The sequence below is a fragment of the Moorena sp. SIO3A2 genome, assembly GCF_010672265.1.
GTDB lineage: Bacteria > Cyanobacteriota > Cyanobacteriia > Cyanobacteriales > Coleofasciculaceae > Moorena > Moorena producens.
Genome location: NZ_JAAHHC010000007.1, coordinates 403,700 through 461,370 on the forward strand (window position 1 = coordinate 403,700; position 57,671 = coordinate 461,370).

Here is a 57,671-nt window from a genome sequence, read left to right on the forward strand (position 1 = left end):
TGTTAATTGGTAATTTGTAATTGATAATTAGTAATTAGTAATTGGTAATTAGTAATTGGTAATTTACGAACAACCAATTGTAATCACATTCAACGGTCACACAGAGATATAACCTTTTATCTTTATGTCCCTAGCAATCAAATCCATGACCAAAAAAAAGAAATCTTTTCTACTGCTAATTTTTGCAGCAGCCGTCTTGGTAGTAGGCGGTGGAGTAACCGCTTACTGGTTGCTAGTTCGGCGGCAGATTTTCAAACCAAATATTCAGGTAAGTACCCAGTTAGTTCCCCAAAATGCCTTTTTTACTGCATCAATTTCTACAGACTCCAAACAATGGCAACAGTTGCTAAACTATGGCACAACTGAATCTCGACAAGTTTTGGAAAAACAGCTTGGTCAGTTGCAGGAAAATTTACTAAACGCTAACGGCTACAACTATCAGCAAGATATCAAACCTTGGTTGGGTGAAGAAGTTACCTTAGCATACTTTAGCCCTAGAGACTTATCACCAGCAGTCTTATCAAACGATCAATCAGTTTTTCCCAGTTTGATTGTACTACCCATTGACAAACTAACCCAAGCAATGGAGCTGTTCAAAAAAGCCAAGTCTCAATCAGGGAAACAGTGGGTTGAGAGAACCTACAGAGGTATTCAGGTTTACGAAACAAACAAGAGTAACTCCCAAAAGTACTCACAAAAGTACTCAGTAACAGTGCTGGGGCGTTTTCTAGTAGTGAGTGAAAACCCCAAAATTATTGATCAGGTGATTGACACCTACAAAGGAGCTATTTCCGTAGCTAGTAAAGCTGGGTACCAAGATGCGATCGCTCAGATTAAAGCTGATCAGTCCTTTGGTCAGTTGTATATTAATCTACCAGCTTTTTTAGCCGCAGTAGCCCCTGATTCCCAGGAGCAGGCTCAAAAAACAGCAGCTAAACCCTTAAAGCAAGACATAGTCACAACAGTAACCCTAACACCAGAGGGGATAAGTTTTGAAGGGATTTCCTGGGTCAAACCCAGAAGCACTGTTAAGGCCAGTAACGACACTAGCGGTTCTTTTTTGCCTAGACGGATGCCAGCGAGTACCCTAGCGATTATATCTGGGGGTAACATCAGACAATTTTGGCAATACTATACCGAACAAGGAGCATTAAATTCTCTCATCCCCATTTCCCCAGACAATTTCCAAGGTGGATTGAAAACTACCTTAGGCTTGGATTGGGAAAAGGATTTACTCTCTTGGATGGAAGGGGAGTTTGCCCTAGCCTTAATACCAATGTCTCCCGAAAAACTGGCGCTTCAGGATAACCCTTACTCTGCGCCCTTAGGAGCTGGGCTAGCATTGATGGTAAAAGTAAGCGATCGCTCTAGTGCTCAAGCAACCCTACAGCAATTGGATGACTTAATCACCAATAGTTATCAGTTACCGGTAGTAGAAACTCAGGTGAACGGTCAACCAATGGTGAGCTGGACAGCTACTCTAGGAGGGGTGAATGCTACCCACGGCTGGTTAGAAGGGAATGTAGTCTTCTTCACCCTAGGAGCCCCCATTGCTAGTGAACTGCTCCCTCAACCCCAAAAGACACTAATTCAAGCACCTCTGTTTCAAAACACCGTACCAACCAAACCTAATCCCAACACTGGTCAATTTTTCCTTGATGTTGAGCGTACCCTCAATAGCAGTAATCTCAATCTCGCCCAACTACCAACCCAGCAAGAAATCTTAGCAAAGGCAATTAATACCATCGGCTTAACGGTTGCCAAAATCGACCCCAATCGCACCCGCTTTCAACTTTTTGTTCAGTTGAAAAAACGCTCTCAACCCAGTAAACCTGCTGAAACTAAGAAGGGAGATAATCAGGAAAAACCCTAGAGACATTATTAGGTAAGCATTCAGCCGTCAGTGGTCAGGGGTCAGCGGTCAGCGGTCAGGGGTCAGCCTAATGCATTAGGCTGACGTAACTCAGATTAAACAAATGGTTACCTGTTTTATTCACAAAAGCTGATAGCTGATAGCTGATAGCTGATAGCTGATAGCTGATTGCTGATTGCTGATTGCTGATTGCTGATTGCTGATTGCTGATTGCTGATTGCTGATTGCTGATTGCTGATTGCTGATTGCTGATTGCTGATTGCTGATAGCTTAATAGCACTAGCCATGAGGCTTTCACTAATCCCTAAAGCCTCATGCCTAACACTTAACACCTTGATTTAACTCTCAAAAGTACATTGACCGAGTACTAGTTTATGCCATCGATACAGCACCAGATTTACCAGCAGCTTCCTTAAGGATTTCTGCTTTATCAGTTTCTTCCCAAGGCAGAATCAAATCGGTACGCCCGAAATGACCATAAGCTGCCGTGTCTTGATAGAAACGACCACCCCGTTCTGCGGGTAATCGGCGCAGATTGAAAGTTTGGATGATTCCAGCAGGACGCAGTTCAAAATACTTGTTGACCAATTCCAGCAAAATCTCCTCGTCCACTTTACCAGTGCCAAAGGTTTCTACAAGGATACTCACGGGTCTAGCCACCCCAATCGCGTAACTGAGCTGGACTTCGCATTTGTCTGCTAAACCTGCTGCCACAATGTTCTTAGCTGCATAGCGACAGGCATAGGCAGCGGAACGGTCTACCTTAGTGGGGTCTTTGCCAGAGAAAGCACCACCACCATGGCGAGAGTAACCGCCATAGGTGTCTACAATAATTTTGCGACCAGTTAAACCTGCATCACCTTGGGGACCACCAATCACAAATTTTCCTGTGGGGTTCACCAGGAAGCGTGTGTTGTTATCCGGCTTAATCTCAATATCTTGGAAACAGGGTTCCACCACTGCTGACCACAAGTCATCTTTAATTTTTGCCTGGACAGCTACCTCATCGGTAATATCACCAATAGTGGCATCGTGTTGGGTGGAAACCAGAATCGTGTCAATCCCAACCGGTTTGCCATCTTCATAAGCCACACTGACCTGGGTTTTGCCATCAGGACGCAGGTAAGATAAATCACCAGTTTTACGTACAGCTGCCAGACGGCGAGAAACCCGATGAGCCAAACTGATTGGCATAGGCATCAGTTCTGGGGTTTCGTTGCAGGCAAAGCCAAACATCAGACCTTGGTCCCCTGCACCGATGGCATCTAGTTCATCGTCACTCATTTCCTCGCGACTTTCCTGGGCAGCAGTCACCCCTTGGGAAATGTCAGGGGATTGTTCATCAAGAGCAACTAAAACAGAGCAACTGTTGGCAGAGAAACCATTGTCAGCATCAGTGTAACCGATTTCAGCAATTTTCTTCCGCGCCAAATCAATCAAATTGACCTGGGCTTGGGAGGTAATTTCACCAGTAATCAATACCAAACCGGTGTTAACGACCACTTCAGCCGCAACACGGCTTTGGTGATCTTGAGCGAGCATAGCATCTAGGATAGTGTCAGAAATCTGGTCACAGACTTTGTCAGGATGACCTTCGGTAACCGATTCAGAGGTAAATAAATAGCGACGAGACAATTAGCAATTCTCCTTTAACAATTACTTGATGACCTGTATAGCATAGATCACTTTAAGCTACTTTAACCTGCTATAAGAAAAACTTAATATATTCATATCACGTTTTATCAATTGATTGTGAACAAATACTGAAACAAAAAAAACCTGAATTAAATCCTGAATCCTTTGTGATCATGATTCGACAGGTAAATAGTCAAAAATTATAGTTTTTTTGGCTATTTACCTATTTTTCAATTGATGAATCATTAAACTCCATCATCCGAGCAACGTTTTATGCTCTCGCTCTGGTTCTTATGAAATTTTTAACATTTCATGCTTTGGGGCATTGTTAGGCTTGGCAAGGGTTATGATTTAGCTATTAGTAGTCAGCTATAAGTTAATGAGCATATTTCTGAACAAATAGGATCACCACTACCATTACATCCCTTACCAATCCCTTGCCATTAAGTTTTATTTAGAATCCCCTAAAACCTCCTTTAAAGCACTCAAAACTTGCTCCACATTCTCTCGCCGAGAGTTATAACCCATTAAACCAATGCGCCAGACTTTACCAGCTAATTCACCCAAGCCGCCACCAATTTCCATGTTGTAATCATCCAGCAGTTTGCGGGTAACTGCCTTGCCATCCACCCCGTCTGGTATCCGAACCGTGGTCAGGGTAGGCAAACGAAATTCTTGCTCCACGTGACATTCTAGACCCAAATCAGCCAAACCTTCCCAAAGCAATTCAGCATTAGTTTGATGCCGTTCCCAACAAGCGGTTAGTCCTTCTTCAGCAACCAATCGCAACGCTTCGCGCAAGGCATAATTCATATTAATTGGAGCTGTGTGGTGGTAGGTGCGCTCGTCACCCCAATATTTGCTCAACATCGATACATCCAAATACCAATTAGCGACTTGGGTACGACGCTGGTTGAGTTTTTCGAGGGCACGAGCTCCCATAGTGAAAGGAGAAATGCCTGGTGGACAGCTAAGCCCTTTTTGGGAGCAACTATAGGCCAGATCAATCCCCCATTCATCAATAAACAGTGGCACCCCACCTAAACTGGTGACTGTGTCAACCAGCAGCAAGCAATTGAAATCTCGGCACAACTCAGCCACACCCTCAAGGGGCTGACGGGCACCGGTTGACGTTTCAGCATGAACCAAAGCCAAGACAGCAGGACGATGGGTTTCCAAGCCTTCTCGGAGTTCATCAAGGGTAAAGACTTGCCCCCAAGGCTTCATTAGTTTACGGACATCAGCACCATAACGACCAGCCATATCCACGAGTCGGTGTCCAAAGTAACCGTTTACCCCAACTAAAACCACATCACCTGGTTCTACTGCATTGGCTAGAGTAGCTTCCATTGCCGCACTACCTGTGCCACTCATGGGAATGGTCATCGGGTTATCAGTTTGCCAAGCGTAGCGGAGTAAGGTTTGCACTTCGTTCATCAGTGCGATAAAACGGGGATCCAGGTGACCAACTGGGGGCATTCCCAACGCTTTTAATATGGAAGGATGGGCATTAGATGGCCCAGGTCCGAGTAACAGCGTCGGAGGCATATCTATATCGGTCACGGAGACGCGATTATTATCTTTGATTGATGGGGTTGAGGTCATTTATTATTTATAAGTGTTTGGTAAAGTAAGAGTTAACCAAAATAAATAATAACCCGAAGGTGGCTATCCCCGTATTCTAGGAAGTAAGGCGGAACAGCAAAGAGGCTTCAGCCTCAAGCACAGAGGAGATTAAAGAGGTCAACAAAACCGGGTGTATCTCATATTTGTCAAAAAAAGGGAAGTGTGGGAAGTGTGGGGCGCGGGGAGTGTGGGGCGCGGGGAGTGTGGGAATTCTCGCGCGAATTTTTGCTTAATTTCATCCATTGAGATGCACCCAACAAAACCTAATCTGCTTGGATATCGGCAAAGATGCCAATGGCAATGGTGAGGTAAGCAGTTAAGCTGTTATATATTTTTAATACACAACAGTTTGCCAAAGATGTGATGCTCAAAAAAAAGTAATTTTAATGTATTTTGTTGAGCTATAAAGCAAATGCATCTAAATTATGAAACCTTTATCCACTAAAAAAATCAATAACACTAAATTAATAAAGCAACAAATTAATAAAAATATAAACACGTTGAAACCCTTATACCTGGGTGAGCCCGTTGGCAGGTTAGCCGGTTGGCAGATTGCAGGAAACAACCTTCAACGGATGAACCTTCAACCTTCAACGGATGAACCTTCAACCTTCAACGGATGAACCTTTAACCGCAAAGTAGGCTAGAAAAGAAAAAGATTCGCGATCTGCACGCTTTAAGCGATGGACTGCGTCCCGCTTTCAGCGATGGACTTCATCCCGCTTTCAGCGATCGCATGTTTGGCAAGCATATAGATTCAGGATAAATACTGTGGTTTTTAAGATTGCTTTATTAGGATTAGGGACCGTTGGTACAGGAACAGCAAAGATTTTACTCGACACAGCTGGACGTAACCCACTACTGCAAGGGATAGAAATTGCCAAGGTAGGAGTGCGATCGCTTGATAAGCCCAGAGAAGTGCAACTACCACTGGAGTTGATGACAACGGACCTAGAAGAAATTGTCACCAACCCAGAGATAGATATTGTAGTAGAGCTACTGGGAGGATTAGAACCAGCGCGATCGCTTATGCTCAAAGCGATTGCCCAAGGTAAACATATTGTCACTGCCAATAAAGCCGTTATTTCCCGCTATGGAGATGAAATTTTTGCGGCGGCGGAAGAGGCAGGAGTCTACGTCATGTTAGAAGCAGCAGTTGGGGGGGGTATCCCAGTAATTCAACCCCTAAAACAGGCATTGGGAGTGAACCGTATTCATAGTATTACTGGCATTGTTAACGGTACTACCAATTACATCCTGACCCGGATGCAACGGGAAGGGGGAGAATTTGCCGATATTCTGGCTGATGCCCAACGGTTGGGATATGCTGAGGCTGACCCCACTGCTGATGTGGATGGATTAGATGCCGCTGACAAGATTGCTATTTTAGCTTCTATTGCTTTTGCAGGACGGATTAATTTATCTGATGTCCACTGTGAAGGGATTCGTCAGGTCAGTGCAGCAGATATTGTTTATGCTGAGAAACTGGGGTTTGTAATTAAACTATTAGCTGTAGCCAAGCGAGACCCAATGGCAACTGGGGATAACCCAAAGTCTGAAACTATTCAGCTGAGGGTACATCCTACCCTTGTTGCCAAAACTCACCCCCTTGCCAGTATTAATGATGTTTACAACGGGATTGTGGTAGAAGGCGAACCGATTGGACAAGTGATTTTCTCTGGTCCTGGTGCAGGTTCTGGTCCGACAGCCAGTGCGGTAGTGTCGGATATTTTGAACATTGCTGCTGTCCTCAAAACCGATCTCGAAGCCAAGCAACTACATCCTCTACTTAGTTGTGCTCATCAGCACTATTGTAATGTTGCTCCTATTTCAGACCTGGTCACCCGCTTTTATGCGCGGTTCCTCAGTCAAGACCATCCTGGTGTAATTGGGCATTTAGGCACCAGTTTTGGCAAACATCATGTCAGTTTAGAATCTGTGGTGCAAATTGGTTTCCAAGGAAACTTAGCAGAGATTGTGGTCGTCACTCATGATGTGCGTGAAGGGAACTTCCGAGAGGCTCTAGATGAAATTCGGACTCTAGAGGCAGTGGATAGTATTCCTAGTATTTTAAGAGTGCTTTGAAGGTTGAAGAGTTGAAGGTTGAATAGTTGAAGGTTCACTAGTTGAAGGTTTAATCTTTTAGAGGGTTGAGGGAAGTCCTTGGCCAAAAGGCCACGCTACGCGAACGGGGAAAGTTCAAACCATAGTAGCCATTCCCGAAGGTTAGGTTGTTTGCTTGAAGTCTAAAAGTTGAAACCGTTTACCTGTGCCCTAGTCTTGATCTATGACTCAATCCTTAACAATGAATGTAGTGCGCTGGCTCCCAATTATTTCTACAATTTTTTGGCTAGTGACCCCAACTGTTGCTAGTTCAAACTTGGGAACAACTGATTCCTATCCTGGTTCTTTATCTGTAGATGATGGTTGGCGATGGACTTCGTCCCGCTTTCAGCGATGGACTTCGTCCCGCTTTCAGCGAACGCAAAGCCAGTTAAATTTCACACATTCCACACTTCAAGCAGCCAACCTACAACCTTGGCCAAAAGGCCACGCTACGCGAACAACTCTGACAGTACAAACAGTACAACAGCCACAAAACACAGTAACTCAAAACACAACTATAGAGGATATTTGTCCACCGCCAGTGCTCTCTCGCTTAACTCGCCACCAAGTGGTTGCAGGTGAAACCGTCGAGAGTATTGCCAACAAATACAACCTTGAAGAGGCTACACTACTTCGATTTAATCGAGCCTTAAACCGGCAGTCAATGCCAGTGGGGCAAGAGATTCTGATTCCCCCATTCAATGGTATCTTGGTGAATGTGCCATTGAATGCCACTTGGCAAGACTTAGCAGACGCCTACGGTGTCCGTGCTGCGGTTTTATTTGAGTTAAATGGTTGTAAAAAACCCTCTAAGCAAGCCTTTATCCCAGGGTTAAATTCCCTTGGCATAGGTATTCCCACAGCAACGAGGGAAACTCCGACTGTAGATAGCTACACCGGATTGACTAATTATCCCTTACCAACTGTGGCAGGGATAGGACTGGATTACGGCTGGCGGCAAGACGCTGGTGAGGATGAAAAGAAGTTTCACGCTGGTGTGGATTTACTCGCACAGGAAGGTACTCAGGTTTTTGCTACTGATAGCGGTATCGTTGCCTATGCTGGAGCACAAGACACTTATGGCAATTTGGTAGTGATTAATCATGAGGGAGGACGCCAAACCCGCTATGCTCACTTAAACCGTACTAGTGTCAGTCCAGGTCAGCAAATTAATGTTGGACAGTTATTGGGGACAGTGGGGACTACGGGAAATCCTGACATTAACCAACCCCATCTACATTTTGAGGTTCGTTTGAATTCCCCTGGGGGTTGGGCAGCACAAGATCCAAAATTGCATTTGAAAATTACTCGGTAGTGACCTCTCCCCTGGTAAGCATTCAGCTGATAGCTGAATGCTGATAGCTGAATCCTGACATTTTTTGGCTCATCTCTTTCCAACTCAGTTTAATTGGTAATCTTGCCGGACTTATGCCAACAATCTCCCTGAATTAGGGTATGGAATAGCCAATCATCAGAGGTTTGAGGATAATCGCTGCGGTAATGTCCGCCTCGACTTTCAGTGCGCCAAGCCGCACTTTTTAAGATTAAATAAGCAACATCGGTCAAATTGAGAGTTTCTGCAGCTAGCCTCAGGTGCTGCTCAGCTCGATCGGAGTTTAATTGCACTGTTTCGTTGGGTGTCGCCTTGAGTAAGTATCCCATAATATTCAAATCAGTGAGTTGAGAACGCCAACTATTTAGTTGTGCGATCGCATCTTCAAGTATTCCTTGAGAGCGAGAAATTCCAGCACTTTGCCACATGAGTTTAGGTAAATTTTGTCTGATTGAGTTAACCTTCTCCATCTCGTTATTCCAATCCTGTTGTTCCTGCCTTACTGGCAGAGATTGATATCCCATATCATCACCACCATTAACCTTGGAGTTAACCGTTAGCTGGGACAATTGAGCAGCAAAAACAATACATTCTAGTAGGGAATTACTAGCTAAACGATTAGCACCATGAACTCCTGTACTGGCAGTCTCACCGATAGCATATAGCCCCTCGATGGAGGTACAACACTCCAAATTCGTCGCAACTCCCCCCATCCAATAATGAGCCACAGGAGCAATAGGAATGGGCTGTGTAAACAAATCGATGTCCCACTGTTGACAGGCTTGAATAATACTAGGAAAACGATCTCGCATCCTCTGGGCTTTTATGGGTCGCAAATCCAGATAAACACAATAGGGATCGGGTTTCGTTTGCTGTAAGTGACAGAAAATTGCCCGACTGACCACATCCCTGGGTGCCAGCTCTCCATCAGGATGATGATTAAACACAAAACGCTGTCCTTGGGCATCGATTAAATGAGCCCCTTCCCCCCGCACAATTTCAGTAACCAAGAAACGGGGTATTCCAGTTACTGTTAGCGCCGTCGGATGAAACTGAACAAACTCTGGATCTCGGATCAAGGCTCCTGCACGCCAAGCCAGACCAATCCCATCCCCAGTACTGACCGTGGGGTTTGTGGTGTGGGAAAAAACTTGACCGCCGCCGCCAGTGGCTAAGACCACTGCCGCAGCTCTAACCCAGCGAATATATCCTTGATAGAGGACACTCACCCCCTGACAGTTCCCTGTGACTTCATTGAGCCACAAACTCAAGGCAAATGCCTGGGAAAACACCTGAATGTTTTCCCGTTCCAAAACTTGAGCCGTGAGTGCATCAATCAGCACCTTTCCAGTCGTTTCACCAGAATGGAGGACACGAGGACGAGAGTGTGCCGCTTCTAGCTCCAGGGCGAGTTTCTGACCGTGGCGGTCAAAGTTGACTCCCATCTCTAAAAGGGACTTGATCGCACCGGGAGCATTATCAGCTAAAAGTTTGACTGCTTCTGGTTCGCAAAGACCTGCCCCAGCTTTGAGGGTGTCTTCCCAATGGGACAATGGAGTATCTGAGGGATCGATTGCCGCAGCAATGCCTCGTGCCCAGCTACTTGCTCCGGTTTTCAGGGCATCTTTGGTAATTAAGCCCACTTGCAAGTAGGAAGGCAAAGACAAAGCAGAATAGAGCCCTGCTGCACCAGAGCCAATGATTATAACATCAAACTGGGAGGGAATATTTGGCAATTCTGAGGGATTACATAGAGAAATTTGAGAGTCTTGCATAGTTTTGCCCTTATACAATTGTGCCAAAACAAGATTCTTTTAAGCAAACTCCTTTGCTCACTTCTTGGTCATCTATTATTAAAATGGCCTCCCTATATTCCAAGCTGAGGTTACTTTCCATCGTTGATGTTCGATTTCGCAGAATGCTTGACCAAGTTGCAAAGGCTCTATCGAAGATCAAGTCATACATTCTGTTTTGAATGCTGGCATGAGCACTTGTTTGGCGATGATAAGACTTTTCCCCGCGCAACAATATTTGCTTTTCTGTTTGGGAATTATCCAGTTCTGAAGTATTAAGTTTAGAAGTATTGAGGAAATTGAAATGATTGTTTCTTTCTTGATCAAATGTGGCATCAGCGCTCCAAATAATCCCGTAATCAGGGAAGAGTGCATAAACAAAATGGTAGCCCCAAAACCTAGGATAATTCCCCTCATAAATTTTGCAATATCCTTGCGCTTTTTGAGTGCCATTATCTGTATGAACAATGCATTCAAGTTGTGGCTGATGGATAACATCGCGCTGATTTTCTTCACCAGGAACACCCCAGGTGAATTGGGTCGTCACTTCAAATTGCACTTCCAGATTGGCTTCTGGCAAACAAATTATTCCAGTTTGATCGTTTTTTTGGATAGAGATATGCTCAGCTGAGCTTCTTTGTTCCGAGGTATTAATCAGTTCCTGAGAGTTGCCCTGAGTGTCACTCCACCAGGCGGAGTAATGCTCAAGGGTTTTGGTTTTAAAATGTCTCAGAGCAAGGAGAGAGCCGTCTTCGAGAAAGAAATGGTATTGCTCATTATAAACAGAGGTTAAAGCAGAAAAATAGGTGTCTGGTACTTGGTATATCTTTGGAGCACAGGGTTTCTTAGCAGTGATCAATGCTCCACCAACGCTACCCCCTTGAAGCATATCCCGACCAATTCTATACAATCGACTGCGGTGTTCAAAAATGTCTTCACCGAAGAGTTTGATTGATTCTTCCTTGGAATCGATGAATTTCTGATAGCGTTCTTTTATACAACGTTGCCATCCGGTTGTTAAATCAATGAAACAAATTTCAGTAAACCCTGCACGTTCGAAGTGCTGTCGGTAGGTTTCACGGGTTGGCACGTAAGAAGATTTAAATACTTCTTTTAAAGTGGTTTTTACGTCTGGTGTCAGGGTGCAATTTGCCACGTAATCCTCAACGTAGATACTGCCATTTTCTTTCAAAGCACGAAAACAAATTTCAAGGACTTTGTCACGCTCTTCAATGTGTAATAAGGATAGAAATGAAATGATGTTGTCAAATGAATTGGGTAACAGGGCATCGATGATTTCGGAACTGAGAACATTGCCAGTCAGGTATTGGATGCGCTGATCGAGTCCCATCCGTTGGGTGAGTTCTTGGGCAATTTCACTAAAGTCCTGTCTTAATTCCACACATTGGAGGTGACATCCCGTTTTATAGCTAATATATCGAGCTGGCCCACCCACACCACTTCCTATATCCAAAACGCGAGAGTTGGGATTGAGCGATAAATAATTGATGGCGCGATCGCAAGCTTGACTACCAAAGTAGTGATATTGATCCAGATGACCCAAATCTAGCAAGTCTTGAATTTCTAAAGTTCCGGTAGCTTTTCCTTTTTGCTTAAGGGCTTGACGAATACTATAAATGCGCCAATCGTAAAGTAAAGCTGCGTCTTTTGAGGAATAATATTGATTCTCCAATTGCGGTAATGTCATGATTACTTTAAGGTAATAACATATCTAATTTTAGTCATACTTTGTGTCATAATTATATCGGAGAATGTTTGAAAATCAATCCTTCACAGACTTTTTCAAACATCCTCTAAGATTTATAATTTGTTGACTGACAAATCTTGCTTCGTAGTAAAATCAAGGGTTTTAGAAGTTTCGTCAGTCAATCACGATTTAGACACTGGACAACATAGATTTAGTAACGGAAAGTTGCGCTGACATCTCCAACATGCGTTGCATGGGCTTGAGTGCAGCAATCCGAATGTCTTCTGGTAAGGTAATTTCTGGTGCCCGATTTTTCATTGCTAGATATAACTTTTCCAAAGTATTCAACCGCATGTGAGGGCATTCATTACATGCACAGTTACCCGTCGCTGGTGCAGCAATAAACTGCTTGTGTGGCATATGCTTTTCCATTTGATACAGAATACCGGGTTCAGTGGCGACGATAAATTGTTCCGCAGCACTTCCCTGGCTATACTCAAACAAAGCTTTCGTTGAACCAATGTAATCCGCATGGCGTAACACTGGAGCTTCACATTCGGGATGAGCAATAAATTCTGCTTGAGGATGTTCTATTTTGAGTTGTACGATCTTCTTTTCCGAAAAAATTTCATGAATCATACAACTCCCATCCCAAAGTACTAAATCCCTTCCTGTTTGTTCGCTAACATAGCGACCAAGGTTTTTATCAGGAGCGAAAATAATTGGCTGATCTTTTGGGATTTGATTCACAATATCTACCGCATTAGAGCTGGTGCAAATAATATCGCTCATTGCTTTAACCGCAGCAGAGCAATTAACGTAACACACCACTAAATGATCTGGATGGGCAGCTTTGAAAGCAGCAAATTCTTCGGGAGGACAGCCATCAGCCATAGAGCAACCCGCATCTAAATCAGGTAATAATACTAACTTGTTAGGGTTAAGGATTTTGGCAGTTTCTGCCATGAAATGAACTCCAGCAAAGACGATCACATCAGCATCTGTAGTAGCAGCCTGGCGAGATAAGGTTAAAGAATCACCCAAATAGTCAGCAATATCTTGAATATCAGGCTCTTGATAGTAGTGAACTAAAATAACTGCATTTAGCTCCTTCTTGAGATCTTCAATAGCTGCGAATAAGTCATCTGGTAGAGAACTAAAGTGGGTGTTTTTTGTTGTTGATTGGGTGATAAACATAGTGAAGTATCCTTAGGGATGCAGAAAGGTGTTAATGCTTGCTTTCAATAAAAGAATAGATGATTTAGTTTGTAATCGCAAGAAATTAACTGCTAATTTTATTAATTAATTGTTAAATGTTATTTTTTTGTGTTAGTCAGTGGATAAAGTTAGGATAAAACTGATCCTGGTGACAGGGTAAGCGCAAGAAAAATTGAGCAAAAATGTGATATACGGCAAGGATGATGACCATATTAAGCCAAGATTGCTCAGCACTATTGCAAATTTATATTAATATTGTTGAGAATAATGCCGCCTTATTGATTATTGCGTTTACCCTGTGGTTATTGCCTGATCAGAAATATTATTTCCCACATTCCGCAGGTTTGTCAGACCAGTAGATAATATTTTTGGCAGGGAGCACCAAGAAAGCGAAGAATCCTGTGATGCTCGTGAGTTAAGTTGACAATTTGCTCGACTCCGCCCAGGATAACTAAATGAATCGACTGAAAGCACTGAAATACCAAGCGCCGAGTCGGGGTAGCCGTCGGCTTACCCAATTGGTTGTTAATGGTTTGCTTAGTCCGGGCGAGCCCACTTTCCGCACTTCATTTTGTAGCACAAAAGAACTATCGAGTGCGATCGCAAATTCTCTAAGATAATCCGAGTAAAAATACTTAGTTGACTTAGATTTTGCTGGTGCTTGCCGCGAACTTTTTTTTTACTGAAGTTCCCCCGTACAAATGAACTAAAGCATTCCATCCCTGTAGGGGGCCTTATTAACGCACCCTACATCATTAGCGCGTTTAGGAGCCAGTGAGGTGCGCTTTCCGCATCTAATTATTAAATTCGCCACGGGTCGCACCTTTTGCGTAAGTCCTGTTCAAGTTATGGTCAATTGTAATAATTTTGGGGGGTGTAACCCCCCATAGTCAATGCCCTTTCATAGCTTATTATCTAGCCAAGATTCCAACTGCGTACATTCTAAGAGTTTTGTTATCGAACTCTTTACCTACTCCTGAGCAGGAAGAAGATAGATCAAATTCCATAGCCTCTCAGGTGTGGAGTGAGGCAATTGAGGATCACACAAGGTAACAGGTATCATCATTCACAATTGGGGATCAGGGAGGCTGTTCATGGGATTGCTCAACAACTTCAGTATCAGGTCAAAACTTATATTTATGTTGCTGGCTCTGAGCACTTGCTCGCTGTTCGTGACTGCTTATATCGGTTATCGGAGTGGTAAGTCTCATCTGAGCAAAACAGTATCAAACCAGTTAACCAGTCTACGAGCTTCCAAAGCAGATCAAATAGAATCATACTTTGAAGATATTCGCCATCAGACCCAGACCCTGAGTGAAAACTTAATGGTGGTCGAGGCGATGCAGGAATTTAAAACAGCCTACAACCAACTGCAACAATCTAGGACACCAACTGATACACCAACTGATTTAGAGGACACCCTCAAAGAATACTACCGTAAAGAATTTTTAACCAAACTAGCGGAAACTAGCGACGGGAAGCCTGTATTAGAATCCTACTTACCAGAAACCTCTGCGGCTCGTTACCTCCAGTACTATTACATCGCCACTAACCCCAACCCAGCTGGGGAGAAACATCTCCTAGATGATCCAGAAGACAAGAGTGAGTACAGTAGTATTCACACCCGCTACCACCCAATTTTTCGCAACATTGTTGAAAAGTTTGCTTACCAGGATATTTTGCTGATCGATCCTCAAACCGGTGAGATTGTCTACTCAGTTTTTAAAGAAACAGACTTTGGCACCAATCTCACCACTGGACCATACAGTGATAGTAACTTGGCATTCGCCTTAGGCGACCTCCGAAAAGCCAAGGGAAAGGATTATGTGCAGATATTTGATTTTGATTCCTACCGTCCTTCTTTTGGAGCCCCAGTAGCATTTATTGCTGCTCCCATCTATGACGGCTCCAAATTTATAGGTGTTTTGGCATTCCAGCTTCCGGTTAATCAGATTAACAATGTCATGACAGGTTACCGTAAATGGAAGAGTAATGGTCTCGGGGATACAGGGGAGATCTATCTAGTCGGAGAGGATTATCTGATGCGATCAGTTTCCCGTTTCCTAATTCAAGACCCCACAGCTTATAGTAAAGCCTTGCGAGAACAGGGTGTAAAGGAACAGATCCTTAAACGAATCGAGCAGTTTGGTACATCAATTCTACAACAGCCAGTAAAGACAGAAGCTGTAAAAGCAGCCTTAGCTGGGCAAGAAGGTACCCAAATTATCAATGATTATCGGGGTATTGAAGTTTTGAGTTCCTACGCTCCCTTAAACATCGATGGATTGGAGTGGGTTATCCTCTCCGAGATGGATCTTGCCGAAGCCTATGCCCCAGTTTACGCCTTTCAAAAGAGAGTTTTGGTTTCAGCTGCCTTGATCATACTGCTGATCACCCTACTCGCTATGGTGCTCGCCCATCTGTTTGTGCAACCAGTTAGGGCTTTAATTGCTAGCGCCCGAAAAGTCACGGATGGAGAAGTTGATGCGGTGGTGAATATAAACTCGGAAGACGAATTTGGGGAGTTAGCTGAGTCATTTAATCAAATGGTTGGCAGCTTACGCACTCAAACTAAACTAGTCGAGCAGAAAAATCGCGAAAATGAAAAGTTACTGACAAGTGTATTTCCCGACTCCGTAGCCAAACGTCTCAAACGGGGAGAGACAAACATTGCTGAGAGTGTTTCCAATGTTACGGTTTTGTTCTGCGACATTGCTGGATTCGGCAAGCTCTCTAGGTCCATGGATACCCATGAAGTCATTGCCATTCTTAATGATCTAGTAAGTCTGTTCGATCAAGCCACGGCCAAATACGGGATAGAGAAGATTAAAACCATTGGTGACAATTACATGGCAGTCTGTGGATTATCAATATTACATATAGACCATCAAAAACGGGCGGTAGATTTTGCTTTAGAAATGCTGGCGTTGACCCACCGATTCAGTCATGAACGAGGATTTGACATAGACCTGGAAATCGGTATCCATTCCGGAGATATTGTTGCTGGTATTGTAGGTCGAGAAAAAGTTGTCTACGACGTTTGGGGCGATACAGTCAATGTTGCCAATAAGCTGATGTTTGACTGCCCACGGGGAGCTATATTAGTGTCTCAAAATGTCTACAACAGTCTCCATGATATTTACGACTTTGAGCAGGCTGAGGACATCACACCTAATGGCAAAAATCAGCAGAAAGCTTGGTTGTTAAAAACTGCACAGGAATTAGTAGCTTCAACAGTGTAGACATGGGCTTTGCCCAGTTTTGCCAAATTATTAAAGACCCAAGGGTAATGGGGAATTGCTAATGGGGAATTGGTAACTGAACAAACTATACTTGATTACATTCTTTTCAGATTACCATAATACACGAAATTAAGAACCCCCGCGCGAGCATTATCCTGTGGGGGATGAAAACTTGTTCAGAGGGTTCACCCTATTGTTCAAGGGATAGAAAAATAAGGGGACAAGGAGATTATTTTGATGAGCAAAGTAATATGGCAAAACGATTGGTTTATCTGGGCAATAGCCTTAGGGATAGGGTTCCCGCTCCTGGTAATTATTCTCACAGAAATTACTCATCGTCTACAAAGACGCGGTCAGCCTATAGCAGTTACGCTCCGCCTAGTTCGTAACCGTGTCTTACCCGTCTTAGTATTCCTGCTATTTATCCAGAATGTGGTTGAATTAGACCTGGACAACAATGTTGTCAAGCTTGTCGAGACCCTGCTCTGGATATTTGTTATAGACGCCTCTCTGTCTCTAATCAATTCGGTGTTGTTTGAAGCCGCTGGAGAAAATACATGGCGAGGACGGATCCCAAAACTACTCCTAGATTTGTCAAGATTTTTTTTGGTAGCCCTTGGTGCTGCCATTGTGCTATCGAAAGTTTGGGGAGCCGACCTCGCTGGTCTAGCTACTGCCTTGGGTGTGGGTTCTATTGTTATCGGCTTGGCGCTTCAGGACTCTCTAGGCAGCGTCTTTTCTGGCGTTGCCCTACTGTTTGCTCGTCCCTTTGAAGTCGGTGATTGGTTGCAGATTGGAGACAAAGTTGGTCAGGTCATTGATATGAATTGGCGAGCTGTTCACCTGGTAACCCGGGACGGTGACATGATTATTATTCCCCATCGGGTACTTGGAGGAGAAATAGTCCTCAATTACAGCAAACCGAAACCGATTCATGTAGAAACCTTTAGGATTGACTTCGACAGTGATGATCCACCCAACCTAATTAAGCAAGTATTAAAAGAAACAGCACTGGCGACAGAAGGGATATTGAGTGATCCTTCCCCAGAGATCCGCACCATGGAATATAACGACTATCGGGGTAACTATGAGGTCAAGTTTTCTATCGAAGACTATAAGGATGCGCCCAGAATCCGTGAACAGTTGATGACCCGTATCTGGTATGCAGCCCAACGGAACAATCTTGGACCTACCATTCCGATCTATAGACTCCGTAAACTCGATAGTGACCCTAATCAGGCAGATAGCACTTTGACAAAGTTTACCGAGAGCTTGAAGTCAATGCCTGTCTTTGTCCCTGTAGCTAAACAGCAAAAGAACTTGGAGAATCTCTCGAAAGGAGCAGTCCTACAACATTTCGGTGTGGGAGAAACCGTAATCCGTCAAGGGGATCCTGGTCATGCTCTCTACATTATTATTGCTGGGAAAGCTGTACTCAACCTCAAAGATAGTTATGGTGAACAACAGGAGGTGATGACTCTGTCGAGTGGTGAGTTTTTTGGCGAAATGGCACTGTTTAGCGGCAAACCAAGCTCAGTATCCGTTACCGTTGTGGAAGATTTGCAAACTATTGCGCTTTATTCAGATCTGGTTAATCAGATGATAGAAAGTACACCAAGTCTCGCCCGTGAAATTGGTCAAATTATCGAAGCACGACGGAAAGCGATAGATGAGGTGAAACAAGCCAATCTTGCATCCAGTCTTGCATCCAGTAATGGTGCCGAGTTATCAAGTCAAGGTTAAGTGGACTATCAATCAATCATCATGGGATTGGCCTTGGCCTTTGGGCCACCCTGCGCGAAGGGCCACGCTACGCGTACGCAAAAGCTAGACAGGGGGAAGGTACTGCCTATAAGGTGGAGCCAGTGGTAGTGTAATCGGGGGTTAGTAGACAGTATTGAAAAGTATCACATAGTCTATCAAAGTATTAAATTAGTTGTTAGACTATATTCATGGCATTAATACCAATCCGTAAGGCGGTCGAACTTACGGGACTCTCCAGGAACACTTTGCGGAAGTACGCAGATAATGGCATCATCAAATGTGAACGAACCCCAAGCGGGTACCGTCTCTTTGACACAACTAGTTTACTCAGCCTTGGAAAAAGTAAAGGAAACAGAGAAGCTACGATCTGTTACTGCCGAGTCAGTAGTAACAAACAAAAAGACGACCTCGCCAGACAAATCGCCTACATGCATTCGCTCTTCCCGGAAGCGGAAATCGTCAAGGACATCGGTTCAGGACTTAACTACAAAAGAAAAGGTCTTAGAATCATATTGGAACGGCTTATGCAAGGAGATCAGCTCACAATTATTGTTGCCTGCCCTTGCAGACTTACCAGGTTCGGGTTTGAACTCTTTGAGTACTTGGTCAGTATCAACGGTGGAAAAATCTTGGTTCTCGACAACCATGAAAGTTGTCCAGAATCGGAACTTACCGCAGATCTTCTATCCATCATTCACGTCTTCTCTTGCCGCGTCCACGGACTCCGAAAATACGGCAAAAAAATCAAAGAAGATGCGAGTCTTCCTAAACCCTGAGCAACGATTGGCCGTAGGCCACGCTACGCGAACAATAGTTCGCCAGTGGTTTGGAGTGTCCCGTTATGTTTTTAATAAAACTGTCAAAATACTTTGCTCCGTAGGAGCCGCTACGCGAACATATGGCGAAGTTAAAGCTAACTGGAAAGCCATTAAGACTGGAATATTAAATGACCTACCCGAGTGGTGTAAGACAGTACCTTATCAGATTAAATCTATAGCGATTAAGGATGCTTGCACTGCTGTCAGGGAGGCAAAGAAAAAATACAAAAAGACTGGACAGATAAATCGGGTAAGATTTAGATCTCGTAAAAATCCTGTTCAGTCTTGCTACATACCCAAGTCTGCTGTCTCTAGCAAAGGGATTTACCATACAAAACTGGGTGAATTGACCTTCGCTGAGACACTTCCAGGCGATATCGGAGATTGTCGATTAACTAGCACTAATGGGGACTATTATAGCAGTCGCCAGGGCAGTTAGGACATGACAAAAGTCTCACACCCTTTGTAAGCGCAAGAGTTTGACTTCTGACTTCTGACTTCTGACTTCTGACTTCTGCTATATCTGACAGTCCCCCACAAGACTACTCAAGTAAAAACCGAGAACCAAGGTATAGTAGTAGCCTTAGACCCTGGTGTTAGAACGTTCTTGACGTTCTAAGGGCGAAAATTCTATTGGGAAAATTGGTTGTGGGGATTTTTATCGGATTCAACGACTTTGCTCTCACCTTGATAGCCTTTTATCAAAAATAAGTAAGGCAAAAAGAAAGCAAAAACGCCGAATGAGAAAAGCTGCCAGACGAATAATTATCATAATTCAGAATCTGATTAACGAATTACATCACAAAGCTGCCCGCTTCTTAGTTAACAACTTCGACGTCATACTACTGCCCACTTTTGAAACATCTGAAATGGCCAAGAAGGGAAGCAGGAAGATCAGGTCTAAAACTGTTCGTAATTTGCTTTCTTTTGCTCATTATCGCTTCAAAGAGTTTCTCAAGCACAAAGCCTTAGAAACAGGAAAAACAATGGTAGACGTCTGTGAAGCCTATACTAGCAAAACTGTTAGCTGGACAGGTGAATTGATCAATATTGGTGGCAGTAAGAAAATTAAATCAAAAATCGATGGGCGATCTATGGATTGACCTTTGGTCACGCTTTCGGCAAAGCCGACGCTGCTTGAGGTGCGAACGTGACATTAATGGCGCTCGTGGGATATTCCTGAGGGCTTTGGTAGATACACCCTGGCCCTCGTAATCAGCTTGCATTGGCGAGCCAAAATTGACTTTCTGGGAGATTATGGTAGCTAAAAAGTATCGGTTTTACCATAATTATTGTGTCTTTAGTGATAGGGAGCAAGTGATCGGGAGCGGGAAACTAGCGTGCGCCTGGCCAAAGTTCTGGCTTCCAACTTTTTGGTTAATTTGGGTTTGACCACTTTTGTGATAACATAAACAACTTAAATAACACAATTAACGGCTAAAAGTTCGGAAATTATTTTTATAATGGGAGCATGTATCCAAATCAACATAAACCCATTAGGATTTCAGCAGTTGCGCTACATATAGTGATGACGAAACCATTGCCCCCCTACAATTATGGTTAAGGAACAGAAGCAAGGGTAAGTCGAGTCAATAAAAACTAATCACAAATGACTACTATTAGTTACCGATTCCTGGCAACAGCCGCAATATAAAGGAGTTTTATCAATGAGGCGATGGCGACCCATACTGTTGCTTGTGGCTTTTGTCCTAACTATAGTTCTCTGTAACTGCGTTAGCCCTTCTAATTGGATTGGGAAAAATACCCCTGAGAGTCCTACTCCTACTGTGTCTGAGAGTCCTACTCCTAGTATTTCCCCGAGCCCTACTCCCAACCCTACTCCTAGTCCTACTCCCAGCCCTACTCCCAGCCCTACTCCTACTCCTAGTCCTACTCCTACTCCTACTCCTTCCCCAACTAAACCTCCTAAGGATTCCAAGGGCAGGACTATCGTTTACGGAGCAGTGGGACAACCAGAAAACCTAGAACCAGGTAATATCAGCGACCGGGAATCCCTGGTTGTCCAGAAACAAATTTACAATCGCCTGGTGGAATACAAGCTGGGAACGATTGAACTGGAACCAGGATTAGCTACTGATTGGCAAGCGTCTCGCAATAGCAGAGTTTGGACATTTAAACTGCGCCAAGGGGTAAAGTTTCATGACGGCACTGATTTCGATGCTCAAGCGGTTAAGTTCAATGTCGAGCGTTGGTGGGACCCGGAAAACAAATACGGCTATCGCGATAAAGACAGAAAGTATCAAATTTGGGCTGATTTATTTGGTGGCTTCAAGGGAAACTCGAAATCCCTATTACAACAGATAGTCATCAAAGATAAGTATACAATTCAATTTGTCCTGAAACAGCCCTTAAGCATTTTTCCAGCTATGATTGGGTCAGGCTACTTTGGTATCGCTAGCCCAACAGCCATCAAGAAAGCAGGTTCTAAGTATGGTCGTGAGTCATCTCTAGCAGTAGGGACAGGTCCATTTAAATTCAAAGAGTGGCGTAATGGCAAGGAAATTATCCTAGAAAAGAGTCCGAACTACTGGAAACCAAACCTACCTAAAGCAGAAAAGGTAATCGTGCGGTTCATCCCGGATATTAGCAAACGCCTGACCATGTTGAAATCTGGAGAGATTGACTTCACTTCAGACCTAGTTCCTAAGCAATTAGAAAATTTAGTTGGTGAGGCTAACCTCAAATCTATTTTCCGTCCCTCCTTCAATGTCGGATATCTATCCCTCAATACCAACTACAAACCCCTTGCCAAACAAAAGGTACGGATTGCGATCGCCTTAGGAATTAATCAGCAAAAGATTGTCGAAAAAAATTGGCAGGGTTTAGGGGAGAGTGATGCTCACTTCACCCCACCCCTACTGGATTGGTCTGAGTCATCTAATTTTGGTAGCTATAAATATGACCCAAAGCTAGCCAAGCAACTGCTGAGGGAAGCTGGCTACCCCAAAGGCTTTGACCTCGAACTCTGGTATATGAAAATTTTCCGCCCCTACTATCCTGATCCGAAAGCGATCGCCCAAGCCATAGCTGATGACTTGGGTAAGATTGGCATCAAGGTTTCTTTAAAAACAAAACCCTGGAAAGATTATCTGAAAGACCGACAAAAGTCTCCTGGTTTCCAAGGGTTTATATTGGGTTGGACTGGGGAATATGGCGACCCAGATAACTTCTACTATTCCCACTTCGGACCTAATGCTACCGCTGACCTTGGACGTTGGAAGAATAACCAAATCCTAAGGTTATTGGAAACCGGTCGTAAGACCCAAGGCAAGGATGCTAGGGCAAGAATCTATCGCCAAGTGGATCAAATTTTATTTGAACAAGCCGTGCGCATTCCCATTGTCCACTCCCAACCGCTTTTAGGTAAGCGCGCCAATATTCAAGGCTGGAAACCCAGTCCACTGGGTTCAGAATCCTTTGAAACTGTGGATAAGACGTAAGCTATCAGCAGTCAGCAGTCAGCCGTCAGCCGTCAGCCATTCGCGAATGGCCAAGGCTCACGCTACACCGAACAGCAGACGTAATAGATATTAAACGAATGCTGACCTGTTTTATTCAAAAGCTGATAGCTGTTCGGTGTAGCGTGCGCGTAGCGCATTAGCTGACGGAACTCAGATTAAACGAATGCTGATCTATTTTATTCAATAGCTGATACGCGACACGCTGATAGCTGTTCGGTGTAGCGTGCGCGTAGCGCATTAGCTGATACGCGACACGCTGATAGCTGAAGACTTACCTTATAATAACTTTTGGGACAAGTAATCCTGCTATACACAAAAGGTAAATAGTAAAAGGGAACTAGTTCAATGACAAAAAAAAGGAATACATCTAGAGACGGATTTAGGAACCAGTTAGAAAGCGTTGGTTTAAACAAATTCAAGGGGATTTGGGACTTTATTCAAAGCAACGACTCTCTCAAACGTAAAGTCAACAAAACTATCATTAACAATGCCGTCTACAAAATGCCCACTCGTCCCCATAAGTTAAGTGCGATGGCACCCTATACCTCTTGGGACTCATTAACAGACCGAACCTGGATCGGACGACATTTACCCCCCGATCCAGAGTTCAACAAAGCAGGGAACCTTCCCCCTCTCGAAGACCTTGCTGTTTTGTTTCGCAAACAAGAGGGGAAAACCATCTATTCCGAGAAATCTACCCTGTTGTTTCCCTATTGGGTGCAGTGGTTTACCGACGGCTTTCTGCGCACTGATCGCTACAATAGATTAAAGAATACCTCTAACCATGGCATCGATTTATCTCCCGTCTATGGGTTGAACAGAAAATCTACAGACATGCTGAGATCCCATCAGGGCGGGAAACTGAAAAGCCAGATCATCAATGGTGAAGAATATCCTCTCTTCTATTACGACGATCCAGAAAAGGGAGTGGTCAAACCAGAGTTTGACGGGTTGTATGAACCGCTCAATGATGAGAAGCGACTCGACCCAGCCAAGAAAGCAAAACTATTTGCCATGGGTGTAGAACGAGCTAATGTCCAAATTGGCTATGTAATGCATAACGTTCTGTGTCTGAGGGAACACAATCGCCTGTGTGATTTACTGGCTAAGCATTATCCCGATTGGGATGACGAGCGACTCTTCCAAACGGCCAGAAACATCGTGATGGTGTTAATCATGAAAATTGTGGTGGAAGAGTATGTTAATCACATTACCTCTTATCACTTTAATTTCATTGTCGATCCCCCAGCGTTTACCAATCAGAAGTGGTATCGCCAGAATTGGATGACAGTGGAGTTTAGTTTGGTGTATCGTTGGCACAGTGCCCTTCCCGAGACTCTTACCTATGACAGCAAGCAAATTCCCATGGTGGATAGCCTCTGGAATAATGAGATGCTGATCAATAAAGGCTTGGGACCATTATTTGAGGAGACCTGTTCCCAACCAGGCAGCAAAATTGGTTTGTTTAACACGTCAGAATTCCTAATACCTGTTGAATTAGCAAGTATCGACTTAGGTCGTGAAGCTCAACTGGCTAGCTATAATGATTACCGGGAAATATGTCAGTTTCCTCGGGTGACGGATTTCGATCAGATCACGGGGGATGAAGATACTCAAAGGGAACTAAAACGGTTATACGGTGATGTCAACAATATAGAATTCTATGTGGGACTCTATGCCGAGGATGTGCCACCAAATGCAGCAGTAGCTCCCCTGGTTACCCGAATGATAGCAGTTGATGCCTTTTCCCAAGCATTGACCAATCCCCTGTTGGCAGAAAATATCTTCAACGAAGAAACTTTTTCTCCGGTCGGTTGGGAAGTAATACAAAACACAAATACTCTCTCAGATCTGGTAAACCGGAATAGTCCACAGCAAGATAAAAAGTATAAAGTAACATTTGACAATCCGTAAGCAAGGCATCGGGTATTGTCAAGCAAAAATTAAACAAAAAATTCAAGCTCTCTGATTGAGAAATCACCGGTTAAGTAAAATTTGAGTCTCAATCACCAGATCTATGGTCACTTAAGTTGACAGTACCCGATCAAATCCGCTGCTATCCTAACCCATTTTTGATCACAACCAATTCATCAAAATTTGTCTAGAAAAAATAACCATGAAGCTATTTACAGAATATCCCGAAAAGGACGAACAAAACTATTACAACCTTGTAGCCGAGCAAGTCAGGATTCAGATGGATAAGCTTTACAAGGATCAGGAACGGGCTTTGCGAGACACCCATGCCAAAACCCACGCATCGGTGGAGGGAAACCTAGAAATTTTTGATTTTGATGAACATAAAATTAAAAGCGAACTAGCGAAACGAACTCGGCTTACTCAAGAGCAACTCAATGGGATTTCCCTCAAGCAAGGACTCTTTGCGACACCGAAACAATATCCTGTTCAGCTGCGATTTGCCAATGGGCGAACAAACGTTGAAAACGACTATGTCGCAGACACACGCTCAATGTCTGTGAAAGTGATTGGTGTTGAAGGAGAAAGCCTAGAACAAAGCTACGAGCCAAACACTCAAGATATTATTGTTCAAAATGCCAAGATCTTTTTTATCAAAACCATCAAATATTATTATGAATTTTTTGGCTCCATAGTTGACTCAGAGCAAGCTGCCCAGAAGTGGCTCAGGAGTCATCCCAGGCAATTGCTAGCCCTAGCTAAAGTAACAGCTCGAACCCCAAAGAGTTTATTAACGGAACGGTATTGGAGTGGTTCTGCTTCTGCCCTTGGACTCAAACCAGATTTTGATCAGTCTCAACCGGGCCTAGTTCCTGTTGACTATCCCGCTGTGATCAAATATGCGTTTACCCCTGTTTCATGCCAGCCTCCCCATCAAAGGATGCGATATCAGTCCCGACCAGGTATTCCCAAACTTCCCTTCTTCGATCGCGCCAAGGCTCTGGGATTGGATGGAAGCAAACCGGACAATTACTATCGAGACGAGCTGATCGAACAACTATCGAAAACCGATGCCCTTTATTGCTGGGACTTTGGCATCCAATTCCAAACTAACCCGAAAATGTCCATCGATGATGTCACAATTCGTTGGAGTGAGAATAAATCACCATTTTTTACGGTTGGTCGCCTTACCGTCAAGCATCAGATCATCGATTTTGACAAACAATACGACTCTGCTGAAAACCTGCGATTTTCCCCGTGGAATGGCTTAGTAGTTCATCGTCCTGTGGGAGCTCTCAACCGGCTCCGTAATGTAGTTTATCCGATTGTGGCTAAATATCGTTATCAAAAACGAGGACTTAACTACTAGGAAGTGTCTACAACCTAAATTGTCCAAGGTATTTGGGTAGCGATACCGCTAGGTTTTTGCGGAGGTAACAGTTGATTATCCCAAGGTTTGAGTGTCTCGAATTGGGAATCGCTTAGATTACCTTGACAGTGCGTTCGCGTAGCGGCTCTTTCAGAGTATCGCTTCCCTAAATTTACCTGAGTAATTTTACTGAATTTATCATTTTCTAAACAAAACCTAGATCACAGCAATGCATTCAATCTCGACTAAAACATCCTTAGGTAGTCGGGAAACCTCAACACAAGCACGAGCTGGAGCCTCTTCCTCGTTAAAGTATTTGGCATAGATCTGATTTAGTGTAGCAAAATCATTCATATCTGCTAGAAATACGGTGGTTTTGACTATGTCCGGGATTTTAGCTCCAGCAGCGACTAGGATAGCTTCAACATTAGCCATTACCTGTTCTGTCTGCTTGGCGACATCATTACCACCAACAATTTCACCGGTGCTAGGGTCAAGGGGAATTTGACCAGCGACAAAAATCATTTGACCGCTGACTGCGATCGCTTGATTGTATGGTCCTACGGGTGCTGGGGCATTGGAGGTACGGATAATGTTTCGTGTCATGGTCTTCAGTCGTGCCAGGATGGACAAGTTAACACATTCCAAGATAGCAGTTTGAGCATTCCCATCTCAGCCTTATCCCTGACCGATACGTATTGACCTTGGTAGTGAGGAGGTCAAGAATAGGGGGATGATGGGTAATAGTGGTATTAGTAGGATGAGGGGCAAGAAAGTGCTATGTCATCAATGCACCTCATTATCACTAGTATTCAGTAATCAGGACTGACGCACCAAGACCCTTCAAACCGGGTTTCTGTTTGTCTTGATGCAGTCGCTCATGGGGGGAACCCCCAAGACCGCGCTGCATCGCTATAAATCAAAGGCTGAAATCCAGTAATTATATTAAGAAACCCGATTTATGCTTAATTACTTTAACCATTAACTATTAACAATAGTAACAATTAACCATTAATTATTATATACTGAGTCTAGATTTTTGAGATGATATTTGCTACTAGTTAAACACCCTAAAAACTAATAATTTAAAAAAAATTTTTAATGAAAAATAAAATCCTGAACACTATAGATGAACTAGGTATTCGATTTGTGCGTATCATCTGGTGCGACAATGCTAACATCATCCGTGGTAAAGCAGTCCACTGGAAAACCTTACCAGACTACCTCAAGCACGGTGTGGGCATTTCAGCAGCCCAGCAAGCTCTACCGGTGATGTATGATGCCCCAGTCCCAGGCAGTGGCTTGGGACCCATCGGTGAAATCCGCTTAGTACCGGATTGGGAAACCTTAACCCCCTTACCCTATGCTCCTGGTCATGCTCGTGTGTTCGGGGATATGGTCAACAATGGTAGCCCATGGCCGTATTGTCCGCGAAACTTCCTCAAAAGGATGGTAGCAGAAGCGGAAAGTGAGGGCTTACAAGTGGTTGGTGCATATGAAAATGAGTTTTACCTGCTGCAGCCAACTCCTGAGGGGATTCTACCGGTAGACAATACCGTATTTGCCTCCACCCTAGCCATGGATCAACATCAGCAGGTGATTGACCATATTGCTGAAGCCTTGGTGGAGCAAGGGATGCCCGTAGAGCAGTATTACCCAGAATCTGGTCCTGGTCAACAGGAAATTTCGATACTATACACCCAAGCCCTACCAGCGGCAGATCAACAAATAGCATTCCGGGAGACAGTAAAAGCGATCGCATTTCAACATCACCTGGTTGCCTCATTTCTGCCCAAAATCCTAGCAGACCAAGCGGGTAATGGTTGTCACCTCCACCTCAGCCTATGGCGGGATGGGAAAAACCTGTTACTCAATCCAGAAGGGGATGGGGGACTTTCCCAAGTTGCCTGTCAGTTTATTGCTGGAATTCTACAGCATTTACCTGCTTTAATGGCACTAACCACACCCAGTACTAATTCCTATCGACGGATTCGCCCTCATTGTGGGAGTGGCGCGTTCCGTTGTTGGGGAATCGATAACCGAGAAGCTGCGGTCAGGGTACCGAGTAACCCAGACGGTGAGAGTCCAACCAATTTTGAACTGAAAACTGTTGATGCTTCTTCTAATCCTTATCTAGCCTTGGGAGCAGTAATTGCGGCTGGCTTGGATGGAATTCGTAACAGTTTGGAATTGGGAGAATCTGTAGCAGTAGATCCAGGACATTTGACAGAATTAGAACGTAGTCAGAGGGGTATTGAGTTATTGCCAACTAATTTAGGGGAAGCGATTGGTAACTTAAGTGCTGATCAAATACTGTTGGATGCCTTAGGAGTAGAATTGGCTCAAGCGTATCTAGCGGTAAAGAAAGCTGAGTGGGAGGCAATGAAAGATTTTGAGTTGGAGGAAGAAGTCGAGCTTTTATTAGAGCGATATTGAGCAAATTGATCTTGGTAAGCATTCAGCCGTCAGCTAATGCGCTACGCGGACGCTACGGGAACAGCTAGCAGAAGCTTTAAGCTGATAGCTGAATGCTTAGGCATACTTGTTTATATTTTAAATTAAAAAGGGCACGTGATCTGATAAAAAATCCCACTTGAACTAATCGCAACCATGCCTATCTTTGATTAGCAAGAGGGCAACGTTTGACTTCGTATGATGCCTGTTGTGTCCCCCTGATTCGGCTTATTGCTACCTCCAATTCACTCAGCTTTTCTTGTAAACCACAGTACTGAACTTCTGCAACACGTAGATTCTCCGCTGCAACTTGCTTTTTATCGTTTAACTGACGTAATTTTCCCTGAGATACATTTATGTTCTCTTCCAAACTGCGTATTTCTCCTCGAAGAGCAACTAAACGCTCTTGTGATGTTTGTACTTCACTGCGGAAAGTGTCTCGCTGTTTTTGTAGGGTTTTAATTTCCCCTCGCACAGCTACGAGTTTCTGTTCAAAGGTTCGTTGTTCACGGCGAGAGGCTTCTACCCGTTCTTGAGAGGTTTTAATTTCCTTTCGTACAGCCACGAGTTTCTGTTCAAAGCTTCGTTGTTCACGGCGAGAGGCTTCTACCCGTTCTTGAGAGGTTTTGATTTCCTTTCGTACAGCTACTAGTTTCTGTTCAAAGCTTCGTTGTTCACGGCGAGAAGCTTCTACCCGTTCTTGAGAGGTTTTGATTTCCTTTCGTACAGCTACTAGTTTCTGTTCAAAGGTTCGTTGTTCACGGCGAGAAACTTCTAGCCGTTCTTGGGAGGTTTTGATTTCCCCTCGCACAGCGACTAGTTTCTGTTCAAAGCTTTGTTGTTCACGGCGAGAAGCTTCTAACCGTTCTTGGGAGGTTTTAATTTCTCCTCGCACAGCCACTAGTTTCTTTTCTAAACTTTGGCGTTCTGCCTTGAAGGATTTAAGCCGTTCTTGGGTAGTTTTAATTTCGCCTCTGAGAGCAACTAACTGCTGCTGAGATTGACGCACTTTTACTTGAGAAGATTCTAGTTGTGACTGTGCGCTTTTCATTTCGCCTCTGAGAGCAACTAACTGCTGCTGAGATTGACGCACTTTTACTTGAGAGGATTCTAGTTGTGATTGTGCGCTTTTCATTTCGCCTCTGAGAGCAACTAACTGCTGCTGAGATTGACGCACTTTTACTTGAGAAGATTCTAGTTGTGATTGTGCGCTTTGAATGTCGCCTCTGAGAGCAACTAACTGCTGCTGAGATTGACGCACTTGGACTTGAGAAGATTCAAGCTGTGCTGTTGCTGTCTGAGTTTGACTACGAAGAAGAAGGAGTTTTTCTTCAGCCGTGGTGATCTCAGTGCGAACCGCAACCAGTCTCTGCTGTGAAGTTTGTAACTGCCCTTGAGATTCTCCTGAAGTTTGTAACACTGTCAGTAATCCAGCGACTTCCACATCATCAGGCTCGTATTTTGCTGCTTTTTTAAAAGATGCGATCGCATGTTCGTAGCGACCGATGCGATAGAGGGCAAATCCTCGCTGTTTCCAAGCCAAAGAATTTCGAGTATCAAGTTGAATCGCCTTGTCACAATCGGTGATTGCTTTTTCATATCGACCGAGTTGATAAAAAGCTGTGCCTCGGTCAATCCAAATTGAAGCAGCTTTGGCATCCACTTCCAGTACTTGGTTGTAAAATGCGATCGCCTCAGAATAGCGTTTCAAATCATAAAGCAGCACACTGGCAATTTTTTGGGGAATAATTGTCTGTACCAACTGCTGTTCAAATTCTGATGTAGCTTGAATTGAAAGTGCTTGCTTCCAGGCCGTAATCACCGCATCGTATCGTTTTAGTTTATGAAAAGCCTTGCCTTTCTCAAACCACGCTAAAAGGTAATTGGGCTTAATTTTAATCGCTTGATCATAGGAAGCGATCGCGGCTTCGTACTGGCCTAAACTACTCAAGGTATCCCCTCGCCAATACCAAGCTAAGAAAGAGTCTGGCTGAAGTTTTACAATCTGCTCTAGTATCGTTATCTCTTCACTATACTTACCAATTCCTCGTAACTGACTGGCTTGTTGCCACAACTCATTGATCATTCTCCCTTGTGCAGCAACTTTCTCTGTCGAGGCGTTACGGCGGTCAAAATCCATCTGAGCAACGACACTTTGAGCATTAGCACTAGCCATACTTGTCGTGATCAAAGTAGCTAGGGATACTACTACTTGAAACGGGAAACTTTTCATCTTTGGTGCTGAAGGAGTATTGTAGTTGACTGAAAATTAGGAGTTACACTCATAATATTCCCAGCAATCCTGCCAAAGACACAGTTACAGGTATCAACATCGAAATGTTTTACCCCACCACCAAGGAAAGCGATCGCTACCAATCCTCCAAACAGGCCCTAGACTTTTTCGGGTAGTTTGTGCCTTCGTAGTTCAATAAAAATCCTCTTACCCTAAGTACCAGACAATTATCTGTAGCATCTAATAATTTCAAATGATTAACCTGTGGACTATCACCGCTATTGACCAACACGCTCACAACCTGCTAACTCCTGAAGCTGCTGCTAATTATCCCTATCCTGCCTTCTTCAGTGAAGCCTATGACCCTGATATCATTAATCATCATGCCCGTCACACCCTTTTCTACAAACGAAGCCTCCGGGATATTTCCCAACTCTTAGAGTGTGAACCAGAAGAAGAGGCGATTCTTGAGCATCGCGAGAAATTGGGCTTAAAAAAACTAACCGAGCTGTGTTTTAAATCATCTCAACTAGAAGCAATTTTCTTAGATGATGGTTTTCTGCCAGATGAGATTCTTCCTAGAGAATGGCATGAACAATTTCTGCCAGTAAAGCACATCCTTCGTTTGGAATATCTAGCAGAAAATATCATCCGTGAGATAGATGACTTTGCTACCTTTCTAGACATTTTCCGCGATAACATTGATCCACCTCCACCAGAAGTGGTAGCCTTCAAGAGTATTGCTGCTTATCGTACAGGTTTGGATATTCAACTAATACCACATGAGGTAGCTAAGGAATGTTTTGATACTTTAAAGCAAGAAGTCTTGAGGGGAAAACCCTTGCGGCTGCTAGATAAGCCTTTAATTGATTTTTTGATTACCCAAGCGCTAGAGATTGCGGCTAAACATGGACTACCTGTGCAGTTTCATACAGGGTTTGGTGACCCAGATTTAGACTTGCCGCTGGCTAATCCAGTTTATATGCGTTCGCTTTTGGAAAACCAACGCTTCCGTAACGCTCCGATTGTCCTGCTGCATGGGTCTTATCCCTATACCCAAGAAGCCGGTTATTTAGCAGCGGTCTATCCTCAGGTGTATTTAGATTTCGGTTTAGCCGTGCCTTTTTTAAGTGTAGCTGGGATGCGTAGCGTAGTGCAGCAGTTATTAGAATTTGTCCCAACCAGTAAACTGATGTATTCTTCTGATGCTCACAATATCCCGGAATTATATTACTTGGGAGCCAAGTGGGGAGTATGTCAAATTTGTAGAACAAATGTACTAAAATAACTCATGACTGCTACTGAAGCCCCGAAAACACTGTAGTTCAAGGGTTTGTAGTTCAAGTGTTCTTACAAAATTGACCTGCTCCCCAAATATTCGGGTATTGTGACATGCTCCCCCTATTACCGATTCCCCATTCCCCATTCCCCAGATAATGTACTAATGTTGCTGGATAAGTGACATGCTCCCTGAGTTTTTCGTGAGATATGAGTTTTTCTATGAGTTTTTCTATGAGTTTTTCTATGAGTTTTATGAGGTTCAGAGATATAAAACAGGGCTAATATTATTTTGTTCTCACAAATTGATGGGGAGCAAGTCTATGTTCCAGAACAAATGAACTATGTACCATAGGAGCTTGGCTTTTACCCATGAGGGGGCTATAGCTTTAGTACAAATGTTCTACATAAGTGACATGCTCCCGGAGCCAAGTGGGCACGGATAGTATTGGCACAGGTTTTGGACGGAGCGATTCACGATGGGGATTTGACCAAAAATTTTGGGTCTCAAGCCCCGTCCTTCGTTCGACGGCTTTCTCTTTTTGTGCTATACTTTACGTAGAGTTGTCCCACGTCAATAATGAAAGTCTTAGAGTTTAAGGCCAAAGGGAACAAAACTCAATATGCCGCGATTGATGAGGCGATCCGTACTGGTCAATTTGTCCGCAATAAGTGCCTCCGCTACTGGATGGACAATAAAGGTGTAGGACAAAAAGAGCTGTATCGTCATAATACTTGGCTTAGAGCTGAGTATCCCTTTGTAAAAGACTTGAACTCTCACGCATGTCAAGCTTCGGTCGAAAGAGCTTATAGCTCAATCGCTAGATTTTACGATAAATGCAAAAAGAAAGCCCCCGGTAAAAAGGGATATCCCAAGTTCAAAAAGTTCTCCCGATTCGGCGTAGCCGACGCTGCGCGAACAGTTGAATACAAGACATCAGGGTGGAAATTATCAGGGGATGCTAAGTCGATAAACTTCTTAGACAAGAAAGGTATCGGAAAACTTAAACTGAAAGGGACTTGGGAGTTGTGGCGTTACGAACAAAAGCTAATTAAGCGGGTTAGATTGGTTCGCCGTGCAGATGGCTATTATGTTCAGTTTTGTATAAAAGTCGATGAAAAAGAGTCTTTAGAGCCAACACATACTAATATTGGATTAGACGTAGGGCTTAAGGAATTTTATACCGACTCCAAGGGAGGTGTAGAGCCGAATCCCAGGTTTTATCGTAAAAGCGAAAAAAGACTAAAGTTTCATCAACGTCGGGTTTCTCGTAAAAAGAAAGGCTCAGCCAACCGTAAGAAAGCCATTAACAGACTAGGTCGGACACACCTTAAAATAAATAGGCGACGTGAAGAGCACGCTAAGAGACTGGCGCGCTGCGTAATCCACTCTAACGATGTGGTTGCTTACGAAGACTTAAGGGTTAAAAATTTAATCAAAAATCATTGTCTTGCTAAGTCTATTAATGACGCTGGTTGGTATCAATTTAGGAAATGGCTGGAATATTTTGGACAAAAGTTTGGCAGGCAAACAATAGCAGTAAATCCTGCTTATACTAGTCAAAATTGTTCTAGTTGTGGTGCAGTTGTCAAAAAGACATTGTCAACGCGAACCCATACCTGCAAGTGTGGTTGCCAGTTGGATCGCGACCACAATGCAGCCATCAATATCCTAAAAAGAGCTTTGGGTACGGTGGGGCACACCGGAACCTGGATCCTTGATCCGAACGCTTTAGGAGAGGACGCCTCTACTCTTTCTGATTCCGGTCTGAAAGAGCAAGCGACCTCGTTGATTAAAGAATCCCCGTTCTTATAGGACGGGGAGTGTCAATGCTAAGGAGGCGGAGTCGGTTGCTATGGGGATTTTGTGTGATAATGCTCGTGTGCTTTATGGGGCTAATGGTTCTTGATGAAACTGCAAAAGCCCATAGACACCCTAGCGCTTCGGTGCCGGGTAGGACGGGAAGAGGAAAAGGATTATTGGAGTTTCTGTTTTCCGGATACAGTGGTAGGAATGGTGGAGTTAAAAGAAGTAGATGAAATTTAATTACCACCCTGAGCCGTTCCTTCGGGCTTAGGGTTTTTTTGCTGGACTTTCTGCCAAAATATAACCATTAACCACATCGTCAAATAGCTCAGCTAAAGTTATTAGCCACTTATTTTGATTCCTGCGCTTAAAGTATTAGGGGTTTTGTTATTGTTATGTGGTAATATTAGAAATAAACCAGAAATAGTTAACGATAGACTAACTAAACATTAATTACTAGTCAGTAGCTAACATAAGGCAGAAAATAAACCTATTTTTATTTCCCATTTTCTCCTATCCGTTACATCCGTTACCCATCCGTTGCCTCTTCTCTATTATATTGCTATCTTTAGCTTACTTTAACGCAACACAATTTTAAGATGACCCGTGTAATTGGCTTAATCAGCGGTACATCTGTAGATGGCATCGATGCTGCACTAGTAGAAATTTCTGGCTCAGACTTAGATTTAAAGATTGAGTTACTGGCTGGTGCTACCTATGGCTACCCCACTGAACTCAGGGAAAAAATTCTAGCTGTCTGTGCTGGAAGTCCCCTATCCATGGCAGAATTGGCAGCATTGGATGATGCGATCGCATTTCAATTTGCCCAAGCAGCATTGGGAATTGGGAGTGGTCATCCCCCCGCTGAGTTAATTGGGTCCCATGGTCAAACAGTATACCATCGACCATTAGGGGTCAAAGGCGAACAACCTGTAACGACTCTGGGATATAGCCTTCAACTAGGACGGGGAGAGGTGATTGCTGAGATTACCGGTATCAAGACCATCAGCAATTTCCGTGTGGCTGACATTGCTGCTGGGGGAGAAGGTGCGCCTCTAGTTCCTAAGATAGATGCCTGTTTGCTCCGGTCATCTAGCCATAACCGATGTATCCAAAATATTGGTGGTATTAGTAATGTTACTTACTTGCCAGTTAGTCAAGGGAATTGGTTGGAACAGGTATATGGCTGGGATACGGGTCCCGGGAATGCCCTGTTAGATCTGGCTGTCGAGTATTTTACCAACGGTAGCAAAACCTATGATTACAATGGAGAGTGGGCAGCGAGTGGCACTCCCTGTGAGGCTCTGGTAGAACAGTGGCTTGCTCAAGAGTTCTTCAAGATACCGCCACCAAAATCTACCGGACGAGAGTTGTTTAGTCGAGATTATCTCAAGCAGTGTTTGGTAGAAAGCGAAGCCTATAACCTTGCTCCTGCTGATTTCCTGGCAACACTCACAGAACTCACTGTTGCCTCTATTGTTGAGAGCTATCGCAACTTCTTGCCTCACATGCCAGACCAAGTACTCTTGTGTGGTGGAGGGGCAAGCAATTTATACTTGAAGCAACGGCTGCAAATTAGACTAGATTCGGTGCCAGTATTAACCACTGACCAGGTTGGGTTAAGTCGGGATTTTAAAGAAGCGATCGCATTTGCTGTTTTGGCTCATTGGCGTAACCTGGGTATTCCCGGCAATCTACCTCAAGTAACCGGTGCTTCAGAGGCTGTATGTTTAGGAAACCTCTATTCTCCGAGATCGCAACACCAGTCATCCTAAAACTCAGTATTTTAGCGATGCAGCGCGGTCTTGGGGGTCCCCCCCACTCGCTATTGCATCAAGACAGGGATCGTAAGCGTTGTGAAATGCAGTTAATCAGCTGCTCTTGCCATATCAGCTTAGAATCCCCCGTGGGTGAGTCTGGGGGAGAGTTTAACTAGTTTGTCTGTTGCTCCGTAGCAGTTGGGCTACTCGTGGAAGTTTGCCAATGGGATAACCTGAGGGGGTAAACCCCACAACCTTAGGTATAGCAGCTAGAATGAGTGGGGAATGAGAGGGTAATATTCAGTAACAGATAAAGAGTAACACTGTGGCTCACACCTTTTTATTGGAGGAAGGACGCTGGACACTTCGGGGCAATTGGCTGGAACGCAATGGAAAATTAATTGTAGTCAGAGGTGGGACTATGGTTACCTGGAGTCGGGAAAACTGGTTTACTATGGTCACAAGACTGGTTTTTCCCAATAGTGAACGGGAGGATATCTCTTGCCAGTATCTAGGGCGTCTCGATACTGGCGAGCCCAAGTATACCTTTGTCTTACAGCACAGCCTCCTAGGTCGTGTCGAGGGAGAAGGATGGGTGGCTCCAGAATCCATTGTGCAACGGTATTGGGTATTAGGGGATCGCCAACGACGCAGTGGTTTTGAAACCCGGTATCAACGTAATGAAAATATATACTACCTCTCCAGTAGCATTATGGCAGGTCATTATCTCAATAGCACAATGGAAGCAACTTTGGAACGTCAGCCACAATAGAAGTATTCTGGAATTAAGGAAGTTTTAAAAGCAGTACGCCTGTGACCGTTGCTATTGAGTTCATCTTCCTTAGTCCTTAGTCAGTTTTGTCCTTAGTCAGTTTTGTCCTTAGTCCTTTGTGATCCACATTAAGTCTCCTGGTATTAACAAAAGACCAATGACCAATGACCAATTAGCGATGACTAGAGACTAATGATTCATGAACACGTTAGTTTCCAGACCTCACCAAAGAACTTATGATCACAGACCCTAACAAAGGTCGTCTACTCGCCAATCGCTATCAACTGGTCAAGTTGATCGGCAAAGGTGCTATGGGTCAAGTGTATCAAGCCAAAGATATGCTCCTCGGAGGTGTAACGGTTGCCGTCAAGTTTCTCTCCCATACATTATTGAACCAAAAAATGCGCGATCGCTTTGAGCGGGAAGCAACGATTTGCGCTTTGCTTGGTGAGAAAAGCAATCACATCGTGCGAGTTAGGGACTATGGCATAGATGAAAACGATATTTCCTTCTACGTCATGGAATACTTGGCAGGGGGAAATTTAAGCCAAATAATTCACACTAAAACCCTATCCTTACCCCGATTTTTGCATATTACCCGCCAAATTTGTCTGGGATTACAATGTGCTCACCAAGGCATTGTATTTAAAGGCACACTCACTCCAATTGTGCATCGTGATATTAAACCCAGTAACATTCTCGTTGTCGAAGATTCCTCCTTCGGTGAACTGATCAAAATCCTTGACTTTGGCATTGCTAAGCTTCTTCAGTTTGATGGTTCTCAAACCCATTCTTTTATGGGTACTCTAGCCTATTGTTCACCGGAACAAATGGAGGGAAAGGAACTAGATAAACGCTCTGATATCTATAGTCTCGGGGTGATGATGTTTGAGATGTTAACTGGTCACATGCCCATTCTTCCAGAAGATCATTCCTTTGGTAGTTGGTACAAAGCTCATCACTTCAGCCCACCTAAATCCTTTGGATCGATTAACCCCAAGCTAAAGCTGCCGAAGTCCCTAGAGAACCTAATCATGACCTGTATAGCGAAAGAGGTATCTGATCGTCCTCAAAATGTCGGGATTATCCTACGAGCATTGGATTCATTAAACGAAGGTCATGATCGCGGTCGCTATCTGGGTAATCGGATTCAAACAATACTATCCGAGAAGCCTCTGAGTAAGGCAACAGAAATACTTCCCGTATCAGGGAATGATGTTTCTCGGCGAACCTCCTGGCCCGATGACAAGCCTAAAGCATCTATTGTCTTTCCTAAGATAATTCGTACCACTAGCACAACCTTTCCTACCCTCTGGGTGATGCTTACTAAAGAAGAGATTGAGAACCGTCAGGTTAGTACACGCTACAACCAATTCTTGTATGTGATGGTACCTCATCCAATGGTGCTATGGATTACCGCAGTGCATAATCGCTACCACGGTGCTTGTTGGTTTCCTTGCTACTTAGACCTCAAAACAAATCAGGGTCAGAACATAATCAGACTTTTGGGAGATACTGGATATTACCGTATTTTGTTTTTTGCCAAATCACAACCAGAATACTGTGCTAATGTAATGACCTCAACCATTGCTCCTGCCCAACGCCAGCTATTCATTGATTGGGCGAATACGTCTAAGACAATAAAATCAACTAATCAAGGAATGTTGAGCAAACGAATACTTAAACAAGAGTTTGAAAAGCTGAAGCCGAAGATTTTAATGAAGTTAGAAGCTGCTCATACAGATTACCCTACTGATATCTCAGGTTAAAACTTGTTCCTGGCAATTGGTTCCTGGCAATTGGTTACTTTAAAAGATATTTATTTTTTTTCTATTTTCGATTTTACCTATTAAACCGTCAGCCAAAACTAATATAGGGATAGCATCAACTCCCGCTGATACTTTTTCGTCAGGGGATGGTCATTACCGAGCACATCAAACACCGCAATCATGGATTTTCTTGCACCATCATCTCTATAGTTACGATGTTTACTGACAATTTCTAAAAATATTTTGAGTGCTGCTTCATATTCTCCCTCTACAACTAACCGAGATGCCTGAGCAAATAACTGATCTAATTGACTTTCCCCAATAGGATTAGCCTGCTGCTTAAATTGAATCAATGCTCTAACTGCCTGAGCTCTAGGGAAGTATTCTCGATCATTGTATCCAATGGTTTCTAACACTGTGGTTGCCTGTTCTGGCTCATTAATATGAACCAAAAAATTGGCAACTTCAATGACTAAACTTTGATTCTCTGGATACTTGGCAATTAGCTGCTCAAACAGCTGTTTGGCTCGGGATATATCCTGAGTTGCCATGGCAACCCGAGCTTCTTCTAGTCCAATGTCTAGCTCAGACTTCAGATTTAACCTAGCCAACATTTCCCGCAACTGAATCTCTGGTAAAACCCCCACAAAACCAGGAATAATATCACCATTGGTGACAATTCTGACATCGGGTACTCCCTCAATTTTAAAGTTGTTCGCTAAGTCTTGGTTGCGGTCAATATCAACTTTTGCTAATACAAAGTCATATTCTTTAGCTAGTTTCTCTAAAGTTGGTTTGAGCAGTTGACAGGGGCCACACCAGGTAGCAAAGAAGTCTACTAATACAGGCTTCTCAAAAGACTTTTCTAAAACTTCAGTGGCGTAGTTGCTGCTAGTAACGTCTACAGAAAAACCCATATCAATTATTTCCGTTATCCTGTGAAATGAAAGATAAAATGTAAGTATTTAGCTCATGCTTACAAAGATAGGCAAGAGTAAGAAGAAGGAGGGGAGAATAGCAGGGAATTTTTACCAGAAAATATCCCCTCTCTTCCCACACTCCTACCTTCCGCCACACTCGACATCAAGTCAAGGTTTGAGCCTTAACGAGGGTGTCATTCCCCTCTAACCCTTACTCAGCCCGCAGAGGATGTAGCTAAGACTTTTCCTGAGCTGGATGCTGCACTGTCCCGGCTAGATTCTACGAGCTTGCCTAGGATAGCGCTAACGTTAGTCTTGGCATCACCGAAGAGCATATTGGTGTTTTCTTTGAAGAACAAGGGATTGCCAACGCCAGCATAGCCACTGGACATTCCCCGTTTCATCACCACCACGGTACCAGCTTTCCAAACCTCTAAGACTGGCATGCCAGCAATTGGGCTACTGGGGTCTTCCATGGCACTAGGGTTAACGGTATCATTAGCGCCAATCACTAGTACTACATCGGTTTCTGGGAAGTCCTCGTTAATCTCATCCATTTCTAGAACGATATCATAAGGCACATTTGCTTCAGCCAGCAGCACGTTCATGTGTCCTGGTAATCGTCCAGCGACTGGATGAATGCCAAAGCGAACATTGATACCGGCATTCCTCAAAATCTTGGTAATATCGGACACGGGATGCTGAGCCTGAGCTACTGCCATACCGTAACCGGGAACAATGATAACACTCTTGGCCCCTTGTAGCAGCTCTACGGTATCTTCTACTGTGGTCTCGGTGACTTGACCTTCGGGCTGATCACCACCTTTAGCTTTAGCTGTAGTTCCTGCACCTTCGCCGAAGCCTCCTAAAATCACGCTGAAGAAGGAACGGTTCATGGCTCGGCACATGATGTAGCTGAGGATAGCACCACTACTACCTACTAGGGCACCAGTGATAATTAACAGGTCATTGGACAGCATAAAGCCTGCTGCTGCAGCGGCCCATCCGGAATAACTATTGAGCATGGAGATGACCACTGGCATATCAGCACCCCCAATAGCAGCTACTAAGTGGATGCCTAAAACTGATGCGATCGCAGCCATAATCAACAGGGGTTGCAGACCAGTCGTCCCCTCTGCTGTCATGAACTGGTAACCCAGCCCGATCACAGCCCCAAGCATAGCCAGATTGAGTACGTGGCGTGCTGGTAACATTAGGGGTTTGCTGCTGATGATAGCTCGTAGTTTCCCAAAGGCTATCACTGAACCGGTGAAGGTAATTGCTGCAATGAACACACCAATATAAATTTCTAACTGGTGAATAGTTACTTCTGCACCCGTTAGGGATTCCTCCCCTTGCAGGTAATTGGCAATACCCACCAGTACAGCTGCAAGACCGACAAAACTATGGAGAATTGCTACCAGTTCTGGCATGGAGGTCATGGCTACCCGAGATGCCACGATCGCACCAATTATCACTCCTGGTAGAATCATCCCTCCCAGAGTGAGGTATGCCGTTACATCGCTACTTAGGGCAGTGGCAACAAAGGCAATCAGCATCCCAAGAATGCCGTAAATATTGCCTTTACGGGCGCTTTCCTGGTTAGACAATCCCCCCAGGCTGAGAATGAACAAAGCGCTAGCTGCAATATAGGCAACTGTCAACAGATTATTTGACATAGTCTCCTTAGTTTTATGGTGTTCAACTTGAATGTTGTTCGCCCTTGGCGTTCCCGAAGGGTAGGTTAGTTGGTTGAAGGTTAGTTGGTTGAAGGTTGAAGGTTAGTTGGTTGAAGGTTAGTTGGTTGAAGGTTGAAGGTTAGTTGGTTGAAGGTTAGTTGGTTGAAGGTTAGTTGGTTGAAGGTTGAAGGTTAGTTGGTTGAATGTTGTTCACCTTTGGCGTTCGGTGTAGGGTAGGTGGTTTGGTTGTTGGCCTTTGGCCTTCCGGAAGGGTAGGTTCAGAAGATAACCTGTAACCTTCAACCTGTAACCTGTAACCTGTAACCTGTAACCTGTAACCTGTAACCTTCAAACCTTCAAACCTTCAACCTTCAACCTTCAAACCTTCAAACCTTCAACCTTCAACCTTCAAACCTTCAACCTTCAAACCTTCAACCTTCAAACCTTCAACCTGTAACCTTTAACCTGTAACCTTTAACCGGCTAACCTATTTCTGAAACATCTTGAGCATGCGTTGGGTTACTAGGAAGCCACCGGAGATGTTGATGGTTCCAACTAAAATTGCGATCGCACCCAGAATAGTAGTAGGTGAGGTGGCTGCGCCGGAAATTTGCAGCATTCCACCAATGATGATGATGCCGCTAATGGCATTAGTAACACTCATCAAGGGGGTGTGCAGGGCTGGTTTTACGTTCCAGATCACTTGCCAGCCTACGAAGCAGGCCAGGATAAATACCGTGAAGTGGGAGAGGAAAGAAGGTGGTGCTCCGATTCCCAAGCCAACTAAGGCGAGTCCCACTAACACTGGCCAGAGCAAGCCCATGATACCCTTTGATTTCTTCGTCTCTGGCACAGACTGCTCTTTAGTTACCGCAGTCTGGGGTTCTGGTGCGGGTTTGGGAGGTGCTGGAGGTGTAGGCCGCTTGGGTGGGGGCCAGGTTACATCCCCAGCGTTTAGGACTAAGGCTCCCCGAACCACTTCATCCTCCATATCGACACGGTAATTTTCACTACCACCCATGTCCTTGAGGAGATGACAAAGGTTGGTGCCATAGAGTTGGCTAGATTGAGTAGCCATACGGCTGGGTAGGTCAGTTAATCCAATGATGGTCACACCTTTGTATTTGTAGACCTCATTGGCTTTGCTCACCTCACAGTTGCCCCCTTGCTCAGCTGCCATATCGACAACCACTGAGCCTTCTTTCATACTCGCTACCATTTCCTCGGTGATCAGCAGCGGTGCTTTTTTACCGGGGATCAGGGCAGTGGTGATGATGATGTCCACTTCTTTAGCCTGTGCAGCGAACAATGCCATCTCCGCCTCGATGAACTCTTTACTCATCACCTTGGCATAGCCCCCAGATCCGGTACCGTCTTCTTTGAAGTCCAGTTCCAGAAACTCTCCCCCCATGCTTTCCACTTGTTCCTTAACCACAGGGCGGGTATCGAAGGCGCGCACAACAGCACCCAGACCTTTAGCGGTACCAATAGCAGCTAGTCCAGCTACGCCAGCACCAATCACCAACACTTTAGCTGGGGGAACTTTTCCTGCTGCAGTAATTTGCCCAGTAAAAAAGCGACCAAAGTTATTCGCTGCCTCAATCACAGCCCGGTAACCAGCAATATTGGCCATAGAACTGAGGGCATCCATCTTTTGGGCCCTCGTGATGCGGGGTACCGCATCCATAGCCAACACTGTAGCCTTGCGGCTTGAGAGTTGTTCGAGCAGTTCTTGGTTTTGGCCTGGCCAGATAAAGCTGATTAAAGTGCCATTTTCCGATAGCAACTCAGACTCATGCTTGTTTAGAGTTGGATGCATCTGAGGAGGACGCACTTTTAGAACAATATCTGCCTCTGACCAAAGGCTATTGGCATCAGGGATGATTTGGCATTCTGCTTGTTCGTAAGCATTGTCAGGAAAATTCGCTGTCTCTCCTGCTCCCGATTCAATCAGCACATCAAAGCCAAGTTTCTGGAGCACCTTCGCTGTATCCGGTGTAGCAGCTACCCGGCATTCACCTGGGTAAATTTCTTTCGGGATACCAACCTTCATACGAGTTTTGGTTGGCTGTAAATCTAACGTTTCAGCCTCTTTGGGAATGGCTAGGGTCATTGACTCTCCTTCAGTTGTCTAAATGAAATAACGACGGAAAATTCGTTGATCACTAAGGTGGGTCTAGAAGCATCAGGCAAAGGATGTCCAGACCAGCCACTTTCAGGGGCTAAGGCCACCGTATTTCCTAACATAGCTTTTGGTCATGGGTGAAAAATACTCCTTAGGTGAGGACAACAAGAATCAGGAAAACTGGCGATAATAACTGTTTTCCCTAACTATTTTCGGTAAATAGAATCAAGTAACAACTTCTTTTAAAAATGTTGTCCCTTGATGACAATCTATCCTTCTATTTCTTTTGATTTCGAGTGGTTTTTAGCAACTTGTAGCTTCTTCCTGCTGGGGATGTTCACCCTGTTTAGAGGATTCCCAAGTTCAACTAGAACAGGATCAGTTTGCCCCCTGACACCGCCAATGCCCTTAAGGGTGGGTGATTGACTCGCTCTTGATCAGCTGACTGGCTTCCCATCTGTGCTACTTGTCGTTGTCTGGTACTTGTCCTGGTATCCAACACCAGGCATGGCCTCTTGCTGAATTTGAACTGCTGGCATAAATTTCTCTATATAAATTTCTCTGACTGTTCAAATACATCTGTCCCCATAACCGGATCTCTTTTTGGATCCTATGGTGATCTGCCAAAAGAGAGGATTATTTTTAACTTGTTTTAGGAATTGTGCTGTTGCACTCAGTTGTCGTAGGTAATCTTTACTAGTCAGATCGATTCCGTCACTGACTATAGATGATGATGGTAATGGTGTAATAAAGTGTTATAGGTGATTAAAGTGTAGCGATAGTGTTTTGAAATTGGTATGAGGGTAAGCATTCAGCTATCAGCTATCAGCCATCAGCTATCAGCTATCAGCCATTGGCTGTAGGCCAAGCTACTTTGAATCAAATAAGCTGACGGCTGACCACTGACCGCTGACCACTGACCACTGACCGCTGACCGCTGACCGCTGACCGCTGACCGCTGAATGCTTACGTATTAGGGATATATTGCGTATATATATTGGGTATAGCTTGTGTATATATATAAGTAGTACAGTAAAAAAACAAATAACTGTTAACTGTAAGCTCAAGTCAGCAGCATTAGATTTATGCTATCCACAAAATCTTCCATCAAAAGCCTGATTTCCGCGATCGCATTAGCTGGTTGTGTCTTGACCGGGCTATCGGTTCGGAGCTTAGCCCAGAGTAATCCCGGATTGGTACTCTGGAGTGGTGTTAAGCGGGAAAATATCCTGAGATATCACCTAGATTTTAACGGTGCCCCCAATTACTGGGATCGTTACCGCTTGAGGATTCCCAAGAAGAAACTGGAATTGGGAGTCGCTCAGTTTTCTATTTCTTATCCAGATTACTACGATGGTAAGTTCGACGTGGACAAAATTGAGGTGCGCGTTGACGGTAAATCCCTCCCGGTCTCTGAGGTAGTCTGGGACAAAGAGAATTATAGCATTCAGATTTATATGGAAGAGGCAGTTCCAGCCAATGAAAATGTGGAATTAGTATTTTCCAATGTCAAAAACCCTGATGGGGGTACCTATTACTTCGTTTGTTATGTCTTAGCCCCTGGTGATATTCCACTACCCAGTTATGTCGGTACCTGGATTATGAGTATTGGTCGATAATATAGCAATTCTCAATTCGGTGAAGCGGAGCATGTTAGTTTTGTTAATCCCTGATTCAGATCCCCCGTTGCTCCCCCTTAGTAAGGGGGACTTTTGAATCTAATTCCCCCCTTTTTTAAGGGGGGTTAGGGGGGATCTATATACATAATTACAAGGGTGACATGCTCCCCAGTGAGGTAACTGCCAGACCCCCAAAACTAGTTTCCCCCTGTTGAATAGACCTCGCTACTGTTGCGGCGAGGTCTATTGATTTATTGTGCTAATTTAATGTCTCTTTGATCTCCCTTTTGTCTACATCAGTCATGATTTCCAGTCCCTTGGGAGTAGCCTTTAGGTGAAAAAGATAGCGACCGTTGATCATATAGACTGTGGTGATAGCTCCGATGGCGCAGATCAGGACTCCACAGAGCGGTAAGGAAATTTGCCAAACTGGGAAGTTGTACTTACTTGGTTTTTTCTGTTGATTCTTTAACATAGTGATTGAACACTTAGAGACGACTGGTTAAATAGCCACGATTTCCTCTTGAGTGCCTGCCTAGACGCTACAAACTATCCAGCAGGCTTTCACTCAGAGTAGAATTCCTACCCCAACAGGACTTACGCATTTGCCCCCTAAATCCCCCGAGCGAGCAATCCCTCGCTCGGGGGACTTTGACATCATTACCCCCCAAAATTGGGGGGCTAGGGGGGCTATATCAACTTAACCGCGTAAGTCCTGCCCAAAGAATTTTTGCGCAAAATTAGTACGCATGTTCTTTCAATCGCTACTAGCAGCTTTAGAGTCTGATCACCAGGCTATATATTAATGTGCCTGTTCAAGGATTCTGTGACATTGACTGGCTCATTGCTCTAGAGGTGCTGCTCTTCAAAATTAAAGCACCCTGTTTTTTTGGAAATTTTCCCGAGAGGGTGTCACACTTTCTGACAGTTCTGCACATATATATAGAGGAACATTGATACGGATATCGATTATGCGAATTTACACTCCTATTGCAAAAAATGATCAAAACACTAAACCAGACATAATTATTCGAGGATATATAATAAATGAAGGAAAATTTTGACCAAGCGTTTCAACCTTTATCCAAAAAAAAATCTTTATCAATTTATTATAGGCTGATTGTAAAAAATTCTCAAATTTGCTCTGGGCAAAAACTTTTTGTTTTTTTGATTATAGCCTGCGTAAAGCAAACTTGGGATAATACTTCATTTATCAACGGAATAAAGTCCAAACTACGCCAATTTAATTTACCGGATTACCAAATATACGAGGTGATTACTGAAACCTATTTACGGGGAATAAAACTGCTAGAATCTGGCGAAGAGATTGAAAAACCTAGAGCCTGGATCAGGAGGACTTCATTCAATGTCATCCGTGAAATGAGCAGGAAACAAAAAAATAAACAAAAAAAAGAAAAGTCATGGGATGCTAATTTTAAAGAACATCAAATAGCACTAGAAGACAGCAATAGTCTCGACTCAGAAAACTCTGAGGAGGAAAACTTCAAGCTGTTGGAGCTAGCTCTTCAAAAGTTAGAGCCAAAGGACAACAAGCTAATCGTGTTACGGCACATAAAAGGCTTATCTTGGAAACAAGTAGTAAACCATCTAGCTTCTAAGGGAGAAGATATTACTGAGGCGTCTGCCAGACAGCGAGGTAATCGTGCCCTAAAGCGTTTGCGCAAAATATTTTTTGAGCTTAAGAAGCATAATCAGTAAACAAAATATTATGATTAACTATAGCTAATTATGGTGCGGAAACCGCTTGGGGTAATTCCTTCATTGATTGCCCCAATCTTCCTTTATTAATTAAATAATTAATATATATTTTTTAAAATATTTTTATTTATTAAATAATAAATTACTAATAAATATTTATTTACAAATGAAAAAAAGTTAAGTTGAAAATAATGAGTATAATTAACCAAAAAAATAGTAAGTTATCAGAAGAATATCGCCAGCTAATAGCTCTTCCGTTTTTGTCTGAATTAGATGCAAATCGGATGGCAGAAATCCTAGAGCTAGCTAATCTTGATGAATCCCTTAACTCCTTAATTGAGGAAATTGAAATGACCGACTATTTAAAACTAGAAAAGTGGAATCAAGGTCTTCGGAATTTACTCAACGTGGTTTCCACAGAGGAGCCATCCCCTAATACAGCATTCCAGGACTAAACCATCTGAAGGGGTGTAAGCATTCAGCGGTCAGCTATCAGTTATCAGCCATCAGCCATCAGCCGTCAGCCATCAGTGGTCAGTGGCACAGGCTTCGACGCTGTGATGCTTCGACGCTGTGACGCTTCGACGCTGTGACCTAACTCATAAACTGATAACTGATAGCTGATAGCTGATAGCTGATAGCTGATAGCTGATAGCTGATAGCTGATAGCTGATAGCTGATAACTGATAGCTGATAGATTGCCTTGATAGATCACCCCTTGACATGGTATGATCAACAATCAGCTATAGTTGGCAATCAATCCTTTATAGTATTCGTACATAGTATTCCTCCAGCAAACCCATGACTCAACGCACTCTAGGCGGGACCAACCGTAAGCAAAAAAGAAAATCCGGTTTTCGTGCCCGGATGCGCACCAAAGATGGTCGCAATGTGATTAGAGCTCGCAGAAGCAAGGGACGGCGTCGTCTCTCGGTCTAGTCATCTAAGCATTGATGCCGACCTGCTGCAAGTGAAAGGTAAAAGGTTAAGAAACAGCCATTTCCCGTGGCTCTTCTGCCTTTATCCTGCTCAAGGAATTGACAAAATCAAGGATTAAAGTTAAGTATTGGGATTGCCTCAAGCCAATCGACTTAAGCACTGGCGAGATTTTAAGACAGTTTATCGCTGGGGTATTCGTCGTTCAGGGCGTTACCTAACATTACGGGGTTTACAACAGAGTACTATTGCCCCGATTGCCAAAGAAACCATTGCGCCAGAAAAATCCCTACCAGACAATCCCCCTCCCTCTCGTCTTGGCATCTCCATCAGCCAAAAAGTCAGTAAGAAAGCAGTTGTTAGAAATCGGATTAAGCGGCAAATTCGATCCGCCCTCAGGCAATTATTACCACGCCTATCCCCCGGTTGGAAACTAGTATTTATAGTAAAACCAGAAGCCAGAGAGTGCGAATATGCACAACTTTTGAGAGAATTAGAAAAGTTGTTGGTAAAAGCAGAGGTGTTGGATGGGCATTAGAGAAGATGTATTTTATGAGGGTGGTCCTCACCGGGGAGATCTGATCATTAGCATATTGTTGGCATTTACGATTATATTCATACCTCTAACCGTAGCTGCTATTGTCCGGGCTCTATGGCTACGGTATCGGATTACCAGCCGCCGGATATCAATAACTGGGGGTTGGCGGGGACGCGATCGCTCAGATGTGATCTATTCTGAAGTTTCAAAGATTGCCACAGTTCCCCGTGGTATAGGAACTTGGGGAGATATTGTCGTTACCCTAAAAGATGGTAGCCGTTTGGAAATGCGGGCAATACCCCGCTTTAGAGAAATTTACGACTACATTGCCGAACGAGCAGCAGACAAAACAGGCAAAGCGGTTAGTGCCATCAAAATGATGTAGACAGAACATTGAAAAGAAAACCTTGACATCGGTCACTTGCCCTGATCTAGTCTTCCCTTTCCTACATCTGGCCACCTAAATCGGCTAAACTGCTTGATGTAATTAGATCTACCTGATAAATGTCGGAAACCCGAACCGCATAGGGACGGAGATTAGTTACATTAGACACAGAAAACTTTACAATAGCGCCTAGGTTAACGTCAAACGAATGGACTTTGGTATCGGATTTATCTCCAACAACATCATGCTGCCAATCCTGGATTTCTTTTACGGGATTGTGCCTAGCTATGGTTTAGCCATAATAGCCTTGACCCTGGTAATTCGCTTTGCCCTCTTCCCTCTTAATGCTGGCTCCATTCGCAACATGAGGCGCATGAAAGTCACCCAACCCCTGATGAAGAAGGAGCAAGAAGCAATAAAAGAGCGCTACAAGGATGACCCGGCTAAACAGCAGGAAGAAATGAGTAAGCTGTTCCAAAAGTTTGGCAACCCCCTAGCCGGTTGTTTGCCACTGTTGGTACAAATGCCGGTTCTGTTTGCCCTATTTGCGACCTTGCGGGGATCACCTTTTGCAAACATTAACTACGACGTCAACTTACAAATTTTTCCCCAAGAACAGCTGGAATATATCCAGCCTAAAGTCTTTACCACCAAACCCCAAAATATTTACATTACCGATGGCTTACATGAACCAGTCATCGCCCTACTTCCGGCAGGAAATAAGCTGGTAGTTGGGGAAAAAACCAGAGTAGAGTTTCAAACTGTTGAAGGTCAACCCTTAAACCAACTAATTGCTCAGCATCCAGAAACCGATATCAGTCCCACTTGGCAAATAGTCAACGGAGAGGACCGCTTACGTATTCTTGAGGACGGTACACTAGAAGCCCTGATGCCTGGAGAGGTAAAGCTTCAGGGAACCTTACCGGGAATAGCTGCAAACAAAGGCTTTCTATTTATTGATGCTTTAGGAAGAGTGGGTGCTTTTGATGACGATGGCACTATCCACTGGGATATCGTAGGGATGATTCTCTTCTTTGGGATCAGTTTGTACGTCAACCAGCTGTTGTCTGGTTCAGGTGCAGGTTCCGGGCAAGCCGGTGACCAGCAAAAGGCAGTGAATCAGATTACTCCAGTATTGTTTTCTGGCATGTTCTTATTCTTTCCCCTGCCAGCTGGGGTATTGATGTATATTGTTGTAGCTAATATATTTCAAACTATCCAGACTTTCATTCTATCGAGAGAACCTCTGCCAGAGAATTTGCAAGAAATAGTTGAGCAGCAGGAAAAAGAGGCAAAAAGACAAGCAGCTAAGTCTGGAGAGGGTCGAGAGGCATTACCTTTTGAGCCCAAGCGTTCAAAGAAAAAGGCATCAAGTTAGCATCAAGTTAGTATGATAAATCAACATCAGGAGCGTGGTAAAGAGTGGTTAGAAGAACTCCTGCGATTATCTCGATTGCCCGCCAGTATAGAGGTAGCTGATGGTGAAGCTCCTCTAGGAGAGCGACCCAGCTACTGGTTGACAATCGATAATAGTCAACTGACCTCGAAAGACACTCAAACTTTAATTGGTCGGGAAGGGGAAGTTATCGATTCTATCCAGTACTTAGCAAATTCCCTCCTTAACTTGGGTCATGATGAGCAGGAACAAGCCGTTTACGTCATCGATATAGATAGCTATCGAGCCAGACGGCAAGTGGAACTTCAAGCGATCGCTGAACACGCTGCGATGAAAGTCCGTCAGACCGGGAAAGAATTTGAATTGAAATCCCTATCGGCAGCAGAGCGGCGTCAAGTCCATACCCTATTCAAGGCTTTTGAGGATCTAGAAACTCTGAGTCGAGGGCAAGAGCCAGACCGACGACTGGTGGTGCGTCGCAGGTATTGACAGATTCAGGATTTTCACCCTCTCACGGCTGATTGTACTTGGGATTATTCCCACCACCTGGCTAACATAATGCATTAACTCTATATAACAATTTAAGTCTATAAATGGTCGCTTTTTGCTGAGTCAGGACTTACGCGCTTAAGTGGATTTAGCCCCCCTAGCCCCCCAATATTGGGGGGTAATGATGTCAAAGTCCCCCGAGCGAGGGATTGCTCGCTCGGGGGATTTAGGGGGCAAATGGGTAAGTCCTATGAGTGTTTGAGAAGCTCAAGGTTAACCATCAACGCTTAACAGTCAACTGCAAAGGATAAGCATTATGGAGGCTATATATATTCCTGAGTTGCTCAAATTACCAGAGCAAAGAGAAGTAACTCCGGTCAATCAATTCTTGGTGGATTTACCGACACTGACCCCAGTTCGAGGTCAAGTGCAAGTGGCTCATCAAGGCAATTACCTGGAGGTCTGTGCTCAAGCAGAAACGATCATTACCTTGACTTGTCACCGCTGCTTAAAACAGTACAACCACCGCCTAAGCATCGATACATCCGAATTAGTTTGGTTAGCTTCCTCAGCTGACCAACTCTCGGATGAATCCCTAGAGCAGGAGATAACGTGGGATGATTTACAAGAAACCCTTCCAGCTCAGGGGTATTTTTATCCAGACACTTGGTTATACGAACAACTATGTCTGGCAATTCCGCCACGGCAGCTGTGTGACCAAGAATGTATAGGTATCCAGATTAACGATAACAGTGAAGCACAGTTACGGGATCAACTACGGGATCAACGTTGGGGCGCTCTAGAATCCCTGAAGAGAAAACTTCCTGGATAGTGAGTTGCCTGGTAGTATAATGCTGAAGGGGAAATCGGTCAGAGAGTTACTAGCAGCAGAGCCGTTATCCAAGTTTCTTGGAAATAAAAATGCTATGTTCAAAGTTTAATTATTTTTTTATAGTATTTATTGTTTGAGTAATTGGCTCTTATATAAAAATCCGTGTAGGAATTGTCATAATTTTTGACGCTATATTCCCGTCTTGATGCAGTCGCTCATGGGGGGAACCACGGCAGTCGCTCATGGTTTGAAGTTACCGTAAGACAGTTGAGCCTTAATCAATAAGTTTTAACCCTTTTTTGCATAACCTACCAACCATAAAGGCTCAACTGTCGGATTGGAATGGCGCGCGGAACATAATGATCCGCGCTTTGTCGGCAACAACCACCAGGTTTTCACCTGGTGCTATACAGATCATTCCTGCTGATGGGTAGGTTTAGAGAGGTTAAATGTTGCACCAGCCAGCATTAGCAACAACGATATCAATTTTGCCGAACTTACTACGGGCAAAGGTTGCGGCTTTATCCAGGTCACCATCCTTTGTGACATCACAGGGCATAGCAAGTACACGTTGACCGTTGGGATCAATTTGTGAAGCTATGGCTTCTAATCGTTCTGCTCGCCGAGCTAGGAGTACCACATTGGCTCCTTGACGGGCTAATTCATGAGCAAGAGCTGCTCCAATGCCAGAGGAAGCTCCTGTGATTAGTGCCACTTGATCCTTAAAGTTGCTCATCTATTGCTTGCTTAAAGTTAATTTCAATATTGTGAGCTCGATTGTATTAAATAATGAAATTTTACTGTAAAATTTGGCATCTTGAGATAAACACTCGGCTAGTTGAGCTTTAATCGGGTCGCGAAAAATCTCACGATATCAGCCCCAAGTTACCGTCGCTAGTATAAGGTCTAATGAATCTGCCTGCTTTTAAGGGTTAAATAAGTCAAATACCTCAGTTATCCCTAAATCCTAAAAAATTTTTTGCCAAGGACTTGACACATTTGTAATATACTTGTAGTATAAAAGTAAGGTTAAAGAGAAAACATCACGCTACAAGGAGGGATGCCCAATGATTCATGTTCGGTTTGAAGGTCGTTCCTACGACATTGCTGAAGGTCAGCTGGGTATAGCCAAAAGTATGAACGATACCGCTGTTAAACAGCAACTCGCGAAGTACTTTGATGTAGCCCCAGAGCGCTTTACCTCTTATGTCATCGACCGCAGTACCAACCGCAATCTGATTATAAGACCTGAAGCGGTTTATGGTTAAGGTTTGTGGTTAAAAGGTTTATGGTTAAAAGGTGTTAAAAGGTTAAACCTTTTGTCCTGTGCCCTAATCTCAAGAAGCCTACACACAGATAACGATCCTAAGGTAGCGAACTCGGGTAACCGAGGAGCGCGAGCACTAAGCCATTGTCTTACAGAGATTTGGCGTGCGTGTCCACTGCTAAGCCATGCTTGGTGAGGACGGTCGTAAGTTGCTATAAAGCTTTTGTTAACTTGCACAGGAGCAATTGTTCTCAATTTCCCCCCGCGCCCTAACCGCTGAAGCTTACATACTACCGATCTGCTAATCGGAAGGTTATAGGTTCGAATCCTATCAGCGGCGCTATTTGCCGCTGTAGCTCAAATGGATAGAGCATCATTTTATTCAAAGCTTTACTGACTTGCGCGGGGACCCTAATTCTAGTGGTTTTCACTGCCATAACTAAATAACTTTAAAATTAAGCGATGCAGCGCGGTCTTGGGGAGGCAGCGCGGTCTTGGGGGTCCCCCCCATGAGCGACTGCCGTGGTTCCCCCCATGAGCGACTGCATCAAGACACTGAGTCACCTTCGCGCCCTGACCCGGAAAGCTTTCATACTCGCCAAATGGTAAGGCACTTGACTCATCATCGAGAATATGCGGGTTCAAATCCCGTGTGTGAAACAACGGCTTTCTGAACTTGCGCGATTGATTCAACCTTCTAGGAATAATTTCCAAATTATGCTACAGAGTGATAAAAGTACTGGTTAAAAAACTATTATAAGTTCCTATCAATTTTGTATTAACTTGCACAGAAGCAAGTGTTACAAATTTACCCCCGCGCCCTAACCGCTGAAGCTTACATACTACCGACTACGAATCGGAAGGTTATAGGTTCGAATCCTATCAGTGGCGCTATTTGCCGCTGTAGCTCAAATGGATAGAGCATCATTTTATTAAAAGCTTTATTGACTTGCGCGGGGACCCTAATTCTAATCGTTTTCACTGCCATAACCAAACAATTTTAAAAATTCACTGAGTCACCTTCGCGCCCTGACCCGGAAAGCTTTCATACTCGCCAAATGGTAAGGCACTTGATTCTGTTCAAGTATATACGGGTTCAAATCCCGTGTGTGAAACAATGGCTTTCTGAACTTGCGCGGATTGATTCAATCTTCTATAGCAAAGGAAACAGGGAATAGGGAGTAGAGAGTAGGGAGTAGGGAGTAAGGAGTAGATAAATTCGGTTCAAAATTATGACAATTAATTTAGGCTTGCTATAGGAATAATTTAAAATTAATTACAGATATTATTAGTTTATCATTGTTAATTAATTTAGATTATTATTCACGATTAATGATTTAAATGAGGTAGTAATAGCCACCATTAATTTTATTATTATTGGGATGATAAATTATTTAATTAATGGTGGCATTTTTGTTGGTTTTAGTAAACCAAACAACCTTCAACCTTCAACCTTCAACCAAACAACCTTCAACCAACTTTCAACCAAACAATCAAATAACTTATAGATTTGTCCAGAAATTACATAGGAGCATAGGAGGTTAATCCTATGAAAACTGAAGAGCGTGACCTGCGTTTAGAATTACTAAACAGTTTATTAACTACACCCCATCGTAAGCTGGAGCAAGTGACAGAATTGCACCAACTGATGGTAGAACTTGACCCAATTTTTTACGGTCACTTAGCCGTTTGGTACGAGGGTCACGGGGATGTCCGGGACCACAAAGAAGTGTTTCTAGGTCATTTGTTGACTAGCAATTTGACCGAACACCGAGATGCTGGCTTTGTGATGCTGCAAAAATTCCCACCATACCAGGTGGCACGAGTAGTGGATTTCATGAAGCAGCAGCGCAATAAGGTGCCTCGTTCGGCTCGAACAGCAGTGCGGCGCTACCTTAAGACACGGGAAAAAACTCCAGCATTGTTTGACCGAGCAGCATTGCGGGGTCGAAAGGCGATGAAGCATCTCTATGCTAGTTTACATATTAAGCCTAGCTCTAGAGCAGATGCTGTATTATTTAAGGACAATCCTCCAGAAGGTTCTTTAGCTTGGATACTGAAGCAGTTAGCGAAAACTGAAACTGCTGCTGAACAGGCGCAATTGATTGTTGAACATAAGATTCCCTACACCATCGCCATTGGTGCTGTGCGCTCTGTCACTCCTACGGTTTTGGTGGCGCTAATTAATTCCATGACACCCCAAGAGGTAATTAATAATCTCAAATCCCTCCAAGGGCGGGGTGCGATGGAACACCCACAGGTCAAGGAGTTGATTGAGGCAAAGCTAGAACAGGCACAGACAAGCGATCGCGTTTCTGCGTTCAAGGCACAAGTTGCCGCTGAGGCTGCTCAGTTAGATACTCAAACTCTTGCTAAGTTAAAACAAGTTACCAATGAGCAAGTAAAGCGCAAAGGTACCATTACCAAGCCCACTGCTCTACTAGTGGACAAGTCCGGTTCAATGGACAAAGCCATTGAAGTTGGTAAGCGGCTGGCAGCCCTAATCTCTGGTATTACTGAAGCTGAGCTGTTTGTGTATGCCTTCGATACCATGCCTTACCCAGTTAAGGCTCAAGGAAAAGAGTTGAGTGACTGGGAAAGTGCCTTCAGGCACATCAAGGCAGGGGGTGGGACTAGCATTGGTTGTGCTTTAGAAGTAATGCGTTCTCGGAAGCAGGCGGTTGACCAGATTATCTTGGTTACGGATGAAGGTGAAAACACAGCACCTTACTTTGGTAAAGTTTACAAGACCTACTCTCGTGAATTGGGATTGATGCCCAATGTGATTATTGTCCGAGTTGGTTACTCCTACGACTGGGTGGAAAGTAAACTAAAGGAGCAAGACGTGCCAGTAGAAACCTTTACCTTTGCTGGAGATTACTATTCTCTACCAAACCTGGTTCCACTGATGACTCGTCCATCACGGCTAGACTTATTGATGGAGATTCTGGATACACCGCTACCGGTGCGAAATGATAAGTAGTGCAACATTTAACCTGTACAAACCTACTCACAAGCAGATAAGACGATGGTATAGCAAAGCGTGAAAACTAATGGTTGTTGCCGACAAAGCAATGCCAAAAGCATTGCGCTAATTTTATTAATGGAGGCTCTGCTGCCTACTCTCAAACCGCACTGTAACTTCACTCAGTCCATTATTTTACGTCGCTTAACTTACGACCAGCTGCCTTCGCTTTTAGTTCTTCGTTGGGCGGTAGTGTTCCGAAGTTAAACAAGTTACTAACTTAGTTAATTATAAAACAATGGATAATGTTTGACAAGGTTTAGATAGCTATAAGTAGTTGCACCTCTAAGAATTGGACTGACTTGATAACTCCTGATGAAGCAGTATATCCAGTCACCCAGTCTAATCTTGGGATCAAACTTGGCTTATAAGTTTGGAATCCGCACCTCTATAAATTTCACCGACTTGTGTGCCCTAACAGCCAGAGCTTACATACATAGTACGAGAGGAATAGTACCGTTACTCTAACGTAACGGGCGTGAAGCGAGGAAGGCGCGAAGAACCCGGAATGTGGGCTTAGAAGTAGCCATCATTTAAAGAGTGTGTAGTAACTCACCGGCGGAGTTCCTTCTAAGTGACGAACGCTTTTGCTCTGGCGACTTGCACATTATTAATACAATCGAGCAGGATCATGGCAAATATCCTCGACCTCATCAATCAAATTGCTGCAAAGGAAACGCAACTGAGTGAAAATCAATTCCTCGCTCCCTGTGTACGTGGGGGAAGGGTAAGAACTCGTGTTGCTGGAATGATTTATACCTTCTCCCCTAAGCCTCGTAAGTTTGAAGGATGGGGTATTTTTCAGCCAGTCAGCGATCAAGTCGCAACTGTGATAGAAGAGCCAGATGTGTTTCAACTTGAGGACTATTGGCAACTGCTCCAACCGTTGCGTTTACGACTAGCTTATCAATTGTCGGGAAAGACCTGGCTAGGGTATCCAGTCAATGAATCCGATGCTCGTCAGCGCTTTGGCACGGTTAAACCTATTGCTGTCCATCTGGTAGAGGGCGGGGTAGCCTTTGAACAAGTGGTAGCTCGTGGGGATGGTAAGGCTTGGTGGTTTCAGCAGCTTGACCGTAAGGGAGATCCTTTACTAGCAGAACAACTCACAGAGCAGTTAAAGCAAGTAACACCACCTGAAGAACTGGATTTAAAGGGGGTGACCCCAGAAATGAGAATAGTTTATGACTTGGTAAGACAACAGACTAAAGAGTTTAAAGATAAAAGGCAGCATCAACGGGATCACAAACGGCTGGAGCAAGCTTTGGAAATGGGTGGGGGAGCACTGCAACAGTTCCATGACCGGGGAGAATTCTGGCAGGTGCGCTGGAGCACTGCTGACGGTAAACACCATATATCAGCGATATCTAAACAGGATCTAACTGTAATCAGTTCCGGGATTTGTCTAAGTGGACGCGATCGCGATTTTGATTTACAGTCCTTGGTTGGGGTGATTGAGGCACGATATTGGGATTAGGATGATGTCAATTTTTTACCACGAACAACTCTACCGTACCTCCCAAGTCATGGCCCAGTTACGTGACTACCCCGTGACCGTGTGTGGTGCCGGAGCACTTGGAGCTAATATTACCGAAAATTTGGCTCGTTCAGGCTTTGGAAAGCTCAAGGTTATTGATTGCGATCGCATTGAAGAGCGCAATCTTTCTACCCAACCCTACTACCGCTCTGATATTGGTGCCCATAAAGCCAAAATCCTGGCTCATTCCCTCTACCAAGCGGTTGGGGTAAAATTGGAGGCTAAGGTCAAGGAATTAACCACAGCTAATACCAAACAATTACTGACTAATTCTACTTTAGTCATTGACACCTTTGATAACAGTGTCGCTCGTCAAGCCGTAAAAGATTACTGTGATAGTTCCCAAACTCCTTGTCTTCATGTTGGGTTAGCAGAAGACTACAGTGAGATAATTTGGACTGAAAATTATCGAGTCCCTTCCCCAGTTAATGATGATGTTTGTGATTATCCATTAGCTCGGAATTTAGTGCTGATGACTACAGCAGTTGCTACTGAAGTCATCATTGAATTTATTAACACAACCAAAAAACTCGACTTCACCTTCACCTTGAGAGATTTAAGTATCAAGCCCATAGATCGCAGCTAATTGGGTGATGGACTTTCGTCTTAGGGAATCGGGAGTCGGGAGTAGGGAGTAGGGAGTAGGGAGTAGGGAGTAGGGAGTAGGGAGTAGCGTTGCATCGCTATTCCCTTTTGCCTTTTGCCTCTTGCCTTTTGCCTTAAGTCCCTCAAACGTTGCTAATAGTTGCTATATCTCTATTAATTCTTTATCCATCAACTTAGGATTAGTATCAACTAACTGTCTTCCAATTTCATCTCGGACAATTTGACGATATTCGAGAAAGTGTTCGTTGTGAGCGCATAGAGTAAGGTAATGTTCCCACACAGCTGGATTGTGCCTGAAAATACCAAATAAATGATGCCAGAATTTCCAGCGAGTACTGCGCTTAAACCCTTGACGCCAAATTACAGTCGCCAAAGCTTTCAAATCTACCAACTCTGGCATTTTGAATGGGGCTTTGCATTTAGGGGGGCCAAGCTTTAAGAAACATTTATAGGCACGGTCTATATAGCGTTCAGGTTCGTATAGCTTCCAGAATGCTTCGATATATTCTTGACTAATCTCTTCAATGGGACGAGTAGGAACAAAGTTCATTAAGGTGGTTTGATTGATATCTTTTTTAGTGTTATCTCGCAAACGCCCTTCTTTTTCTAAACGATTCCACAGAGCAGTATTGGGTAACGCTTGT

The 57,671-nt window shown here is 44.0% G+C and carries 47 protein-coding genes, 2 tRNA genes, 3 pseudogenes and 1 other annotated feature (1 of these 53 cut by a window edge); of the genes and pseudogenes, 35 read left to right on the top strand and 17 right to left on the bottom strand.

Features of this window, described 5'->3' with window-relative positions:
* Positions 1-145 precede the first annotated feature (145 nt).
* Positions 146-1,873: a DUF3352 domain-containing protein gene (locus F6K64_RS11330; protein WP_287248592.1), complete on the top strand. Its 1,728-nt coding sequence runs from the start codon at positions 146-148 to the stop codon at positions 1,871-1,873.
* Between the two features lie 116 nt (positions 1,874-1,989).
* Here F6K64_RS11330 and F6K64_RS11335 read toward each other — a convergent pair whose 3' ends face one another.
* From F6K64_RS11335 to F6K64_RS11345, 3 genes are all read right to left on the bottom strand, one after another.
* Positions 1,990-2,205 carry a hypothetical protein gene (locus tag F6K64_RS11335; RefSeq protein WP_287265443.1) on the bottom strand — a complete coding sequence of 72 codons (216 nt, stop codon included), beginning with the start codon at positions 2,203-2,205 and terminating at the stop codon, positions 1,990-1,992.
* Between the two features lie 40 nt (positions 2,206-2,245).
* Positions 2,246-3,508, bottom strand: a complete 1,263-nt coding sequence (gene metK, locus F6K64_RS11340; protein WP_287265445.1) for a methionine adenosyltransferase — start codon at positions 3,506-3,508, stop codon at positions 2,246-2,248.
* 450 nt (positions 3,509-3,958) lie between these two features.
* Positions 3,959-5,113, bottom strand: coding sequence for a pyridoxal-phosphate-dependent aminotransferase family protein (locus F6K64_RS11345; protein WP_044494302.1), 1,155 nt, complete (start codon positions 5,111-5,113; stop codon positions 3,959-3,961).
* Between the two features lie 521 nt (positions 5,114-5,634).
* Between F6K64_RS11345 and F6K64_RS11350 the strand changes: the two genes are divergently transcribed.
* The 3 genes from F6K64_RS11350 (at position 5,635) to F6K64_RS11360 (ending at position 8,555) form a co-directional block, all read left to right on the top strand.
* Positions 5,635-5,757 carry a hypothetical protein gene (locus tag F6K64_RS11350; RefSeq protein WP_267872074.1) on the top strand — a complete coding sequence of 41 codons (123 nt, stop codon included), beginning with the start codon at positions 5,635-5,637 and terminating at the stop codon, positions 5,755-5,757.
* A gap of 148 nt (positions 5,758-5,905) precedes the next feature.
* The gene (locus tag F6K64_RS11355; protein ID WP_287265446.1) at positions 5,906-7,219 is read left to right on the top strand and encodes a homoserine dehydrogenase; all 1,314 of its coding nucleotides are present in this window, start codon (positions 5,906-5,908) and stop codon (positions 7,217-7,219) included.
* A gap of 202 nt (positions 7,220-7,421) precedes the next feature.
* Entirely contained in the window at positions 7,422-8,555 is a 1,134-nt protein-coding gene (locus F6K64_RS11360; RefSeq protein WP_009148876.1) for a M23 family metallopeptidase, read from the top strand.
* An 89-nt stretch (positions 8,556-8,644) separates the two neighbouring features.
* Here the strand turns inward: F6K64_RS11360 and nadB are convergent, their stop codons facing one another.
* The 4 genes and pseudogenes from nadB to F6K64_RS11380 form a co-directional block, all read right to left on the bottom strand.
* Positions 8,645-10,348 carry an L-aspartate oxidase gene (nadB, locus tag F6K64_RS11365; protein ID WP_044494339.1) on the bottom strand — a complete coding sequence of 568 codons (1,704 nt, stop codon included), beginning with the start codon at positions 10,346-10,348 and terminating at the stop codon, positions 8,645-8,647.
* A 10-nt stretch (positions 10,349-10,358) separates the two neighbouring features.
* Positions 10,359-12,074 (bottom strand): methyltransferase domain-containing protein, encoded by a 1,716-nt coding sequence (locus tag F6K64_RS11370; RefSeq protein WP_287248600.1) that lies wholly within the window; start codon positions 12,072-12,074, stop codon positions 10,359-10,361.
* 189 nt (positions 12,075-12,263) lie between these two features.
* Positions 12,264-13,271 (bottom strand): quinolinate synthase NadA, encoded by a 1,008-nt coding sequence (gene nadA, locus F6K64_RS11375; protein WP_009148870.1) that lies wholly within the window; start codon positions 13,269-13,271, stop codon positions 12,264-12,266.
* A 368-nt stretch (positions 13,272-13,639) separates the two neighbouring features.
* A pseudogene (locus F6K64_RS11380) lies at positions 13,640-13,843 on the bottom strand (IS1634 family transposase); the annotation flags it as partial.
* Between the two features lie 543 nt (positions 13,844-14,386).
* Here F6K64_RS11380 and F6K64_RS11385 point away from each other — a divergent pair.
* The 8 genes and pseudogenes from F6K64_RS11385 (at position 14,387) to F6K64_RS11420 (ending at position 25,881) form a co-directional block, all read left to right on the top strand.
* Positions 14,387-16,534, top strand: coding sequence for an adenylate/guanylate cyclase domain-containing protein (locus F6K64_RS11385; RefSeq protein ID WP_287265447.1), 2,148 nt, complete (start codon positions 14,387-14,389; stop codon positions 16,532-16,534).
* 237 nt (positions 16,535-16,771) lie between these two features.
* Entirely contained in the window at positions 16,772-18,277 is a 1,506-nt protein-coding gene (locus tag F6K64_RS11390; RefSeq protein WP_009148866.1) for a mechanosensitive ion channel family protein, read from the top strand.
* A gap of 209 nt (positions 18,278-18,486) precedes the next feature.
* On the top strand, positions 18,487-19,074 hold the full coding sequence (locus F6K64_RS11395; protein ID WP_009148864.1) for an IS607 family transposase: 588 nt from the start codon (positions 18,487-18,489) through the stop codon (positions 19,072-19,074).
* Positions 19,052-19,531: pseudogene (locus tag F6K64_RS11400) on the top strand (nuclease/transposase family protein); the annotation flags it as partial. The gene F6K64_RS11395 and the pseudogene F6K64_RS11400, both read left to right, overlap by 23 nt.
* Positions 19,532-19,636: 105 nt before the next feature.
* A pseudogene (locus F6K64_RS38855) lies at positions 19,637-20,359 on the top strand (zinc ribbon domain-containing protein); the annotation flags it as partial.
* A 424-nt stretch (positions 20,360-20,783) separates the two neighbouring features.
* Positions 20,784-22,577 (top strand): ABC transporter substrate-binding protein, encoded by a 1,794-nt coding sequence (locus F6K64_RS11410; RefSeq protein ID WP_131827121.1) that lies wholly within the window; start codon positions 20,784-20,786, stop codon positions 22,575-22,577.
* Between the two features lie 366 nt (positions 22,578-22,943).
* Entirely contained in the window at positions 22,944-24,512 is a 1,569-nt protein-coding gene (locus F6K64_RS11415; RefSeq protein WP_009148856.1) for a peroxidase family protein, read from the top strand.
* 202 nt (positions 24,513-24,714) lie between these two features.
* Positions 24,715-25,881 carry a catalase family protein gene (locus F6K64_RS11420; protein WP_287265448.1) on the top strand — a complete coding sequence of 389 codons (1,167 nt, stop codon included), beginning with the start codon at positions 24,715-24,717 and terminating at the stop codon, positions 25,879-25,881.
* A gap of 216 nt (positions 25,882-26,097) precedes the next feature.
* Here F6K64_RS11420 and F6K64_RS11425 read toward each other — a convergent pair whose 3' ends face one another.
* Entirely contained in the window at positions 26,098-26,487 is a 390-nt protein-coding gene (locus F6K64_RS11425) for a RidA family protein (protein WP_287265450.1), read from the bottom strand.
* A 495-nt stretch (positions 26,488-26,982) separates the two neighbouring features.
* On the opposite strand from F6K64_RS11425, the gene F6K64_RS11430 reads away from it, so the two are divergent.
* Positions 26,983-28,317 (top strand): glutamine synthetase family protein, encoded by a 1,335-nt coding sequence (locus tag F6K64_RS11430; protein ID WP_287265452.1) that lies wholly within the window; start codon positions 26,983-26,985, stop codon positions 28,315-28,317.
* A gap of 178 nt (positions 28,318-28,495) precedes the next feature.
* On the opposite strand, the gene F6K64_RS11435 is transcribed toward F6K64_RS11430, so the two are convergent.
* Entirely contained in the window at positions 28,496-30,511 is a 2,016-nt protein-coding gene (locus tag F6K64_RS11435) for a tetratricopeptide repeat protein (RefSeq protein ID WP_287265453.1), read from the bottom strand.
* 310 nt (positions 30,512-30,821) lie between these two features.
* Here F6K64_RS11435 and F6K64_RS11440 point away from each other — a divergent pair, with 310 nt between their 5' ends.
* From F6K64_RS11440 to F6K64_RS11465, 6 genes are all read left to right on the top strand, one after another.
* Positions 30,822-31,856 carry an amidohydrolase family protein gene (locus F6K64_RS11440; RefSeq protein ID WP_287265455.1) on the top strand — a complete coding sequence of 345 codons (1,035 nt, stop codon included), beginning with the start codon at positions 30,822-30,824 and terminating at the stop codon, positions 31,854-31,856.
* A 570-nt stretch (positions 31,857-32,426) separates the two neighbouring features.
* Complete coding sequence (locus F6K64_RS11445; protein WP_287265456.1) at positions 32,427-33,662, top strand: RNA-guided endonuclease InsQ/TnpB family protein; 1,236 nt, start codon at positions 32,427-32,429, stop codon at positions 33,660-33,662.
* Positions 33,663-33,755: 93 nt separating this feature from the next.
* Complete coding sequence (locus tag F6K64_RS11450) at positions 33,756-33,893, top strand: hypothetical protein (protein WP_287265458.1); 138 nt, start codon at positions 33,756-33,758, stop codon at positions 33,891-33,893.
* 359 nt (positions 33,894-34,252) lie between these two features.
* Positions 34,253-35,428 carry an anhydro-N-acetylmuramic acid kinase gene (locus F6K64_RS11455; RefSeq protein ID WP_287265460.1) on the top strand — a complete coding sequence of 392 codons (1,176 nt, stop codon included), beginning with the start codon at positions 34,253-34,255 and terminating at the stop codon, positions 35,426-35,428.
* 310 nt (positions 35,429-35,738) lie between these two features.
* Positions 35,739-36,185: a hypothetical protein gene (locus F6K64_RS11460; RefSeq protein ID WP_009148800.1), complete on the top strand. Its 447-nt coding sequence runs from the start codon at positions 35,739-35,741 to the stop codon at positions 36,183-36,185.
* Positions 36,186-36,421: 236 nt separating this feature from the next.
* Positions 36,422-37,954, top strand: coding sequence for a serine/threonine-protein kinase (locus tag F6K64_RS11465; RefSeq protein WP_009148798.1), 1,533 nt, complete (start codon positions 36,422-36,424; stop codon positions 37,952-37,954).
* 98 nt (positions 37,955-38,052) lie between these two features.
* Here the strand turns inward: F6K64_RS11465 and F6K64_RS11470 are convergent, their stop codons facing one another.
* From F6K64_RS11470 to pntA, 3 genes are all read right to left on the bottom strand, one after another.
* Positions 38,053-38,871 carry a tetratricopeptide repeat protein gene (locus F6K64_RS11470; protein WP_009148796.1) on the bottom strand — a complete coding sequence of 273 codons (819 nt, stop codon included), beginning with the start codon at positions 38,869-38,871 and terminating at the stop codon, positions 38,053-38,055.
* Between the two features lie 218 nt (positions 38,872-39,089).
* Positions 39,090-40,553, bottom strand: coding sequence for a Re/Si-specific NAD(P)(+) transhydrogenase subunit beta (pntB, locus tag F6K64_RS11475; protein WP_009148794.1), 1,464 nt, complete (start codon positions 40,551-40,553; stop codon positions 39,090-39,092).
* A 487-nt stretch (positions 40,554-41,040) separates the two neighbouring features.
* Positions 41,041-42,666 carry a Re/Si-specific NAD(P)(+) transhydrogenase subunit alpha gene (gene pntA, locus F6K64_RS11480; protein WP_009148791.1) on the bottom strand — a complete coding sequence of 542 codons (1,626 nt, stop codon included), beginning with the start codon at positions 42,664-42,666 and terminating at the stop codon, positions 41,041-41,043.
* 1,097 nt (positions 42,667-43,763) lie between these two features.
* Between pntA and F6K64_RS11485 the strand changes: the two genes are divergently transcribed.
* A complete protein-coding gene (locus F6K64_RS11485) occupies positions 43,764-44,297 on the top strand; it encodes a DUF2808 domain-containing protein (protein WP_009148785.1) in 534 nt (177 codons plus the stop codon).
* Positions 44,298-44,556: 259 nt separating this feature from the next.
* Here the strand turns inward: F6K64_RS11485 and F6K64_RS11490 are convergent, their stop codons facing one another.
* Positions 44,557-44,772, bottom strand: coding sequence for a hypothetical protein (locus F6K64_RS11490; RefSeq protein ID WP_009148783.1), 216 nt, complete (start codon positions 44,770-44,772; stop codon positions 44,557-44,559).
* 572 nt (positions 44,773-45,344) lie between these two features.
* Here F6K64_RS11490 and F6K64_RS11495 point away from each other — a divergent pair.
* Positions 45,345-46,016, top strand: coding sequence for a sigma-70 family RNA polymerase sigma factor (locus F6K64_RS11495; protein WP_009148782.1), 672 nt, complete (start codon positions 45,345-45,347; stop codon positions 46,014-46,016).
* Positions 46,017-46,207: 191 nt separating this feature from the next.
* Positions 46,208-46,471, top strand: a complete 264-nt coding sequence (locus F6K64_RS11500) for a hypothetical protein (RefSeq protein ID WP_009148780.1) — start codon at positions 46,208-46,210, stop codon at positions 46,469-46,471.
* 65 nt (positions 46,472-46,536) lie between these two features.
* Here the strand turns inward: F6K64_RS11500 and F6K64_RS11505 are convergent, their stop codons facing one another.
* Complete coding sequence (locus F6K64_RS11505) at positions 46,537-46,755, bottom strand: hypothetical protein (protein WP_009148778.1); 219 nt, start codon at positions 46,753-46,755, stop codon at positions 46,537-46,539.
* A 62-nt stretch (positions 46,756-46,817) separates the two neighbouring features.
* Here F6K64_RS11505 and rpmH point away from each other — a divergent pair, with 62 nt between their 5' ends.
* The 6 genes from rpmH (at position 46,818) to F6K64_RS11535 (ending at position 50,592) form a co-directional block, all read left to right on the top strand.
* Positions 46,818-46,955 carry a 50S ribosomal protein L34 gene (rpmH, locus tag F6K64_RS11510; protein WP_044494288.1) on the top strand — a complete coding sequence of 46 codons (138 nt, stop codon included), beginning with the start codon at positions 46,818-46,820 and terminating at the stop codon, positions 46,953-46,955.
* 127 nt (positions 46,956-47,082) lie between these two features.
* Positions 47,083-47,490, top strand: coding sequence for a ribonuclease P protein component (rnpA, locus tag F6K64_RS11515; RefSeq protein WP_009148776.1), 408 nt, complete (start codon positions 47,083-47,085; stop codon positions 47,488-47,490).
* Positions 47,480-47,875, top strand: a complete 396-nt coding sequence (locus F6K64_RS11520) for a PH domain-containing protein (protein WP_009148774.1) — start codon at positions 47,480-47,482, stop codon at positions 47,873-47,875. The genes rnpA and F6K64_RS11520 overlap by 11 nt, the downstream gene beginning before the upstream one ends.
* Before the next feature lie 208 nt (positions 47,876-48,083).
* Positions 48,084-49,253: a membrane protein insertase YidC gene (gene yidC, locus F6K64_RS11525; protein ID WP_009148772.1), complete on the top strand. Its 1,170-nt coding sequence runs from the start codon at positions 48,084-48,086 to the stop codon at positions 49,251-49,253.
* Between the two features lie 12 nt (positions 49,254-49,265).
* Entirely contained in the window at positions 49,266-49,760 is a 495-nt protein-coding gene (locus tag F6K64_RS11530) for a Jag family protein (RefSeq protein WP_009148770.1), read from the top strand.
* Between the two features lie 316 nt (positions 49,761-50,076).
* A complete protein-coding gene (locus F6K64_RS11535; protein ID WP_009148766.1) occupies positions 50,077-50,592 on the top strand; it encodes a YceD family protein in 516 nt (171 codons plus the stop codon).
* 445 nt (positions 50,593-51,037) lie between these two features.
* On the opposite strand, the gene F6K64_RS11540 is transcribed toward F6K64_RS11535, so the two are convergent.
* The gene (locus F6K64_RS11540) at positions 51,038-51,328 is read right to left on the bottom strand and encodes an SDR family oxidoreductase (RefSeq protein ID WP_008177507.1); all 291 of its coding nucleotides are present in this window, start codon (positions 51,326-51,328) and stop codon (positions 51,038-51,040) included.
* 331 nt (positions 51,329-51,659) lie between these two features.
* On the opposite strand from F6K64_RS11540, the gene F6K64_RS11545 reads away from it, so the two are divergent.
* The 7 genes from F6K64_RS11545 (at position 51,660) to F6K64_RS11575 (ending at position 57,007) form a co-directional block, all read left to right on the top strand.
* A complete protein-coding gene (locus F6K64_RS11545) occupies positions 51,660-51,860 on the top strand; it encodes a hypothetical protein (RefSeq protein WP_287252175.1) in 201 nt (66 codons plus the stop codon).
* A 587-nt stretch (positions 51,861-52,447) separates the two neighbouring features.
* Positions 52,448-52,519: transfer RNA gene (locus F6K64_RS11550), tRNA-Met, on the top strand.
* Between the two features lie 165 nt (positions 52,520-52,684).
* A tRNA-OTHER gene (locus F6K64_RS11555) sits at positions 52,685-52,750 on the top strand.
* 491 nt (positions 52,751-53,241) lie between these two features.
* Positions 53,242-53,367 (top strand): hypothetical protein, encoded by a 126-nt coding sequence (locus tag F6K64_RS11560; RefSeq protein ID WP_008177514.1) that lies wholly within the window; start codon positions 53,242-53,244, stop codon positions 53,365-53,367.
* Positions 53,368-53,408: 41 nt separating this feature from the next.
* Positions 53,409-54,842: a vWA domain-containing protein gene (locus tag F6K64_RS11565; RefSeq protein WP_287252176.1), complete on the top strand. Its 1,434-nt coding sequence runs from the start codon at positions 53,409-53,411 to the stop codon at positions 54,840-54,842.
* 530 nt (positions 54,843-55,372) lie between these two features.
* Positions 55,373-55,455, top strand: a sequence feature (23S ribosomal RNA rRNA prediction is too short).
* 60 nt (positions 55,456-55,515) lie between these two features.
* Complete coding sequence (locus F6K64_RS11570) at positions 55,516-56,361, top strand: hypothetical protein (RefSeq protein ID WP_008177519.1); 846 nt, start codon at positions 55,516-55,518, stop codon at positions 56,359-56,361.
* A gap of 4 nt (positions 56,362-56,365) precedes the next feature.
* Positions 56,366-57,007 (top strand): ThiF family adenylyltransferase, encoded by a 642-nt coding sequence (locus tag F6K64_RS11575; RefSeq protein WP_008177520.1) that lies wholly within the window; start codon positions 56,366-56,368, stop codon positions 57,005-57,007.
* A gap of 20 nt (positions 57,008-57,027) precedes the next feature.
* Here the strand turns inward: F6K64_RS11575 and F6K64_RS11580 are convergent, their stop codons facing one another.
* On the bottom strand, positions 57,028-57,153 hold the full coding sequence (locus tag F6K64_RS11580; protein WP_267871960.1) for a hypothetical protein: 126 nt from the start codon (positions 57,151-57,153) through the stop codon (positions 57,028-57,030).
* Positions 57,154-57,169: 16 nt separating this feature from the next.
* Positions 57,170-57,671 carry the end of a B12-binding domain-containing radical SAM protein gene (locus tag F6K64_RS11585; protein ID WP_008177522.1) on the bottom strand. 1,058 nt of this gene lie beyond the right edge of the window, so only the last 502 of its 1,560 coding nucleotides appear in the window; its start codon lies beyond the right edge, outside the window; the stop codon is at positions 57,170-57,172.

Excerpts from the sequence above, each read along its gene's own strand:
- F6K64_RS11330 (WP_287248592.1), top strand. The coding sequence starts at position 146 with ATGACCAAAAAAAAGAAATCTTTTCTACTGCTAATTTTTGCAGCAGCC.
- F6K64_RS11345 (WP_044494302.1), bottom strand. The coding sequence starts at position 5,113 with ATGACCTCAACCCCATCAATCAAAGATAATAATCGCGTCTCCGTGACC.
- F6K64_RS11360 (WP_009148876.1), top strand. The coding sequence starts at position 7,422 with ATGACTCAATCCTTAACAATGAATGTAGTGCGCTGGCTCCCAATTATT.
- nadB (WP_044494339.1), bottom strand. The coding sequence starts at position 10,348 with ATGCAAGACTCTCAAATTTCTCTATGTAATCCCTCAGAATTGCCAAAT.
- F6K64_RS11370 (WP_287248600.1), bottom strand. The coding sequence starts at position 12,074 with ATGACATTACCGCAATTGGAGAATCAATATTATTCCTCAAAAGACGCA.
- nadA (WP_009148870.1), bottom strand. The coding sequence starts at position 13,271 with ATGTTTATCACCCAATCAACAACAAAAAACACCCACTTTAGTTCTCTA.
- F6K64_RS11385 (WP_287265447.1), top strand. The coding sequence starts at position 14,387 with ATGGGATTGCTCAACAACTTCAGTATCAGGTCAAAACTTATATTTATG.
- F6K64_RS11390 (WP_009148866.1), top strand. The coding sequence starts at position 16,772 with ATGAGCAAAGTAATATGGCAAAACGATTGGTTTATCTGGGCAATAGCC.
- F6K64_RS11395 (WP_009148864.1), top strand. The coding sequence starts at position 18,487 with ATGGCATTAATACCAATCCGTAAGGCGGTCGAACTTACGGGACTCTCC.
- F6K64_RS11410 (WP_131827121.1), top strand. The coding sequence starts at position 20,784 with ATGAGGCGATGGCGACCCATACTGTTGCTTGTGGCTTTTGTCCTAACT.
- F6K64_RS11415 (WP_009148856.1), top strand. The coding sequence starts at position 22,944 with ATGACAAAAAAAAGGAATACATCTAGAGACGGATTTAGGAACCAGTTA.
- F6K64_RS11420 (WP_287265448.1), top strand. The coding sequence starts at position 24,715 with ATGAAGCTATTTACAGAATATCCCGAAAAGGACGAACAAAACTATTAC.
- F6K64_RS11425 (WP_287265450.1), bottom strand. The coding sequence starts at position 26,487 with ATGACACGAAACATTATCCGTACCTCCAATGCCCCAGCACCCGTAGGA.
- F6K64_RS11430 (WP_287265452.1), top strand. The coding sequence starts at position 26,983 with ATGAAAAATAAAATCCTGAACACTATAGATGAACTAGGTATTCGATTT.
- F6K64_RS11435 (WP_287265453.1), bottom strand. The coding sequence starts at position 30,511 with ATGGCTAGTGCTAATGCTCAAAGTGTCGTTGCTCAGATGGATTTTGAC.
- F6K64_RS11440 (WP_287265455.1), top strand. The coding sequence starts at position 30,822 with ATGATTAACCTGTGGACTATCACCGCTATTGACCAACACGCTCACAAC.
- F6K64_RS11445 (WP_287265456.1), top strand. The coding sequence starts at position 32,427 with ATGAAAGTCTTAGAGTTTAAGGCCAAAGGGAACAAAACTCAATATGCC.
- F6K64_RS11450 (WP_287265458.1), top strand. The coding sequence starts at position 33,756 with ATGAAACTGCAAAAGCCCATAGACACCCTAGCGCTTCGGTGCCGGGTA.
- F6K64_RS11455 (WP_287265460.1), top strand. The coding sequence starts at position 34,253 with ATGACCCGTGTAATTGGCTTAATCAGCGGTACATCTGTAGATGGCATC.
- F6K64_RS11465 (WP_009148798.1), top strand. The coding sequence starts at position 36,422 with ATGATCACAGACCCTAACAAAGGTCGTCTACTCGCCAATCGCTATCAA.
- F6K64_RS11470 (WP_009148796.1), bottom strand. The coding sequence starts at position 38,871 with ATGGGTTTTTCTGTAGACGTTACTAGCAGCAACTACGCCACTGAAGTT.
- pntB (WP_009148794.1), bottom strand. The coding sequence starts at position 40,553 with ATGTCAAATAATCTGTTGACAGTTGCCTATATTGCAGCTAGCGCTTTG.
- pntA (WP_009148791.1), bottom strand. The coding sequence starts at position 42,666 with ATGACCCTAGCCATTCCCAAAGAGGCTGAAACGTTAGATTTACAGCCA.
- F6K64_RS11485 (WP_009148785.1), top strand. The coding sequence starts at position 43,764 with ATGCTATCCACAAAATCTTCCATCAAAAGCCTGATTTCCGCGATCGCA.
- F6K64_RS11490 (WP_009148783.1), bottom strand. The coding sequence starts at position 44,772 with ATGTTAAAGAATCAACAGAAAAAACCAAGTAAGTACAACTTCCCAGTT.
- F6K64_RS11495 (WP_009148782.1), top strand. The coding sequence starts at position 45,345 with ATGAAGGAAAATTTTGACCAAGCGTTTCAACCTTTATCCAAAAAAAAA.
- F6K64_RS11500 (WP_009148780.1), top strand. The coding sequence starts at position 46,208 with ATGAGTATAATTAACCAAAAAAATAGTAAGTTATCAGAAGAATATCGC.
- rpmH (WP_044494288.1), top strand. The coding sequence starts at position 46,818 with ATGACTCAACGCACTCTAGGCGGGACCAACCGTAAGCAAAAAAGAAAA.
- F6K64_RS11520 (WP_009148774.1), top strand. The coding sequence starts at position 47,480 with ATGGGCATTAGAGAAGATGTATTTTATGAGGGTGGTCCTCACCGGGGA.
- yidC (WP_009148772.1), top strand. The coding sequence starts at position 48,084 with ATGGACTTTGGTATCGGATTTATCTCCAACAACATCATGCTGCCAATC.
- F6K64_RS11530 (WP_009148770.1), top strand. The coding sequence starts at position 49,266 with ATGATAAATCAACATCAGGAGCGTGGTAAAGAGTGGTTAGAAGAACTC.
- F6K64_RS11535 (WP_009148766.1), top strand. The coding sequence starts at position 50,077 with ATGGAGGCTATATATATTCCTGAGTTGCTCAAATTACCAGAGCAAAGA.
- F6K64_RS11540 (WP_008177507.1), bottom strand. The coding sequence starts at position 51,328 with ATGAGCAACTTTAAGGATCAAGTGGCACTAATCACAGGAGCTTCCTCT.
- F6K64_RS11545 (WP_287252175.1), top strand. The coding sequence starts at position 51,660 with ATGATTCATGTTCGGTTTGAAGGTCGTTCCTACGACATTGCTGAAGGT.
- F6K64_RS11560 (WP_008177514.1), top strand. The coding sequence starts at position 53,242 with ATGATAAATTATTTAATTAATGGTGGCATTTTTGTTGGTTTTAGTAAA.
- F6K64_RS11565 (WP_287252176.1), top strand. The coding sequence starts at position 53,409 with ATGAAAACTGAAGAGCGTGACCTGCGTTTAGAATTACTAAACAGTTTA.
- F6K64_RS11570 (WP_008177519.1), top strand. The coding sequence starts at position 55,516 with ATGGCAAATATCCTCGACCTCATCAATCAAATTGCTGCAAAGGAAACG.
- F6K64_RS11575 (WP_008177520.1), top strand. The coding sequence starts at position 56,366 with ATGTCAATTTTTTACCACGAACAACTCTACCGTACCTCCCAAGTCATG.